General features: G+C 40.1%; 55 protein-coding genes (1 of these 55 running past the window's edge). 12 read left to right on the top strand and 43 right to left on the bottom strand.

Going from position 1 to position 57,671, the window contains the following annotated elements:
* From pyc to P6709_RS00265, 3 genes are all read right to left on the bottom strand, one after another.
* Positions 1–1,501: the beginning of a pyruvate carboxylase gene (pyc, locus tag P6709_RS00275; protein WP_278238884.1), read on the bottom strand. It extends 1,943 nt beyond the left edge of the window; the window shows 1,501 of its 3,444 coding nt (coding positions 1–1,501); it begins with the start codon at positions 1,499–1,501; its stop codon lies beyond the left edge, outside the window.
* Positions 1,502–1,543: 42 nt separating this feature from the next.
* A complete protein-coding gene (locus tag P6709_RS00270) occupies positions 1,544–2,791 on the bottom strand; it encodes an FtsW/RodA/SpoVE family cell cycle protein (protein ID WP_442905293.1) in 1,248 nt (415 codons plus the stop codon).
* Positions 2,792–2,912: 121 nt separating this feature from the next.
* A complete protein-coding gene (locus P6709_RS00265) occupies positions 2,913–3,194 on the bottom strand; it encodes a YlaN family protein (RefSeq protein WP_278238882.1) in 282 nt (93 codons plus the stop codon).
* Between the two features lie 242 nt (positions 3,195–3,436).
* On the opposite strand from P6709_RS00265, the gene P6709_RS00260 reads away from it, so the two are divergent.
* Positions 3,437–3,934: a peptidyl-prolyl cis-trans isomerase gene (locus tag P6709_RS00260; protein ID WP_278238881.1), complete on the top strand. Its 498-nt coding sequence runs from the start codon at positions 3,437–3,439 to the stop codon at positions 3,932–3,934.
* A 62-nt stretch (positions 3,935–3,996) separates the two neighbouring features.
* On the opposite strand, the gene P6709_RS00255 is transcribed toward P6709_RS00260, so the two are convergent.
* Complete coding sequence (locus P6709_RS00255; RefSeq protein WP_278238880.1) at positions 3,997–4,452, bottom strand: pyridoxamine 5'-phosphate oxidase family protein; 456 nt, start codon at positions 4,450–4,452, stop codon at positions 3,997–3,999.
* 161 nt (positions 4,453–4,613) lie between these two features.
* Between P6709_RS00255 and P6709_RS00250 the strand changes: the two genes are divergently transcribed.
* Both P6709_RS00250 and P6709_RS00245 read left to right on the top strand, forming a co-directional pair.
* A complete protein-coding gene (locus P6709_RS00250) occupies positions 4,614–4,817 on the top strand; it encodes a YlaI family protein (protein WP_278238879.1) in 204 nt (67 codons plus the stop codon).
* On the top strand, positions 4,817–5,269 hold the full coding sequence (locus P6709_RS00245) for a hypothetical protein (protein ID WP_278238878.1): 453 nt from the start codon (positions 4,817–4,819) through the stop codon (positions 5,267–5,269). Before P6709_RS00250 ends, P6709_RS00245 begins: the two co-directional genes overlap by 1 nt.
* Before the next feature lie 361 nt (positions 5,270–5,630).
* Here the strand turns inward: P6709_RS00245 and P6709_RS00240 are convergent, their stop codons facing one another.
* The 11 genes from P6709_RS00240 to typA form a co-directional block, all read right to left on the bottom strand.
* The gene (locus tag P6709_RS00240) at positions 5,631–6,584 is read right to left on the bottom strand and encodes a threonine ammonia-lyase (protein WP_278239773.1); all 954 of its coding nucleotides are present in this window, start codon (positions 6,582–6,584) and stop codon (positions 5,631–5,633) included.
* Positions 6,585–6,658: 74 nt separating this feature from the next.
* A complete protein-coding gene (gene leuD, locus P6709_RS00235) occupies positions 6,659–7,243 on the bottom strand; it encodes a 3-isopropylmalate dehydratase small subunit (RefSeq protein WP_278238877.1) in 585 nt (194 codons plus the stop codon).
* A 14-nt stretch (positions 7,244–7,257) separates the two neighbouring features.
* Entirely contained in the window at positions 7,258–8,667 is a 1,410-nt protein-coding gene (leuC, locus tag P6709_RS00230) for a 3-isopropylmalate dehydratase large subunit (RefSeq protein ID WP_278238876.1), read from the bottom strand.
* A gap of 17 nt (positions 8,668–8,684) precedes the next feature.
* Entirely contained in the window at positions 8,685–9,785 is a 1,101-nt protein-coding gene (gene leuB, locus P6709_RS00225) for a 3-isopropylmalate dehydrogenase (RefSeq protein ID WP_278238875.1), read from the bottom strand.
* A 20-nt stretch (positions 9,786–9,805) separates the two neighbouring features.
* Positions 9,806–11,347 (bottom strand): 2-isopropylmalate synthase, encoded by a 1,542-nt coding sequence (locus P6709_RS00220; RefSeq protein ID WP_278238874.1) that lies wholly within the window; start codon positions 11,345–11,347, stop codon positions 9,806–9,808.
* Positions 11,334–12,365 carry a ketol-acid reductoisomerase gene (gene ilvC, locus P6709_RS00215; RefSeq protein ID WP_278238873.1) on the bottom strand — a complete coding sequence of 344 codons (1,032 nt, stop codon included), beginning with the start codon at positions 12,363–12,365 and terminating at the stop codon, positions 11,334–11,336. The genes P6709_RS00220 and ilvC overlap by 14 nt, the downstream gene beginning before the upstream one ends.
* Positions 12,366–12,388: 23 nt before the next feature.
* Positions 12,389–12,901 (bottom strand): acetolactate synthase small subunit, encoded by a 513-nt coding sequence (gene ilvN, locus P6709_RS00210; protein ID WP_278238872.1) that lies wholly within the window; start codon positions 12,899–12,901, stop codon positions 12,389–12,391.
* A complete protein-coding gene (ilvB, locus tag P6709_RS00205) occupies positions 12,898–14,643 on the bottom strand; it encodes a biosynthetic-type acetolactate synthase large subunit (protein WP_278238871.1) in 1,746 nt (581 codons plus the stop codon). Before ilvB ends, ilvN begins: the two co-directional genes overlap by 4 nt.
* A 380-nt stretch (positions 14,644–15,023) precedes the next feature.
* Positions 15,024–15,923: a branched-chain-amino-acid transaminase gene (gene ilvE / locus P6709_RS00200; RefSeq protein WP_278238870.1), complete on the bottom strand. Its 900-nt coding sequence runs from the start codon at positions 15,921–15,923 to the stop codon at positions 15,024–15,026.
* Between the two features lie 495 nt (positions 15,924–16,418).
* Positions 16,419–16,730, bottom strand: coding sequence for a YlaH-like family protein (locus P6709_RS00195; RefSeq protein WP_442905279.1), 312 nt, complete (start codon positions 16,728–16,730; stop codon positions 16,419–16,421).
* 23 nt (positions 16,731–16,753) lie between these two features.
* On the bottom strand, positions 16,754–18,595 hold the full coding sequence (typA, locus tag P6709_RS00190; RefSeq protein ID WP_278238869.1) for a translational GTPase TypA: 1,842 nt from the start codon (positions 18,593–18,595) through the stop codon (positions 16,754–16,756).
* 109 nt (positions 18,596–18,704) lie between these two features.
* On the opposite strand from typA, the gene P6709_RS00185 reads away from it, so the two are divergent.
* Positions 18,705–18,896, top strand: coding sequence for a YlaF family protein (locus tag P6709_RS00185; protein ID WP_278238868.1), 192 nt, complete (start codon positions 18,705–18,707; stop codon positions 18,894–18,896).
* A gap of 19 nt (positions 18,897–18,915) precedes the next feature.
* Here the strand turns inward: P6709_RS00185 and P6709_RS00180 are convergent, their stop codons facing one another.
* Both P6709_RS00180 and P6709_RS00175 read right to left on the bottom strand, forming a co-directional pair.
* Positions 18,916–19,716 (bottom strand): inositol monophosphatase family protein, encoded by an 801-nt coding sequence (locus P6709_RS00180; protein ID WP_278238867.1) that lies wholly within the window; start codon positions 19,714–19,716, stop codon positions 18,916–18,918.
* 148 nt (positions 19,717–19,864) lie between these two features.
* Positions 19,865–20,062 carry a hypothetical protein gene (locus tag P6709_RS00175; RefSeq protein WP_278238866.1) on the bottom strand — a complete coding sequence of 66 codons (198 nt, stop codon included), beginning with the start codon at positions 20,060–20,062 and terminating at the stop codon, positions 19,865–19,867.
* 257 nt (positions 20,063–20,319) lie between these two features.
* On the opposite strand from P6709_RS00175, the gene P6709_RS00170 reads away from it, so the two are divergent.
* Positions 20,320–20,955: a YktB family protein gene (locus tag P6709_RS00170; RefSeq protein WP_278238865.1), complete on the top strand. Its 636-nt coding sequence runs from the start codon at positions 20,320–20,322 to the stop codon at positions 20,953–20,955.
* 199 nt (positions 20,956–21,154) lie between these two features.
* Here the strand turns inward: P6709_RS00170 and P6709_RS00165 are convergent, their stop codons facing one another.
* The gene (locus P6709_RS00165) at positions 21,155–21,430 is read right to left on the bottom strand and encodes a UPF0223 family protein (RefSeq protein ID WP_278238864.1); all 276 of its coding nucleotides are present in this window, start codon (positions 21,428–21,430) and stop codon (positions 21,155–21,157) included.
* A 224-nt stretch (positions 21,431–21,654) separates the two neighbouring features.
* Between P6709_RS00165 and P6709_RS00160 the strand changes: the two genes are divergently transcribed.
* Positions 21,655–23,124 (top strand): aminotransferase class I/II-fold pyridoxal phosphate-dependent enzyme, encoded by a 1,470-nt coding sequence (locus P6709_RS00160; protein ID WP_278239771.1) that lies wholly within the window; start codon positions 21,655–21,657, stop codon positions 23,122–23,124.
* Between the two features lie 166 nt (positions 23,125–23,290).
* On the opposite strand, the gene P6709_RS00155 is transcribed toward P6709_RS00160, so the two are convergent.
* From P6709_RS00155 to P6709_RS00130, 6 genes are all read right to left on the bottom strand, one after another.
* The gene (locus tag P6709_RS00155; RefSeq protein ID WP_278238863.1) at positions 23,291–24,160 is read right to left on the bottom strand and encodes a polysaccharide deacetylase family protein; all 870 of its coding nucleotides are present in this window, start codon (positions 24,158–24,160) and stop codon (positions 23,291–23,293) included.
* A gap of 123 nt (positions 24,161–24,283) precedes the next feature.
* Positions 24,284–25,693 carry a dihydrolipoyl dehydrogenase gene (gene lpdA / locus P6709_RS00150; RefSeq protein WP_278238862.1) on the bottom strand — a complete coding sequence of 470 codons (1,410 nt, stop codon included), beginning with the start codon at positions 25,691–25,693 and terminating at the stop codon, positions 24,284–24,286.
* A gap of 3 nt (positions 25,694–25,696) precedes the next feature.
* Positions 25,697–27,067: a dihydrolipoamide acetyltransferase family protein gene (locus P6709_RS00145; protein WP_278238861.1), complete on the bottom strand. Its 1,371-nt coding sequence runs from the start codon at positions 27,065–27,067 to the stop codon at positions 25,697–25,699.
* Positions 27,068–27,144: 77 nt separating this feature from the next.
* The gene (locus tag P6709_RS00140) at positions 27,145–28,122 is read right to left on the bottom strand and encodes an alpha-ketoacid dehydrogenase subunit beta (RefSeq protein ID WP_041057177.1); all 978 of its coding nucleotides are present in this window, start codon (positions 28,120–28,122) and stop codon (positions 27,145–27,147) included.
* A gap of 3 nt (positions 28,123–28,125) precedes the next feature.
* Positions 28,126–29,238, bottom strand: coding sequence for a pyruvate dehydrogenase (acetyl-transferring) E1 component subunit alpha (gene pdhA, locus P6709_RS00135; protein WP_278238860.1), 1,113 nt, complete (start codon positions 29,236–29,238; stop codon positions 28,126–28,128).
* Positions 29,239–29,767: 529 nt separating this feature from the next.
* The gene (locus P6709_RS00130; protein WP_278238859.1) at positions 29,768–30,409 is read right to left on the bottom strand and encodes a YkyA family protein; all 642 of its coding nucleotides are present in this window, start codon (positions 30,407–30,409) and stop codon (positions 29,768–29,770) included.
* 212 nt (positions 30,410–30,621) lie between these two features.
* Between P6709_RS00130 and def the strand changes: the two genes are divergently transcribed.
* The 3 genes from def (at position 30,622) to rnjA (ending at position 33,457) form a co-directional block, all read left to right on the top strand.
* Entirely contained in the window at positions 30,622–31,176 is a 555-nt protein-coding gene (gene def / locus P6709_RS00125) for a peptide deformylase (protein WP_278238858.1), read from the top strand.
* A 400-nt stretch (positions 31,177–31,576) separates the two neighbouring features.
* Positions 31,577–31,786, top strand: coding sequence for a DNA-dependent RNA polymerase subunit epsilon (locus P6709_RS00120; protein ID WP_278238857.1), 210 nt, complete (start codon positions 31,577–31,579; stop codon positions 31,784–31,786).
* Between the two features lie 3 nt (positions 31,787–31,789).
* Positions 31,790–33,457, top strand: a complete 1,668-nt coding sequence (rnjA, locus tag P6709_RS00115) for a ribonuclease J1 (protein WP_278238856.1) — start codon at positions 31,790–31,792, stop codon at positions 33,455–33,457.
* Between the two features lie 86 nt (positions 33,458–33,543).
* Here rnjA and P6709_RS00110 read toward each other — a convergent pair whose 3' ends face one another.
* From P6709_RS00110 to P6709_RS00085, 6 genes are all read right to left on the bottom strand, one after another.
* Entirely contained in the window at positions 33,544–34,209 is a 666-nt protein-coding gene (locus P6709_RS00110) for a potassium channel family protein (RefSeq protein WP_278238855.1), read from the bottom strand.
* Between the two features lie 53 nt (positions 34,210–34,262).
* A complete protein-coding gene (locus P6709_RS00105; RefSeq protein WP_278238854.1) occupies positions 34,263–35,276 on the bottom strand; it encodes a cytochrome d ubiquinol oxidase subunit II in 1,014 nt (337 codons plus the stop codon).
* A 148-nt stretch (positions 35,277–35,424) separates the two neighbouring features.
* Positions 35,425–36,765, bottom strand: a complete 1,341-nt coding sequence (locus tag P6709_RS00100) for a cytochrome ubiquinol oxidase subunit I (RefSeq protein WP_278238853.1) — start codon at positions 36,763–36,765, stop codon at positions 35,425–35,427.
* A gap of 391 nt (positions 36,766–37,156) precedes the next feature.
* Positions 37,157–38,977 carry an ABC transporter ATP-binding protein gene (locus P6709_RS00095; RefSeq protein WP_278238852.1) on the bottom strand — a complete coding sequence of 607 codons (1,821 nt, stop codon included), beginning with the start codon at positions 38,975–38,977 and terminating at the stop codon, positions 37,157–37,159.
* A gap of 4 nt (positions 38,978–38,981) precedes the next feature.
* Positions 38,982–40,742, bottom strand: a complete 1,761-nt coding sequence (locus P6709_RS00090) for an ABC transporter ATP-binding protein (RefSeq protein WP_278238851.1) — start codon at positions 40,740–40,742, stop codon at positions 38,982–38,984.
* Between the two features lie 287 nt (positions 40,743–41,029).
* Positions 41,030–41,572 (bottom strand): peroxiredoxin, encoded by a 543-nt coding sequence (locus tag P6709_RS00085; RefSeq protein WP_278238850.1) that lies wholly within the window; start codon positions 41,570–41,572, stop codon positions 41,030–41,032.
* Between the two features lie 221 nt (positions 41,573–41,793).
* Between P6709_RS00085 and P6709_RS00080 the strand changes: the two genes are divergently transcribed.
* A complete protein-coding gene (locus tag P6709_RS00080; RefSeq protein ID WP_442905278.1) occupies positions 41,794–42,660 on the top strand; it encodes a mechanosensitive ion channel family protein in 867 nt (288 codons plus the stop codon).
* A gap of 576 nt (positions 42,661–43,236) precedes the next feature.
* On the opposite strand, the gene P6709_RS00075 is transcribed toward P6709_RS00080, so the two are convergent.
* The 6 genes from P6709_RS00075 to P6709_RS00050 form a co-directional block, all read right to left on the bottom strand.
* Positions 43,237–44,364 (bottom strand): N-acetyldiaminopimelate deacetylase, encoded by a 1,128-nt coding sequence (locus tag P6709_RS00075; RefSeq protein WP_278238849.1) that lies wholly within the window; start codon positions 44,362–44,364, stop codon positions 43,237–43,239.
* An 81-nt stretch (positions 44,365–44,445) separates the two neighbouring features.
* Entirely contained in the window at positions 44,446–45,159 is a 714-nt protein-coding gene (gene dapD / locus P6709_RS00070; protein WP_278238848.1) for a 2,3,4,5-tetrahydropyridine-2,6-dicarboxylate N-acetyltransferase, read from the bottom strand.
* An 85-nt stretch (positions 45,160–45,244) separates the two neighbouring features.
* Positions 45,245–46,126, bottom strand: a complete 882-nt coding sequence (locus P6709_RS00065) for a LysR family transcriptional regulator (protein ID WP_278238847.1) — start codon at positions 46,124–46,126, stop codon at positions 45,245–45,247.
* Positions 46,123–47,646, bottom strand: a complete 1,524-nt coding sequence (locus P6709_RS00060) for an MDR family MFS transporter (protein WP_278238846.1) — start codon at positions 47,644–47,646, stop codon at positions 46,123–46,125. Before P6709_RS00060 ends, P6709_RS00065 begins: the two co-directional genes overlap by 4 nt.
* A gap of 23 nt (positions 47,647–47,669) precedes the next feature.
* Positions 47,670–48,119 carry a cyclic-di-AMP-binding protein CbpB gene (gene cbpB, locus P6709_RS00055; RefSeq protein ID WP_278238845.1) on the bottom strand — a complete coding sequence of 150 codons (450 nt, stop codon included), beginning with the start codon at positions 48,117–48,119 and terminating at the stop codon, positions 47,670–47,672.
* Between the two features lie 247 nt (positions 48,120–48,366).
* Complete coding sequence (locus P6709_RS00050) at positions 48,367–48,624, bottom strand: YkuJ family protein (RefSeq protein ID WP_041057141.1); 258 nt, start codon at positions 48,622–48,624, stop codon at positions 48,367–48,369.
* Between the two features lie 332 nt (positions 48,625–48,956).
* Here P6709_RS00050 and P6709_RS00045 point away from each other — a divergent pair, with 332 nt between their 5' ends.
* On the top strand, positions 48,957–49,202 hold the full coding sequence (locus P6709_RS00045; protein WP_278238844.1) for a glutaredoxin domain-containing protein: 246 nt from the start codon (positions 48,957–48,959) through the stop codon (positions 49,200–49,202).
* Positions 49,203–49,241: 39 nt separating this feature from the next.
* Here P6709_RS00045 and P6709_RS00040 read toward each other — a convergent pair whose 3' ends face one another.
* The 6 genes from P6709_RS00040 to ppx all read right to left on the bottom strand — a co-directional run bounded on the left by P6709_RS00040 (position 49,242) and on the right by ppx (position 56,766).
* Positions 49,242–49,478 (bottom strand): hypothetical protein, encoded by a 237-nt coding sequence (locus P6709_RS00040; RefSeq protein ID WP_278238843.1) that lies wholly within the window; start codon positions 49,476–49,478, stop codon positions 49,242–49,244.
* Positions 49,479–49,532: 54 nt separating this feature from the next.
* A complete protein-coding gene (fadH, locus tag P6709_RS00035) occupies positions 49,533–50,300 on the bottom strand; it encodes a 2,4-dienoyl-CoA reductase (RefSeq protein ID WP_278238842.1) in 768 nt (255 codons plus the stop codon).
* A gap of 111 nt (positions 50,301–50,411) precedes the next feature.
* On the bottom strand, positions 50,412–50,636 hold the full coding sequence (locus P6709_RS00030) for a hypothetical protein (protein ID WP_278238841.1): 225 nt from the start codon (positions 50,634–50,636) through the stop codon (positions 50,412–50,414).
* A 130-nt stretch (positions 50,637–50,766) separates the two neighbouring features.
* Complete coding sequence (locus tag P6709_RS00025; RefSeq protein WP_278238840.1) at positions 50,767–52,884, bottom strand: sensor domain-containing protein; 2,118 nt, start codon at positions 52,882–52,884, stop codon at positions 50,767–50,769.
* Positions 52,885–53,065: 181 nt separating this feature from the next.
* Entirely contained in the window at positions 53,066–55,150 is a 2,085-nt protein-coding gene (locus tag P6709_RS00020; RefSeq protein WP_278238839.1) for an RNA degradosome polyphosphate kinase, read from the bottom strand.
* 89 nt (positions 55,151–55,239) lie between these two features.
* On the bottom strand, positions 55,240–56,766 hold the full coding sequence (ppx, locus tag P6709_RS00015) for an exopolyphosphatase (protein ID WP_278238838.1): 1,527 nt from the start codon (positions 56,764–56,766) through the stop codon (positions 55,240–55,242).
* Positions 56,767–56,913: 147 nt separating this feature from the next.
* On the opposite strand from ppx, the gene P6709_RS00010 reads away from it, so the two are divergent.
* A complete protein-coding gene (locus tag P6709_RS00010) occupies positions 56,914–57,360 on the top strand; it encodes a YkyB family protein (RefSeq protein WP_278238837.1) in 447 nt (148 codons plus the stop codon).
* 68 nt (positions 57,361–57,428) lie between these two features.
* On the opposite strand, the gene P6709_RS00005 is transcribed toward P6709_RS00010, so the two are convergent.
* Positions 57,429–57,671: IS3 family transposase (locus P6709_RS00005; RefSeq protein ID WP_278238836.1), on the bottom strand; the 243-nt coding region annotated here is incomplete at its 5' end.

Genomic DNA, 57,671 nt, shown 5'->3' with positions numbered 1-57,671 from the left:
TAGTTTTTGGGATCCTTGGCTCTGCAAAATACGGTTTTTCTCTTTTCTCAATTCCCGGAAATCCGTTAATTGTCACATTGCCAATGTACGAAAGCATTTTTGTGCCTCTGTCTTTTCTCTTCGGAAAGAAGAAAAGCTCCGGAGTCGTATCAATAAAAGAAGTGGCATAATCGCCGGTTAAAAAGTTTTTATGCTTCACTACATTTTCTAAAAAAGGAATATTGGTTTTAATCCCACGGATCCTGAATTCCTGCAAATTTCGGACCATTTTGGCTGCAGCTTGTTCAAACGTCAGCGCCCATGTAGAGACCTTTACAAGCAGTGAATCGTAATGGGATGAAATTTCGGCGCCCTGATAGCCGTTGCCCGCATCAAGCCTTACGCCAAAGCCGCCCCCTGACCGGTAAGCCATTATTCTTCCTGAGTCAGGCATAAATCCATTAAGGGGATCTTCCGTGGTAACCCGTGACTGGATGGCATATCCATTAAGCTGTATATCCTCCTGCTTCGGGATCAGCATTTTGTCGCTATGTAAAAAGTGCCCTTCTGCAATCATAATCTGTGACTGAACAATATCGATTCCTGTTATCATTTCGGTGATGGTATGCTCAACCTGCACTCTGGGATTTACTTCGATGAAGAAGAACTCTTCATTGGCTACCAGAAATTCGACCGTTCCCGCATTTACATAATTGACGTTCTTAGCAAGCTTTACAGCTGCTTCACAAATTTCATCACGCAGACCCTGTGAAAGGGAAAGGGACGGAGCCACCTCTACTACTTTTTGATGTCTCCTCTGTATTGAGCAATCCCGTTCGTATAAATGAATAATTGTTCCTTCAAGGTCACCTAAAATCTGTACTTCAATATGCTTCGGATTTTCTATAAATCTCTCAACATACACTTCGTCATTGCCAAAGGCTGCTTTCGCTTCAGACTTTGCCCGATCATATGATTCCTTTATTTCATTTGCTGAACGGACAATTCTCATACCCCTCCCACCGCCGCCAAGAGAGGCCTTAATGATAAAAGGGAAGCCGTGGTTTCTGCCAAACTCTTCAATCTCTTCCACACCTTCAACAGGACCGTCGCTTCCCGGTATAACCGGAATATTTGCTTCGACTGCCTGCTTTCTGGCTTTTACTTTATCACCAAACATGTCCAAATGACGGGAAGTGGGTCCAATAAATATGATGCCTTCTTCCTCACACCGTCTGGCAAAATGAATATTTTCTGATAGAAACCCATAACCGGGATGGATGGCATCCACTTCTGCGCGTTTGGCAATTTCAATGATTCCTTCAATATCAAGGTAGGCATCAATTGGCTTTTTCCCCTGACCAACTATGTATGCTTCATCTGCTTTAAAGCGATGAAACGATCCGCTGTCTTCCTTTGAGTAAACAGCAACTGTTCTTATATTTAGCTCCGTACAGGCACGGAAAACTCTGATTGCAATTTCCCCTCTGTTTGCTACTAACACTTTTTTTATATGATTCAATGAAACAACCTCCTTAAGGGTGAACGCCGAAAATAAAAAACATTAATAGCCTCTGTTTGCTTTGCGGTGCTGATTCGGAGCTGTCTGATTGAACTGCACCGGTTTTTCAGCTGCTTCTTTCGTTTTGTCATTTGCATATCTATCTTCGTATTTAACAAACATTGATACATTAAGCAGTAATCCCATGGCAAGAGAAAGCAAAATTAGAGATGAGCCTCCGTAACTGATAAACGGCAGCGGAACACCTGTAATCGGGATCACGCCTGACATGCCGCCAAGATTAATAAAAGCCTGAATACCAATCATGCTTGCAATGCCGATTGCCAGCATTTTTCCGAATCTGTCCTTACTTTTTATGCCGATAAAAATTCCTTTTAAAACAATGTAGGCAAGTCCCAGCAAAACAAAACCCACCCCTGCAATTCCAAGCTCCTCTGAGATGATGGCCATGATAAAATCTGTATGAGGTTCAGGCAGATATCCAAGCTTTTGGACGCTCTGACCAAGTCCGCTTCCCCATAAACCGCCATTTCCGATTGCATAATAGGAACCTACTAACTGCCACCCATTGTCATTAATGTGTGCAAAGGGATCCGTGTAAGCGGCAAACCGGCCTATCCGTTCTTCTGAAAAGATCCTTTGAAACCCATCCCTTTTGAACACAAATAAAATGAGGCTGAAAAAAGCAGCCAGCGCTCCGCCAATGCCGGCTAGCTTCAGCATGTTTTTGAATTTCATCCCGGAAGAAATGATCACGCTCATTCCGATCACAAAGATAATTGCAGCGGTTCCGAAATCTGGTTCCATAGCCACTAAAAAGCAAGTAGCAACCAAAACAGTCAGAGGCGGCATAACTCCTCTATTAAACTCATTTATGTAGGTGTACTTCTTGGCATAAATTGCAGATAGGTACACAATAATGCCAAGCTTTGCAAATTCAGAAGGCTGCAGCTGAAACGATCCGAGCTGAAGCCAGCTTTGAGCGTTATTAATATTTGCTCCAAACAACTGAACCAAAATCAGCAGGGAAAACATTAAAACCAGAATTAGAATCATCATAACTTTTTCTCTGTACAGCTTATAAGGAATGAGCGCCATCACTGCGAATCCGATAAATCCAAGTATCAAATTCCTTCGCTGGGCGTTGTAAAAAAAATCAGCAGACTGATCCAGCACTTCCACTGCATACACCATTCCTGCACTGTAAACCATCACCACTCCAAATATCCCTAACAGTACATAAACAACGAGAAGGGAATAATCGTACGATTTAAACATTCTTTTCAGAATGGTCGACATTTATATCAGTCCTATCTTGATTTTAATTATTCGATAATTTAAGTCAAAAAACCTGCTTTTTTGATATAAAAAAACTCAAACAATCGAATGTACATTGTTTGAGCATGAAAAATTATTTATTAGTAAAAGCTTCATGCAGGATTGAAAGTTCTCTTTCAAGAGAATCCATTAACGTTTTTCCATCTATTTCATCCACTAGTCCGAGACGAACAGCAAATTCTATTTCACGGGATAACCCAAACATTTGCGTATCTAAAACCTCTTCGTACAATGGACACTGGGGCATCGTCAAGTTGTCCATTTGGACTTTTATAAGCTGAGCAATTTTTTCAGCATCTTTCCGCAAAAGAGAATATGCTTTTTCACGATGGTCAATTTTTATCTCTGATGTCACATTGATCCCCCCATTCCATGCAAATTAATTACCTCTATTTGTTTAAACTGATCCTGCACTAAAAGACGATCGATCAGGATGTTCCTCTTTTGTAAATTGTAGCGTTTTGAACCCTAAAATGCAAGCTTCGCTCTGTTTTTCGTTAAGGGAGTTCCGCCGCAAAATTCGTTCTCATGTGACATCTTATCCTATCCCCTGTATACTTTGACTAAATAGAAAACTGATTGTGGGAGGACAATACGATGAGTAAAACAATTCCAGTAACAGGTAAAGTAAAATACAGCATAACTCTTGATCCTGGGGTATGGATTTTGGATGATCGGAAAATTGATTTACTTACCTATTTTGATGAACAGCAATCTCAAACCGACGATCTTGAAGAATATACGAAAGCTGTAGCATCGCATTTCTCAAGAGAAATTCAAGAAGGTGCAACTTATCCGCCAACGCTTAAAACAGAACGAAAATTTGAGAAACAGAAAATGCTGACAGGAACCTTTGGGATTCCACTAAAGCCTTTTCTGGAGAATGCAGAACCATTAGCTGAAGCTGGAACGTTAACAATTGAAACTTTAAATGGAAGCGTTTCTTATCCGCTTGATAAAGCCCTTACGTTTATATTAGCTTTCTCATACGAAGGAAAGCCTTTAACAGAAAATGGACCTGTACATATTCTTTTCAACGATGGTTCAAACAGATTGGATCCTATAACTGATGTCAGGCAGTTTGTTTTATCATAAAAACGATAAACAGAATACCCTGGTTCGATCTGCTGCCGTTTAAATAATACAGTTCTTCACGTTCAGTGCTTTTTCAGCTCATTCATAACCTGAGCATCAAGTTTCATAGCCGCTTCCTGATCATAGGTTTTATCAAATTTAGGTTCTTCTACTATTTTTGCTCCGTAAAACATAATATCTCTTACTTCTTTTATTGCAAGCTGCACGATCGCAAGTTCGATCGGCACTTTATCTGAAGAACTGCCTGTTGTCTGTGCATTTCCGCTGATCGAATAGCACGTTTCGTTTGCAATAATATTTAAAGCAACAAGAGGGTGCCTGCTGATGTTTGCTATAATACGCGACCGCTTGTCCACTGCAAATAAAATGGTAGACTCGTCTTTCGCATGCACCCAAGATAATGCGCTGATCATAGGACCGCCGGTTTCATGATCGATTGATGCGACCTGAACAAAGCGTTCATTCAATAATTCGTCAAACAATGCCGGTGTCAGTTTTGATTCAATTCGATTTGCCATCCGAATCCCCTCCTGGTTCTTACAGTATAAGATAAATTGGACTGCAGCACACTATAAATCAGATAAAAATCCGAACACATAAATATGATTTCAAACAACAGGCCTATTCTCATGCTATACTGAATTTATCATACGGTTCACTTTTTTTGGAGGTGCTTTTTGTGAGAGTAAAATGTTTTATTTGTGATAAAATTGAGTCGATTGAAGACTGGAGCCCCCTGGCAAAAAAGCTCCGCAATCGTCCTATCCACACTTATTTGTGTGATGAATGCAATAAACGCATTGAAGATAAAACTAAAAAAAGAATAGCCACCGGGAACTTTACTTTCTATAAAAGCTCCCAGCGCATCGAAGACGATTTTTAATGGTTGCAAAAGGAACGGTTCTCGGCTTGCTTTCCGGTTTCCTATTGGGCTTTATTTTAAAAGGGATGGAGAAGGCGTCATCCCTTAAGGTATACACTCTGCTTTTAAATATCGATTTTATTCCAGTCATAGGAGATATTCGATGGCCGGAATGGATCGAATTTTTATTTCATTTAATTATAGCTGTCATCATAGGGATCATATATTGGTATGGAGCTCAAAAAATAAACGGATGGGCTAAATTGCTAGTATTTGCTTTTTTGCTCACTTTTCCGGTTATATTTTTATATTTTCCACTTTCTCTCATTGCCATTAAGGAAGTGCCGGAACCCGATAATATGACTGCCTTTGGATTATGGAGTGCCGCCCATTTCATTTACATGTTTTCTCTTCCTGTCTTTTATTTACTTATTCAAAACATTCATAGGAAAAAAGTGCGTCACTCAGCATAATTTATAAAGAAGCTGGGACATAAAACATAAAAATTTAAAAAATGAGGATATATTTGTTACTAGTAGCAGGTAAGTGGAGCGGAAGGTGACGACCCCTGCAGGAAATGACGGTTGCTTGAGACCCCCTGAGGAGGGCTCTGCGCCGTCCCTGCGGAAAGCGTCCGCCTGAAGCGAAGTGAACCGGTCGTAGAGCTTGAGACAGTTTTGCCCCAAGCTCTCTATGCCCGCTACACTGCGGACGGATTGATATAAATACAGCTGAAAAAAACAGGCCCGGAGACATTAAATTTGTCCCTGCCTGTTTTTTGTTTCATTAAATGATGTGCTTCTATCATACTTTAATAGTTTATGAATGATTCACCTACAGAATATAAGAAGATCGTTGTTTTCTTTTCTGATCATCCTTAATTGTCTGCCTGCAGATTTCAAGTTTTGCAATATCCAAGTTTCCCCCACTCACAATTACGCCTACTTGCTGTGACTTCTCCGAAGGCAGATGATTACCTAAAATTGCTGCTATACCTGCTGCCCCCGCACCTTCTGTCAGCATTTTTTCCCGTTCAAGCATAAACAAAATAGCTTCTGCAATTTCGACCTCAGATACCGTAATCATATCATCCACATACGATTGAATAATTTCAGATGTATACACTCCCGGTGACTTTACTTTGATTCCTTCAGCAATTGTGGATTGAAAAGGAATCAAATTTTTATCAAGCTGATGAAAAGCAGAAGCAATAGCAGGAGCTGATGCGGCCTGGACTCCTACCACTTTAATATCAGGACGGATTAATTTAATCGCAAGAGCTGTTCCGGCTAACAGCCCTCCACCCCCGGCAGGAACTAAGACGGTTTCAAGCTCGGGGTTTTGCTGCAGCATTTCAAGTGCGACAGTTGCCTGTCCCTCAATAATTACTGCGTCATCAAACGGATGCACAAAAGTAGCTCCTGTTTTTTTCTGATAGCGCATCGACTCTTCATAAGCCTCATCAAAGGAGTCACCAGTTAGCTCAACTCTGGCTCCGTATTCCCGCGTTGCATTTACTTTCGATAACGGTGTGTTCGTTGGCATGAAGATGGTTACCTGCACACCTTTTTCTCTTCCTGCTAGAGCCACTCCCTGTGCGTGATTACCCGCTGAAGCGGCTACAATGCCCCTTTTGCATTCAAGTTCAGTAAGCTGGGATATTTTATTAAAAGCACCACGGATTTTAAATGAACCCGTTCTTTGTAAGTTCTCAAGCTTCATCCAGACTGAATGACCAGACTGGATGTTTAACGTTTTTGACTGCTTGCATGGGGTTCTGTGGACGATGTCGCTTAAACGTTCTGCTGCTTTAAATAAGCTCGCGGTGTCATGTGAATTCCCAATTGGATCATCCTCTCGTTTTAAGCATGTTTTTTTTCAAATGCTGCGATCTGATCTTCAAATTGAAAAGTCAGTGCTATTTCATCCCAGCCGTTTAAAAGCATTTCTTTCCAGTAAGGGTCAATGTCAAAGGTGAATTTTTCTTCTGCTTCATATTGAACGAATTGTTCTTTTAAATTTATAAAAATCTTTTTTTGATGTTCTGTACTTTGCTTGATCAAATGGTTTACATTCTCTTCGTTCAGCCTGATGGCAAGAATCCCGTTTTTTACGCAATTGTTATAAAAAATATCAGCAAAGCTTGGGGCTATGATCACTTTAAACCCATAATCCAGCAGAGCCCATGGAGCATGTTCTCTTGAAGAACCGCAGCCAAAATTATGACTTGCCACTAATACTTCAGATCCTTCGTAGAGTGGGTTATTTAATATAAAAGAGGGATTTGGTGTTCCGTCCTCCTGAAATCTCCAGCCATAAAACAGATAGTTGCCAAAACCGGTTCGTTCGATTCGTTTTAAAAATTGTTTAGGAATAATCTGATCCGTATCCACATTCACCCGGTCAAGTGGTGTCACGATACTCGTTAACTGATTGATCGGTTTCATTTTCCCCCTCCATTCTATGCATGAACACTCAGCATATTACGGACATCTACAAAATGTCCTTTTATTGCAGCTGCAGCAGCCATTACAGGACTGACCAGATGTGTTCTTGCACCCGCTCCCTGCCTGCCTTCAAAATTACGATTGGAGGTTGAGGCGCATCTTTCACCCGGCGGTACAACATCGTCATTCATCGCAAGACACATGCTGCACCCCGATTCTCTCCATTGAAAACCAGCCTCTTCGAATATTTTATTCAATCCCTCTTTTTCAGCCTGAAGCTTTACTGAAAACGAACCCGGCACGACAATAGCTGTAACTGCGGGATGAACTGATTTTCCTTTCACTACCTCTGCCGCTTCCCTCAAATCGCTTAATCTTGAATTCGTGCAGGACCCTATAAAAACATGCTGAATTTCAATTGATGAAAGAGGAGTGCCTTCTTCAAGATCCATATACGTTAAAGCCTGTCTCAGTTCTTCACGATCGGATTGAACAGCGTAATCTGAAGCATAGGGGACTGAAGAAGAAATGCCTGAACCCATTGAAGGGTTAGTCCCCCACGTTACAAATGGTTCGATCTCTTCTGAATGAATCTCCAGAGTCTTATCATAGCCAGCCCCATCATCTGTAGCGTAGCTCAGCCACTTTCTTTTAAGTGCTTCAAACGCTTTTCCATCCGGCACGTGAGCCCGGCCTTTCAGATAGTCTACTGTTTTTTCATCCGGACTGATTAAGCCTGCTCTCGCTCCTGCCTCAATCGACATGTTGCAGATTGTCATGCGTTCTTCCATTGAAAAGTTCCTGACTGCTTCACCGGTATATTCAACAATATGTCCTGTACCGATATCTACTCCGAATTTAGCAATGATCGCCAGGATGACATCCTTAGCGGTGACACCAAAGCCAAGTTCCCCTATTATTTTTATCTCCATTGTTTTAGGCTTCGACTGCCATAGTGTTTGAGTAGACAATACATGCTCCACTTCACTAGTCCCGATGCCGAAAGCCAGCGCTCCAAAAGCACCATGTGTTGACGTATGGCTATCCCCGCAAACGATTGTTTTTCCAGGCTGAGTCAAACCGAGGTCCGGTCCGATCACATGGACAATCCCTTGATCCGGGTGATCCATATGAGCCAGCGGAACACCAAACTCCTGACAATTTTGCGCCAGCGTGCTGATCTGTTTTCTTGAAACGGGATCGGTAATATTGGATCTGTTTTTAGTAGGAACATTATGATCCATTGTCGCAAAGCTCAATTCCGGTCTTCTTACTTTTCTATTGTTTAATCTCAGACCTTCAAACGCTTGAGGAGAAGTTACTTCGTGTAAAAGGTGTAGATCAATGTATAGCAAATCAGGTTTGCCTTTTTCTTCATACACAATATGATCATTCCAGACTTTTTCTATAATCGTCTTTGGCATGGTAGCTCCTCCCTTTATTAGACGTAAGCAGACATAATATGATCAGAAACAAATTCTCTTTCAAGCTCTTCAATTACCTTTTCTGTAAAGGCACTGGTTGAAAGAACTCTGTGTCCCGTTTTTTGGACATCCGTTGTGCAATACCCATCTTTGTAGACACTATATACAGCCTCTTCAACTGCAGCTGCTTCTTTTACAAGACCAAATGAGTACTTAAGCATCATGGCCGCAGACAATATTGCCGCCGAAGGATTCGCAATATTAAGCCCCGCAATATCAGGTGCTGACCCGTGAACAGGTTCATATAAACCAAAGCCGTCTCCTCTAATGCTTGCAGAAGGAAGCATCCCCAGTGACCCTGTAATAACAGAGGCTTCATCACTTAAGATATCTCCAAACAAGTTTTCTGTGACAATCACATCAAAGGAAGAAGGCTGCGTAATCAATTTCATAGCGGCGGCATCCACCAGAATATGCTCCAGTTCTACATCGGGATAATACGATTTTTTCTCTTCCACTACTTCTCTCCAAAGCTTGCTTGATTCCAAAACATTCGCTTTATCTACAGATGTGACTTTTCCTTTTCTGACTCTTGCAAGTTCAAAGGCTTTTTCAACAATCCGTTCGATTTCACTCTTGGAATACGTTAGTGTATCCACTGCTCCATTTGCAGTTTTTCTCTTAGGCTCTCCAAAATACAATCCGCCTGTAAGTTCTCTGACAATCATCATATCTACTTCTTTTACCAAATGCTCTTTTAATGGAGAAGCATCCATCATATCAGGTACCGCTTTTACCGGGCGGAGATTAGCAAAAAGACCGAAATGCTTTCGAATAGCAAGCAGCCCTTTTTCCGGCCGCAAAGCGGATGGTTGATTGTCCCATTTAGGTCCGCCTACAGCTCCAAGCAGGATCGCGTCGCTTTTTTCACAAACGTCCAGCGTTTCTTTGGGCAGCGGCTCTCCTGTGTGATCGATCGCCTCTCCGCCAATCAAAGCAGATTGAATTCTAAAGGAGTGATCAAACCTTTTGCCGATTGATGCTAAAACTTTTACAGCAGATTTAGTAACTTCTTTTCCCACTCCATCTCCATGAAGCACGGCGATTGTTTTATTCATGATGATTCCTCCTCCGGAATTTACACACTTTTTGCAAAAGAGCGGTTTCGTTCATTCACAATTTGACGGTTAATGGCATTTAAATATGCTTTAGCGGATGCCTCAAGCACATCCTGGGCTACATCTCTTCCTGTAGAAGATTTTCCATTGTACGTTAAGTTAACTACCGCTTCTCCTAGAGCATCTCTGCCTTTGCCGATGGATGTAACTCGATAATCGAGCAGATGAACTTTCCCTTTAACAAGGCGCTCTAGAGTATTGCAGATTGCTTCTACACTTCCTGAACCTGTAGATGCCTCCTGAAGCAGCTCTCCTTCTGGATTTTTCACAGAAACACTGGCTGTTGGAATACTTCCGTTTCCATACTGGACTTGTACCGATTTAAGTTCATAAACAGGTGTATCATCTTCCTGAATTTGCTGATCGGTTAAAATAACATATAAATCATCTTCTGAGATTTGTTTCTTTTTATCCGCAAGTGCTTTAAAAGCTTTAAAGGCATCATTAATTTTTTCATCCGTTAAATCAAACCCGAGTTCGACAGCTTTATTTTTAAACGCATGCCGTCCTGAATGTTTGCCCAGAACAAGCTGATTGGACGTTTCCCCGATCAGTTCAGGCGTAATAATCTCATAAGTGGATCGATCTTTCAGCATGCCGTCCTGATGAATTCCGGATTCATGAGCAAAAGCATTTTTTCCTACTACAGCTTTATTCGCCTGAATGGCCATGCCGGTCAGCTGACTGACGAGCTGGCTGGTTCGTTTAATCTCTTGGAAATGGATGCCTGTTTCATATTGATAAACATCTTTTCTGATGTGCAGCGCAACTGCCAGCTCCTCTAAAGCTGCATTTCCCGCCCGCTCACCAATGCCGTTAATGGTTGCTTCAACCTGATCAGCTCCGTTTTGAATGGCAGCAATTGAATTGGCGACTGCCATACCTAAATCATTATGACAATGGGCCGATAGCTTAACTTTATCAATACTTTTCACATTGTTTTTCAAATAATTGAACATTGCCCCGTATTCAGCTGGAGTTGCGTACCCCACTGTATCTGGCAAATTTATTGTCGTTGCACCTGCCTGGATGACTTTTTCCACGATCCGGACAAGAAAATCCGGATCTGATCTGAAAGCATCCTCTGCAGACCATTGAACTAAAGGAAAATGTTTTTTAGCGTGTTTTACAGATTCAACAGCTATTTCAACCACCTGATCTGGTGTTTTTTTCAATTTATGTGTCATATGGATTGGCGACGTAGCAAGGAAAATATGCAAGTGCGGCTCTGCTCCATATTTTAATGCATCCCAGGATGTATCAATATCACTTTTCACTGCTCTTGCAAGACCCGTGACGATAGAAGATTGGACGGTCTGAGCGATTTTTTTAACGGCTTCAAAATCGCCTTGCGAGGAAGCGGGAAATCCTGCTTCCATCACATCTACACCCAGTTTTTCAAGCTGTTTGGCAATCTCCAGTTTTTCAGATGTATTGAGGTTGATTCCCGCTGACTGCTCTCCATCACGCAGCGTCGTATCAAAAACATCAATTTTCTGCACTAAAGACCACTTCCTTTTGTTCTTTTTTACTTGATTTCACAAAAGGCATCATGCTTCTTAATTCACGTCCGACTTTTTCAATTTGATGTTCGCTTTCCCGTTTCTCAATTGCGGAAAATTCAGGGCGGTTTAACTGATTTTCAAGCAGCCATCCTTTAGCAAACTTTCCTGTTTGAATGTCAGTCAAAATCTCCTTCATTCGGGCTTTTGTCTCTCCATCCACCACTCGGGGACCTGATACGAAATCACCCCATTGAGCTGTATCTGAAATGGAATATCTCATGCCGGACATTCCATCTTCGTACATCAAATCAACGATTAGTTTCAGTTCATGCAAGCATTCAAAGTAAGCTAATTCAGGCTGGTAGCCTGCTTCCACTAATGTTTCAAAGCCTGCTTTCACAAGAGATGTAAGGCCCCCGCACAGGACAGCCTGTTCTCCGAAGAGATCTGTCTCCGTTTCTTCTTTAAATGTGGTTTCAAGAACACCCGCCCGGGCACTGCCAATTCCTTTTGCATAAGCGAGTGCAGTTTCTTTTGCTTTGCCGGATACATCCTGGTAGACAGCAAACAGTGCAGGAACACCGGCGCCAGATTCAAACGTTCTTCTTACAAGATGCCCCGGTCCTTTAGGTGCTACAAGAAAAACATCGACATCAGAAGGAGGAACAATCTGATTAAAGTGAACATTAAATCCATGGGCAAATACAAGGGATTTCCCTTCACGCAGACCTGGCTTAATCTCTTCCTCATAGACTGCTGTCTGGCGCTCATCAGGAACAAGAACCATGATGATATCAGCTGCTTCTGAAGCTTCCTTGACAGTCAATACTTCAAGACCGTCTGCTGCAGCCTGATCAAAGGACTTTCCTTTGCGGACACCTACCACTACATCGTGGCCCTGATCTTTAAGATTTTGTGCGTGAGCATGTCCCTGAGACCCATAACCAATCACGGCTACCTTCTTAGATTTAAGTGCTCCATCGTTGATATCCTGATTATAATAAACTTTGGCCATTTTAAATTCCTCCTAATAGTGGTTTATAAGATTGACAGCTGCTGAGCTGGGGCTTTTTGCGTTTCCCTTACAAAAGCTGTTGCCCCTGTTCGTGTAAGTTCCTTAATTCCATATGGTTGTAATAAATCAATAAATGCTTCTATTTTTCCTGGATCGCCTGTTACTTGCACAGTAATGACATTCTTGCTCATATCAATCACTGTAGCCCTGAACGGTTCAATAATACTGTTGATTTCACTTCTGACTCCAGGTGGTGAAAGTACTTTAATCAGCGCAAGCTCTCTTGTTACAATTGCTTTGTCTGTGATGTCATTGACCTTCAGGACATCGATCTGCTTTTGCAATTGCTTGAGAAGCTGTTCGAGCTTGCGCTGGTCTTCTACATGAACAACAAATGTCATTTTAGAAATCCCGGCTTTTTCTGTATGACCGACAGTAATACTTTCAATATTAAACTGACGCTTCATTAAAAGTCCGGTTACTCTGTTTAATACACCACTTTGATTGATCACGGTTGTTGTGATTACACGTTTCATCCTTTCACCCCTATCATTTCATGAAGCCCTTTGCCGGGAGCTACCATCGGATAAACATTTTCCATTTGCTCCACTCTGCAGTCGATCAAAGCAGGTTTATTTGATGAGAAAACTTTTTTAAAAAGCTCGTCTGCATCGTGATAGTTATCGACCTTGTACCCTTCAATATCATATGCTTCTGCCAGCTTGACAAAATCAGGCTGTGAAGGCATCAGCGACTCAGAGTACCGCTTATCGTAAAAGGTTTCCTGCCATTGGCGCACCATACCTAGACATTGATTATTTAAGATGATGACTTTCACAGGCAGCTGGCTTTCCTGAAGCAGAGACAGTTCCTGCAGCGTCATTTGGAAGCCTCCGTCTCCGGTGAATGATACGACGGTTCCTTGCGGCTTTGCAATTTGGGCTCCTATTGCAGCCGGAAATCCAAATCCCATCGTTCCCAGTCCGCCTGAAGTAACCCAGTGGTCCGGATGATTAAAACGGTAGAATTGAGCGGCCCACATCTGATGCTGGCCGACATCCGTTGTTACAATTGCGTCTCCATTGGTATGCTTATGCACCAATTCAATAACTTCCTGCGGCAGCATTTTTTTTGAAGCATTGGAGTAGACAAGCGGATACTCAGCTTTTGACTTCATTAAACCAGCCATCCATGGTTCGATGGAGAGCTTATTGATTTCAAGTTTCAGCAGTGAATGCAGCGCTTCTTTTGCATCTGCTACAATTGGAATATCCGTTTCAACGTTTTTTCCAATTTCAGCAGGGTCAATATCAATATGAACCACTTGGGCATTTGGCGCAAAATGTTCGAGATTTCCTGTCAGACGGTCATCGAATCTGGCTCCGATATTAATCAACAGATCCGTTTCGCATATTGCCATATTCGCTGTAAATGTGCCATGCATGCCTGCCATACCAAGGAATTGAGGATGATCTCCAGGGATGCATCCGAGACCCAGAAGTGTGTTAGTTACGGGAACTCCTGTTTTCTCAACAAATTTCACAAATTCCTCTGAAGCTTTGCCGTGAAGGACACCTGCTCCAGCTAAAATCAATGGCTTTTGCGCCTTTTGCAAAGCTTGGGCGACTTTTTGAATCTGAAGAAAATTTGGTGATGTCGTCGGCTGGTAACCAGGCAAATTTAATTCAGTTGCTTTGATTTCAGCTGATGTAAAAACAGCATTCGATATGTCCTTAGGAATGTCCACTAAAACGGGACCTGGTCTTCCTGTAGAAGCGATATGAAAAGCTTCATGAATGATTCTTGGCAGATCTTCCACTCTTTTCACCTGGTAATTATGTTTCGTGATTGGCTGTGTGATCCCGACAATGTCTGCTTCCTGGAATGCATCTGTTCCAATTACGGCACTTGCCACCTGTCCGGTAAATACAACCAGAGGAAGCGAGTCCATCATCGCATCCGCTATGCCTGTAACCAGGTTTGTAGCTCCCGGTCCGGAAGTAGCAATGACTACACCTGTCTTTCCTGATACTCTTGAGTACCCTTCAGCTGCATGAATGGCACCCTGTTCGTGTCTTGCAAGGATATGAGGAATTGGATTTTTATAAAGGGCATCATAGATGGGAAGAACCGCGCCTCCCGGATATCCGAAAATCATTTCCACCCCTTCATTTTGAAGAGATTGAATAAAAACATCTGATCCTTGAAGTGTGGCTTTTGGAAGTTCCCCACCTATGGACTGTGCTTCTTCCTGCTTTAAATTTACATTTACGCTCATTTTTAGCGCCTCCTTTATTAAATTCAGTGACGTATGGACAAAATGGCGTTGAACAAAAGAAAAAGCCTTTTTCAGCCCATACAAAAAGAATGCCTTTTGTATAGGGATGAAAAGACTTTTCATGGTACCACCCTATTTCGCAGCGCTTGCTGCCTCTTGAACAGAATCTCTGTTCATTGATAACGAACATACACGGTATGTCCGGGAGACACCTACTAGAGATGACGTTCAGTGCTCCACTCCGAGGGGATGTCGTCAACAGCAGCAATACCGGCTTCCAGCGTGACCGGCTCTCTGTGATTGCAGATGCTGTTAACTTTTGCCTCATCAATGATTTAACCATTTTCACTTTAACCTATGAACGTATTAACGTATTTATGTTATCCTGCATTTAATTCCGAGTTATGAACTTTAACCCCGTCTTTTACGACGAGATCTCTAAAGCTTTGAAGCAATTCATTTGTGATTTTACCCGGGACGCCTTCTCCAATGGATCTGCCATCAACTTTAACCACTGCAATGACCTCAGCTGCCGTTCCGGTCAGGAATACCTCATCTGCTACATAGACATCATGTCTGGTAAATACTGCTTCCTCCATGGTGTATCCTTTTTCTCTTGCCATTTCGATAATCGCATTTCGGGTAATCCCTTCCAGAGCGCCAACATAGCCAGGCGGTGTCAAAATTTTCTTATCGCGTATTATAAATATATTATCTGCCGAACCTTCTGCAACATAGCCCTGATCATTTAACATTAGTGCTTCAGGAACTCCAGCAAGCCCAGCTTCGATTTTTACTAAGATATTATTCAAATAATTCAGTGATTTCACTTTAGGACTCAGAACATCGGAGCGATTTCTCCTGCTGGCTACTGTGACTATTTCGATCCCGCTGTCGTACAGCTCCTTGGGAAACAGTGACAGGGATTCGGCAATAACAATTACGTTAGGAACCTTGCAGGAAAAAGGATCTAAACCGAGATTTCCTATCCCTCTTGAAACAACTAATCTAATATAGGCATTTGATAAATTATTCTTTCGTAAAGTTTGAAGAACAATTTCCGTCATTTCCTCTTTCGTATAAGGGATCTCGAGTAAAATCGATTTGGCTGAATCATATAATCGGACCAAATGTTCATCTAAGCGGAAGACGTTATCATTATAAGAACGAATGCCCTCGAACACCCCATCTCCGTATAAAAAACCATGATCATAAACAGATACTTTTGCATTTTCTTTTGTTACATATTCGCCATTTAAAAAGATCAATTGTTCACTCACCTAATCACTCCTTCCCCGTGACCTTATTACGTGTTGTATAAGGTGATGTACTTGAATTGTTGACAATCATAACTCGGATAAAACAAGGCGTCAACCTGAAAAAGTTGAATTATTAGATAAATTTGAATATTTAATTAAATTGTATGCGTTTACATATCCGGTAAATCAACGTTTATAAAATTGAAAAATTTATTTATCTTCCGCAGCTGTGTGAGAACAAAAAAAGAGGAATTGGGAGAAAAACGAAGGTGGCTTAACGAAAAGGAATAATTCGCATTTGGTAATAAGCAGATATTTCCCTTTGCTGGCAGAACAAATTTAACCGGCTGGAATTTACTTTACATGTTCCTGCTTCCTCCTGCTCACTTCCTGCATAATGACCAACTAAGGGTGAGCAGTGAAAACGAAAAACTCTACAAAAAAAGAATGTCCGCATGTATAAAATCATGCAGACATTCTTTTTTAATTTTGTAATAACACCCTGTCTCTGACCTGTTAAATGGTTCCTTTTGCCTGTTCTCTGCGCAAACGGATTTTATAGATAATCAGGATCAGAGCCGCGATAATCAACCCTTCTGTAATGGGAAGAAAAATGGCCAGGAACGTTAAAACCGTACATCCAAGGATTAAGAAGATGTAAATCACAGCTGATTTTAATAAGGGAAGCTTTTTAGCAAAACCCAGTTTATAAACTAAAATCGAAAGAGCAATAATAGTGAAATAAAGAAACCACATGCCCATTTCTGGATTGACATCTACACGGTACAAAGCAGGAAAGAAAGATAATCTGTCTTCCACATTCACCATGCAAAATCACTCCTGTCAGTGTATTAGTTTACTTCAGCTGTTTTTTTCTTTTTCTGTGCACGTTCACGTTCACTCTTATCAAGAATTTTCTTGCGAAGTCTGATGGACTCCGGTGTAATTTCACACAGCTCATCATCATTTAAATACTCAAGAGATTCTTCAAGCGTCATGATGCGCGGCTTTTTCAGTGTAGTTGTTTGTTCTTTATTGGCAGAACGAATATTATTTGCCGCTTTTACTTTCGTTACGTTAACAGTCAAATCGTTGTCACGTGTATGCTGCCCAACAATCATTCCCTCGTAGACATCAGTACCCGGTTCAACAAAAATGGTACCGCGGTCTTCAACACCTAGGATGGCATACTGTGAAGCCTGACCCTTATCCATAGAAACAAGAACGCCTTCACGTCTTCCGCCCACTCGGCCGGTCTGCATTGGCTGATAGGAATCAAATGAGTGATTGATAATTCCGTAGCCGCGTGTAAGCGTCAGAAATTCTGTAGTATAGCCGATAAGACCACGTGCAGGGATCATAAATGCGAGGCGCACCTGTCCATTGCCATTGTTGATCATATCGAGCATTTCGCCTTTACGCTCACCCATGGATTCTATAACTGATCCAACATATTCTTCTGGAATGTCAATTTGAACTCGTTCAACAGGCTCACTCCGAACTCCGTCTACATCACGGACAATAACTTCCGGTTTTGAAACCTGCAGTTCAAACCCTTCACGTCTCATATTCTCGATTAAAATAGAAAGGTGAAGCTCTCCGCGGCCTGATACTACCCAAGCATCAGGAGAATCTGTGTTTTCAACTCGAAGACTGACATCCGTTTCAAGCTGCGCACGAAGACGCTCTTCGATCTTTCTTGACGTGACATATTTACCTTCACGACCGGCAAACGGGCTGTTATTTACAAGAAACGTCATTTGAAGAGTTGGTTCGTCAATCCGCAGGACCGGCAATGCTTCCTGATGCTCTACCGGACATACCGTCTCTCCAACATTAATGTCTTCCATTCCGGAAACCGCAATTAAGTCACCTGCATTCGCTTTTTGAATCTCTTCACGCTTAAGTCCAAAGAAACCAAAAATCTTTGTTACTCTGAAGTTCTTTACTTTCCCATCAAGCTTCATTAAGGAAACCTGCTGACCCACTTCCATTGTCCCTCTGAAAACACGTCCGATTCCGATACGTCCTACATAATCATTGTAATCAAGAAGTGCAATCTGGAATTGCAAAGGGTCTTCGCTGTTATCGACTGGAGCAGGAATATTCTCAACAATAGACTCATACAGAGATTCCATTGTTTCATCCTGCTTTTCAGGATTCAAGCTTGCCGTTCCATTGATAGCGGAAGCATAAACAACAGGGAATTCAAGCTGATCTTCGTTAGCATCAAGCTCGATGAACAAGTTTAATACTTCATCAATTACTCCTTCAGGACGAGCTGCATCGCGGTCAATTTTGTTGACAACTACGATAGGCGTCAAATTTTGCTCAAGTGCTTTTTTCAATACAAAACGGGTTTGCGGCATACAGCCTTCATATGCATCTACAACTAAAAGAACTCCGTCCACCATTTTCATGATACGCTCAACTTCACCGCCAAAGTCGGCATGTCCAGGTGTATCTAGAATATTGATGCGTGTATCTTTGTATTGAACCGCAGTATTTTTAGCCAAAATGGTAATACCGCGTTCTCTTTCCAGGTCATTTGAATCCATTGCACGCTCTTCTACATGTTCGTTTGAACGGAAGATCCCCGATTGTTTTAACAATTGGTCCACAAGTGTTGTTTTACCGTGGTCAACGTGAGCGATAATTGCAATATTTCTAAGATCTTGTCTTAATTTTGTCATTATTTCACTCCTGAATGCTTTTCCAAGCTTTATTAACTGTACTATTATATCATATAAGGTGGAAATACAAAAATTAATTCTGTAAAATGATTGTTGGGAGGCGCTGCACATGAAAAAAACGAACGGAATCTTTGTACTATATGCACTTGCTGCTGTACTTGCAATGTCCGGGGTAGGAATTGCAGTTGGAGAAAGAAGCATAATCTGGGCCATTGTATCCATTATAGCTTTAATAGCAGTATTTGGAATGGGCTTTAAAACAAAGAAAAAACATAGAGAATTAGAAATGGAAAAGCACTGAGCAAATACTCAGTGCTTTTTTAGAGTTTGCCTTTTAAGTACTCCGTATAGATTTCTTCGTGCACAGAAGGATTTCCGGCAAATAAAGAATCTTTTTCTATCAGGGTATGAGGCTGGTTATACAGATTTGTAACGACTCCCCCTACCTCTTCAATAATAATTTTCCCACCGGCAATGTCCCAGGGTGAGAGTCTCATCGTTAAATATCCATCTAACCTGCCGCATGCCACATAAGCAAGCTCAAGAGCCGCTGAGCCATAAGACCTTGTTCCTCTGGCTTTGTGGACAAGTGCTCCAAAAACTTCGTAAGGCACCCTGCTATGCTGTGTTACCCACGTTGCATTAATCGCCAGGATAGCTTCAGACAGTCTGGCAGGCTTTAAGGGGGGAATTGGTGTATCATTCAGATATGCCCCTTTTCCCGAGTGCGCATGGTACAGTTCGTCTGCTACTACATCGTATATGTATCCCAGCATCCCTGTCCCGTTATGATAAATCCCGACCGAGATCGCGAAATTTCTTTGCTGATGAACAAAATTCATGGTTCCGTCGATGGGATCTACAATCCATACGACTCCTTCAAGTGAAGAAAGTGTATCTCCATAGCCTTCTTCACCTATTATCTTATGACTGGAATCAAACTGGTGTACTTGTTTAACAAAATACTGTTCGATTTCTTTGTCCATATTTGTCACTAAATCGTTGGCATCACTTTTTGTTTCTATATTTAATGAGCTGGAGAAAGATTTTCTAATGGTGCTGCCAGCTTCATAAATTAATTTTTTGGCAAATTCATCCACTTCATTCCATTGTATCGCCATAAAATCCCTCCTTCAAAAATCAGTTTCCTTGTAAACAGCCTATCTTACCGAGTTCTTAATCGCAAGAAATAAACACACAAAACTAAGACGAATGCTCTTTAAATTTAGAGCATTCGTCTTAGTTTTGTCTGCGGGTCTTTAGTGGTTGTCAGATGCCGCCTGTAAGATCAAGGAGATCCTGGCGAATTACGACAAGCTTTTCCTTAGATGATGTAATCACTTGATCGTTCTTTTCCTCCATGGCTTCAAAAAGCACGGCCAGTTCATAATCCAATTCCATGCGCAAAACGGCCATTTTCTCCGATTTGAGATCTCTTTTTCTAGTAACTTGGATGACCTGTTTCATCTTCTTGCACCCCTCACCTTAACCGTTTCGACGGCTTTTTCATAATTAGTTGTTGTTTCTGGTTACTCCATTCTATGCGGTATGAATCAGTTTATTCTCAGGAAAGAATTATGCTACAATAACGTAAAGCTGATTCCTTACCAATAACTGAAATTTCTTATTAGTATTATAGCCTAAATATTCTTTGTTCAAACGATGAGTAATTTTTTTTTGCCTACCCCCTTCAGCTAAGATTTTAGAAATTAAGGAGTGATACAATGCCGGCGGTTTTTGAAAAGCAGGATTTTGATGTATTTAAACTGGATGGTCTCGAAACGAGAATGTCCGAGATCCAATCACGCATACAACCGAAATTTGAAATGCTTGGACAGGAATTAGTTCCATTTTTATCTGAGCATGTAAACGAAGAAATGCATCTTCATATAGCCAGACATGCCAGAAGAACGATTAACCCGCCTATTGATACTTGGATGGCGATCTCTTCAAGTAAAAGAGGGTACAAAAAACTGCCGCACTTTCAAGTTGGGCTTTGGGATGATCATTTATTTGTGTGGCTCGCTTTTATTTACGAACTGCCAAATAAGTCGAACATAGCTGATTCTTTTCTTACAGAATTCGATGATGTGATTAGCACTTTCCCAGAAGATGGATGGATTTCAACCGATCATATGAAAAAAGAAGGCAAGCAAATCAGGGAAATGAATGATGGCGATTTTATGAGAGTGCTCGAGCGATTTAAAAATGTAAAAAAAGCTGAATTTCTTGTAGGGAAACGCTTCCTTCCTACTGATCATGTTATTCAGAATAAGGAAGAATTATTAAAAGAAATTAAGCAGATTTATGTAAAGCTTCTTCCGCTCTACAAACATGGAATTCAAGTACAAAGCAGTTAGCTTAAAAAGTTCCTTATTATTTATTATTCCATTGCAATAAAAAGAGGGTGAGACAAAATTGTCTCACCCTCTTTGAACGGTTTTACTGTCGCGGACATTTTCACCAAGGACTCCCGGCTTAGCCCTATGATGTCTTAAACAGCCTTCTCAGTTAATCTTTAATTATCAATTTGCAAGAAATTAATTTGAATTAAATGGTTTATGACTTTAAAGAAATGTTTTCGAGTTCATCTGCAGCTTTAGCTTTTTTTACTGCCTGATAAATGGAGTAGCCGCTGGATTCTTTAAACTCTTTATCGATCGTTTTTTCCTCTGACTTACTTGGAACAATTTCTTTAAACCGTTTATAGGCATTCATGAAATCATTTCTTTTAACATTTGATTCATAGGTTTTTTCAACGATTTCATAAAACTTCATGACATCAATAATTTCCTCTGTACTCCAGTCTATAGACAGTGGATATTGAAACTCCATTCTATCACCTGCTTTTCTTATATTCCTCTTTATTGTACAGAAACAAATAAAACATTTAAATACCTAACCGACTGCTGTTTAATGATTTTCATTCTGTTCTGTAAATGCTATAATTTTTTTTGATATCATTAAATATATACTAAACCCTTAATGAGGTGGAATAGACATTGTCAGAAATACCAGCAAATTCAGCTACACTAGATGTTTTACGGTCGTCAGGAAAATTGACGCAGCATGATACACCATTATTCACCGGTCTAAAAAAGCACAGCGCCGCTAAGCCTGTACAGTTTCATATACCAGGCCATAAAAAAGGAACGGGTATGGATCCTGAGTTTAGAGAATTCATAGGAGAAAATATTCTTTCCATCGACTTAATTAATATTGCGCCTCTGGACGATCTCCACCAGCCCAGGAGCTTGATTAAAGATGCTCAGGACCTGGCTGCAAAAGCGTTTGGCGCTGATTACACTTTTTTCTCGGTTCAAGGAACAAGCGGTGCCATTATGACGATGGTTATGAGCGTTTGCGGACCTGGAGATAAAATTATTGTACCTCGGAATGTTCATAAATCAGTCATGTCTGCCATTGTATTTTGTGGTGCAATCCCAATCTTTATTCACCCTGAAGTGGATAAAGAGCTTGGAATCTCCCATGGGATAACGCCGGATTCCGTTTCATCTGCATTGCAGCTGCATCCGGATGCCAAGGGAGTACTAGTGATTAACCCGACTTATTTCGGTGTAGCAGCTGATTTAAAAAGCATTGTGAAGATCTCTCATTCATATGACGTACCTGTTTTGGTAGATGAAGCACATGGGGTTCACATTCATTTCCATGACAGACTTCCTGTTTCCGCCATGCAGGCAGGAGCTGACATGGCAGCTACCAGTGTCCATAAACTCGGAGGTTCCATGACACAGAGCTCTATTTTAAATGTAAGAGAAGGACTTGTTTCGGCAAAAAGAGTTCAAACCATCTTAAGTATGCTTACCACAACCTCAACCTCCTACCCTTTGCTGGCATCATTAGATGTCGCAAGAAAACGGCTGGCTACGGAGGGAAAGCAATTAATTGAAAAAACGATCACTCTTGCTGAAAAAATACGGACTGAGCTTAAGGAAGTTGAACTAATTAGTTGCGTAGGAGCTGAAATTGTAGGCACAAAAGCCACTTTTGATTTTGATCCTACTAAAATTATCATTTCAGTTAAAGAGCTTGGAATTACCGGATATCATGCTGAAAAATGGCTAAGGGAAACATACAATATTGAAGTGGAGCTTTCAGATTTGTATAATATTCTTTGCATCATTACGCCGGGCGACACCATCAAAGAGGCAAATATCTTGATAGAAGCCATTCAGTCACTATCTAAGACCTTCAGGCATGATGACAGCTTTGTATCGCCGCATGTAATGCTGCCGGATATCCCTCTCCTAGCACTTTCTCCACGGGAAGCATTCTATTCTGAAACAGAGCTTTTGCCCATTGATCAGACGGTCGGAAGAATTTGCGCAGAATTTATTATGGTATATCCCCCAGGTATTCCAATCTTTATACCAGGAGAAATTATTACAAAAGATAACTTAACGTATATACACGAAAATATTGAAGCAGGTCTTCCCGTTCAAGGGCCGGAAGATGAGTCTCTTCAATACTTGCGGGTAATTAAAGAACATCGTGCAATTCAATAGTTCCAAACTAAAAAAGAGGCCTATGCAGGCCTCTTTTTTATCCCATTTTTATTCATGACGGTCATTTTGCCGATCTGCAAATCCCCAGCACTTACTCCCATCCCCATAGGATTGAAAGCGCTTCCTTTATTATATTATAACAAATGGAAGCAGATTTCAATACTTATTATTCAACCTCTGTTCCTTTAATCGCTGCCGGATCTAAAATTTCATACCCTTTTTCTCTCAAGCCTTCCACAATTGCAGGAAGCGCTTCATTAGTCCAGCTTCTGTCATGCATCAGAAGGTTTGCACCGTTTGAGAGGTATTCTGTATTAACCATAATATCACTTAAGCTGGCAGCATTTTGGTAATCCGCTTCCCAATCGTATCCATATGTCCAATTCATAAGCAGCATCCCTTCCTCTATTGCTACTTGTTTAGAGAAATCGGTGTTAGCGCCAAAAGGAGCTCTGAAATACTTAGGCCGCTCTCCAATAATTTCTTCTACACGATCACTGAGAGAAACAATTTCCTCCCGCTGCTCCTCTTCACTGATATCTCGAAGATTTGGGTGAGAATATGTATGGTTTCCTATTGGAAAGCCCATTTCATGAATCTCTTTCAGCATTTCTTCTTCTTCCGGGGTGTCAAGAAAATGACCATTCACGAAAAAGATTGCTTTTGCATCAAGCTCTTTTAATGTATTAGCCATTTGGACTGCGTGTTGATCAGGAGCATCATCAATAGTAAGCAGTGCGACTTGTGGATTTGCTTCACCGATAGGCTGAACTGCCCAATTCACATCATTCAATTCGTAAAGTTTTTCCACTCTTTCTTCCTCCTGAACAGTTTCTGATTCCTCATCTTGTTCAGCATCTTCTGCAGTTTCCTCAGCCTCAGTGGTATCTTCAGAAGTTTGATTTTGGTTCTCCTCTTCCGATTCACCTTCTGTCATAGTCTCAACCGTTTCTTCTTCCAAAGCTGTGCTGTTTTCCGTTGAACATGCAGATAGTAGTAATAAGCTCGTTAATCCAATTGCTGCTGTGTGCTTCATTTATTCCTCACCCTTCAAAATAGATCACTTTATTTTATCATAGTTAACTAAATATGTAATGTTTTGGGACTAATCCTTTAAAAAAAGATAGCCCCCTGGACTTTTCCAGAGGGCAGATTATCCTTATTTTACAATGTGAATTGGTGTGCCAAGAGCAACTTCAGCAGCTTCCATTGTAATTTCCCCTAAAGTTGGGTGAGCATGGATGGTCATTGCCACATCTTCAGCAGTCATTCCTGCTTCAATTGCAAGACCAAGTTCTGCTACAATGTCAGAAGCACCATTACCGGCAATTTGGGCACCGATAATTAATCCATCTTCTTTACGAGTAACGATTTTCACAAAACCTTCAGATTGATTAAGAGCCAGCGCACGTCCGTTAGCTGCAAAAGGAAATTTCGCTGCAGTTACTTCTATGCCTTCCTCTTTAGCTTGTCCTTCAGAATACCCTACAGTTGCAAGTTCAGGATCTGTAAAGCAAACAGCTGGAATGGCCATGTAATCAACCTCAGATTTTTCACCGGAAATGACTTCTGCAGCCACTTTTCCCTCATAAGATGCTTTATGAGCCAACGGCGGTCCATCTACAATATCACCAATTGCATAAATATTGCTCACACTTGTGCGGCATTGCTTATCTGTTTTAACGATTCCGCGGTCAGTCATTTCAATACCCACCTGCTCTAAGCCAATTTCGTCCGTATTTGGACGACGGCCTACAGTTACAAGCACGTATTCTGCCTCAACCTTCACTTCTTCACCTTTAGCTTCATAAGTGACAGTTACGCCATTATCTGATTCTTCAACGCCTTTTGCCATTGCTTTTGTAATGACATTAACGCCTTTTTTCTTAAGGCCTTTTTTGACGATGCTTGTCATTTGCTTTTCAAATCCGCCAAGAATATCGTCAGCACCTTCAAGAATTGTAACTTCAGTACCCATATTGGCATAAGCTGTGCTTAATTCTGTACCAATATATCCTCCGCCAATAACAACAAGGCTTTTAGGGACTTCACTTAGTGCAAGTGCTCCTGTAGAATCAAGCACTCTTTTTGAAAATTTAAATGACGGTATTTCAATTGGTCTTGAACCGGTCGCAAGAATCGCATTTTTAAACTTGTACGTTTGAGCAGAGTTATCATCCATAACACGGATTGTTTCTCCATCAACAAAGTAAGCTTCGCCGCGAACAATTTCAACTTTGTTACCTTTTAGAAGACCTTCAACACCGCCTGTTAATTTTTTCACGACGCCAGCTTTCCATTCCTGAGCTTTTTCGAAATTCAGCTTAACGTTCTCAGCTACAATTCCCATATCGTCAGAATGCTGTGCCTGTTCGTAGCGGTGTCCAATCGTAATCATTGCTTTTGAAGGAATACAGCCGACATTTAAACAAACCCCGCCCATATACTCTTTTTCAACGATTGTTACTTTTTGTCCAAGCTGTGCTGCACGAATTGCTGCGACATATCCTCCTGGACCTGATCCAATGACAAGTGTGTCTGTTTCAATTGGGAAATCTCCAACTACCATGGTTTACGCCTCCATTAGTAAAAGTTCTGGATCGTTCAATAAACGTTTAATTAGGTTTAATGCATTTTGAGCTGTAGCACCATCAATAATACGGTGGTCAAAGCTCAATGATAATGCTAACACAGGAGCTGCTACAATTTCACCATTTTTTACTACAGGCTTTTCAGCGATGCGGCCGATTCCAAGAATGGCTACTTCAGGATGGTTAATAACAGGTGTGAACCATTGACCTCCTGCAGATCCGATGTTTGTGATAGTGCATGAAGCACCTTTCATTTCATTTCCTGAAAGCTTGCCGTCGCGGGCTTTTGTAGCAAGTTCATTAATTTGATCAGAAATGCTGAAGATTGATTTACGGTCAGCTTCTTTAACGACTGGTACAACAAGACCTTTTTCAGTATCAGCAGCGATTCCGATGTTGTAATAATGTTTTTGAATAATTTCCTGCGCTTCGTCATCAATTGAAGTGTTAAGAGCCGGGAATTCACGAAGTGCCGCTACAAGTGCTTTTACAACGTATGGCAGGAATGTAAGTTTGATATTTCTTTCCATTGCAACTTCTTTAAATTGCTTACGGTGAGCTACCAGCTTAGTTACATCAATTTCATCCATTAATGTAACATGCGGTGCAGTCTGCTTAGAGTTAACCATAGCTTTTGCAATCGCTTTTCTCATTCCGCTCATTTTCTCGCGCGTTTCCGGATATTGACCTTCAGGAACTTGCTGCTTAGCAGGTGCTTTTTCTTCTTTAGCTTCAGAGTGAGACTGAGTTTCTTCTTGTGAAGAAGCAGCAGGCTTTTCTTCAGCACTGTCCCCGCTCAAGTATGCTTCAATGTCTTCTTTACTGATGCGCCCGTTCTTACCGGAACCCGATACATAACGGATATCAACATCTTTATCTCTTGCGAATTTGCGCACAGAAGGCATCGCAATGATGCGGCGTTCAGGATCTACTTCAGGCTGAGATGATGAGTCAGGCTTTACATCATCAGTTGATTCTTCCTGCACAGATTCAGAAGCACTTTCTTCTTTTTGTTCAGCAGGTTTATCTTGTGACTCTTCTTTTGACTGTTCTTTAGTCTCTTCTTTTTTCTCATCGTCACTGTCAGAGCCTTTAAATTTCAAGTTTTCATAACCTGGAGCATCAAATTTAATAAGCGTGTCGCCTACAACTGCTACTGCCCCTTCTTCAACAAGAATTTCTTCGACTGTACCTGCTACTGGAGAAGGAATTTCAACGACTGCTTTATCGTTTTGAACTTCACAAAGTACGTCGTCTTCTTCAACTTTGTCACCCTTGCTAATAAACCATTTAACAATTTCACCTTCGTGAATACCTTCACCAATATCCGGTAACTTAAATTCAAATGACAATGTTTTCACCCTCCTGGAAATCTATATTTTCTAAAATAATTTGAAACAGAGAATATTCTCTGTTTCAGTTTTAAAAATTAAAATTCAAGTACTTTTTTCGCTGTAGCAATAACATCTTTTGAATTCGGGAGCCATACAGACTCAGCTTGGGAAAATGGGAATACAGTGTCTGCAGCAGTAACACGCAATACAGGAGCTTCAAGGCTTAAGATTGCGCGGTCATTTATTTCAGCAACAACACTTGCAGCGATTCCTGCCTGCTTCTGAGCTTCCTGTACAACGATTGCGCGATTTGTTTTTTCAACAGATGCAATAATCGTTTCAATGTCAATAGGCTGTATCGTACGCAAGTCAATTACTTCAACAGAGTATCCGTCTTTTTCAAGTGCTTCTGCAGCTTTTAATGACTCATGAACCATTGCTCCGTAAGTTATAATGGAGAGATCTGTTCCCTCACGTTTAACATCTGCTTTTCCAAGTTCAATTGTATAATCTTCCTCCGGCACTTCTTCACGGAAAGAACGGTACAATTTCATGTGCTCAAGAAAGATAACAGGGTCATTGTCACGAATGGATGCAATCAGCAGGCCTTTTGCGTCTTTTGGTGTTGAAGGAATCACTACCTTCAGACCCGGCTGTTGGGCCATCAAACCTTCAAGGCTGTCTGCATGAAGCTCCGGCGTGTGAACACCACCCCCAAAAGGAGAACGAATCGTAATTGGAGAAGAATATTTTCCGCCGCTCCGGTATCTCATACGGGCCATTTGACCGCTGACTGAATCCATTACTTCGAAAACAAAACCAAAGAATTGAATTTCAGGAACTGGACGGTATCCTTCAAGTGCAAGACCGATCGCCAGACCGCCTATACCTGATTCTGCTAAAGGAGTATCGAACACGCGATCTTCGCCGTATTCTTTTTGAAGTCCTTCAGTCGCACGGAAAACCCCGCCATTTAAACCTACGTCCTCACCAAAGACAAGTACGTTTTCATCGTTTTTCATCTCTGTGCGAAGAGCGTCAGTGATTGCTTGAATCATTGTCATTTGCGCCATGGCTTACTTCGACTCCTTCTCTTTGTAGATTTCATACTGTTCTTGCAGATTGCTCGGCATTTCTTCGTACATATTTTCCATCAGATCAGTCACCTTTTGTTTAGGTGTATCATCTGCTACTTTAATCGCTTCTTTAATTTCTTCTTTGGCTTTCTCGATTGATTCATTTTCTTTTTCTTCGTTCCAAAGATTTTTATCTTCAAGGAATTTTCTAAAACGAACCAATGGGTCTTTCTTTTCCCACTCTGTATCCATCTCATCTGTACGGTAACGTGTTGGATCGTCACCTGCCATTGTATGAGGTCCATAGCGGTAGCAAAGCGTTTCAATCAGTGTAGGTCCTTCTCCGTTAACAGCACGGTCGCGCGCGTCTTTCGTTGCTGCATAAACTGCAAGAGGGTCCATTCCATCTACCAGGATCCCCGGGATACCTGCAGAAACTGCTTTTTGAGCGATGGTTTTTCCTGCCGTTTGCTTATCTCTTGGTGTAGAAATCGCAAACTGGTTATTTTGAACAACAAAGATTGCAGGTGCTGAATAAGCTCCGGCAAAATTGATGCCTTCATAGAAATCTCCTTGGGAAGACCCGCCATCACCTGTGTATGTAATGGCAACAGCTTTTTTACCGCGTTTTTTCAGGCCAAGTGCAATACCTGCAGTTTGCACGTACTGTGCACCAATGATGATTTGAGGAGGCAATACATTAACGCCTTCAGGAGATTTATTTCCTAAGTAATGTCCACGTGAGAAAAGGAAAGCCTGAGAAAGCGGTAAGCCATGCCAGATAATTTGTGGAACATCACGATAGCCAGGAACGACCCAGTCTTCTTTTTCAAGTGCAAAATGTGAAGCGATCTGAGATGCTTCCTGTCCTGCTGTCGGGGCATAAAAACCAAGACGTCCCTGACGGTTAAGTGAAATAGACCGCTGATCCAGGATTCTTGTATAAACCATGCGATGCATTAACTCCTGAAGATCCTCGTCACTGATATCAGGCATTGCATCTTCATTTACAACATTTCCTTCTTGATCTAGAATTTGAAACATTTCGAAATGCTCTTCAATTTTACTCAGTGTTTTCACTGCGTCAAATTGTGCTGTTTTGTTTGAAGCCATTACATCCACCTATCCTTCCATATTTAAATTTAAGGAAATCTCCCTTAATTCAAAAATACATATACTTTTTATTTTTCCACAAAAATGCCGGGAAAAAACATAAAAGTGTATATTTTATTTGCTGTATCAATTTTATCATAGATCCTAATGATACAATCTTTCGTACCTGCTTAGTTTACAATATTAAAAACCTTTGAGTCAATAAGAACGAATTAAGCTTTATAGAGGAGCGTAATTTTCTTTGCTTAATTATTCGCCTGCTCTGGCTCCAGTTAACATCATGACTTATAAAACCCGCTTCAAAAGATCTTATTTAAACACTTAGCATCTTCACGCCTGAGACAGAGTTGATGAAAATAATTGATAAAAATGCGATCGTTTTTCCAAGCAAAAATGATCCATTACATTATCCTTTTAAATAACCTGTATCATAAAATATGTTTTATCTGTACTAATTTAAAATCAATTTGTACTTCTGTTATAGGTTAAACCTTATTTATTTAACCAACAAAAAAAAGCAGGGGGATCCCTACTCTTCTTCAATCATGCTGTAATATTCGCTCTTCAGTGAATTGTATTCATCTGTTAAACCGTTAAATCCCTCATTCGTTTCTGTAATCTCGTTGTACTGAGAATTCACCTTTTCAATCTGTCCTTCCAGGTCTTCCAGTTCAAGTTCCTGATCTTTAAGCATTGTATACAATTCACGATCGTACTCTATGCCTTCAGAGTATTGTTCAACAAGATTTCCATGAAGTTCATACCGTTCTGTCATAACGGAAACCATCTCTTCGACATGAGTTTGAAGATTTTCATCTTCGATATCCTGCACGTATTCTTCAATTGCCATAAATTCTTCTTCAGCTTCCTGCATTGATGCTGCTTCTACTGAAAGCTGCTCTTCACGCTGGTCCAGGTTTTCCAAAGCTTCATCAGCCAATGTTTCAACTTCTTCAAACTCTTCCATGCCCAAACCCATGATCTTATTAAACAACTCCTGCTCTTCCTGCTCGAGTTTTTTTAGAGGCTCTTGAGAATCAACATATTCCTGTTCTTTTTCCACAGTTGAATCTAATGCTTCACTAATATCTTCTTCCGGTGAACCTCCAAACACACAACCCGCCAGGAAAAGAGAAGAAAATACCGTTCCTGTTAAAATAGTTTTCTTCACGATCTATGTACCCCCTTGAGATATTGACAATTATTATAATATAGGGGATTAAATCAATACGCAATGATTTTCATAACTCTTTCATTTTAAACCCACTGTATTATTCTATTACCGCCTATTTTTTTCTTTAGAAAACTTTGATATGATTACTCTAATTGCTTTTCATTAAGATAAACGGCATATGATAAGTTTAAAATCAGGAGGATTTTTAAATGATTAAAATGGAAGATATAATTCGGGATGGCCACCCGGCTTTACGTGAAGTAGCTAAGGAAGTTTCACTCCCTCCTTCTAGTGAAGATAAAAAAATCTTATCTGATCTGCTGCAATATGTGACCAATAGCCAGAACCCAGAAATTGCACAAAAATACGGACTAAGACCGGGTATTGGCATTGCAGCACCGCAAATTAATATTTCCAAAAGAATGTTTGCTGTTCACCTCGAAGACGGCAAGGGAAACCTGCATAGCTATGCGTTATTTAACCCGAAAATTGTCAGTCATTCTGTGGAAAAGTCTTATTTAACGTCAGGGGAAGGCTGTTTATCAGTAGATCGAAATATTCCTGGATACGTTCACCGCTATTCGCGTGTAACCGTAACAGGGTTGGATCTAGAGGGTTCCCCTGTTAAATTGCGGCTTAAAGGCTTAGCGGCAATTGCCGTTCAGCATGAAATCGATCATTTAAATGGAATTATGTTTTATGACCATATAAACCTCAAAGATCCTTACAACGAACCTGGCGGGTCTATTCCGCTTGAGAGATAAGCGTTTCCCCGCATACACATATTGATATTTAAATATCTGTATACACCCTGTGTGCTGACCCTACATTTCTTATGGCTATCATGCGGTAAAGGTGATTGATGTCAAGAGGCTGTTCTTTACATAACGCCTCAAAACGAGTATGATAGTAATAAGGAGTGATCCGCAATGTTGAAGAAGCTGAGAAAAAAGCTTGCACGACAGTGGAGAGACATGCTGCGTAAAAAGACTATTGCCTAGGCCCCTGTAAAGCCCTTCATATTCAGGAGGGCTGTTCTTTATGTTAGGGGTTTTTGATATAAAAATACAGAATTTTGCTAATAACAGTGAATAAATGAGCAAAAGCTAAGGACAAGTTGTCCCAGGCGTTAAATAAGTTTTATTAGTTGAAGGAGAGATTGAGATGATTTACAAAGTGTATTATCAGGAAAGTGCAACAGAGGTACCGGTAAGAGAAAAAACGAAAACACTCTTTTTAGAAGCTGATTCGGAAATGGACGTTCGGCTGAAACTGAAAGATCGAAGCTATAACATCGAAATGGTTCAAAAATTAGAGGGCAAATACTTAGAGTACGAACAAAATCATGAAAACTATAAGCTGGAGCAGATTTAACAAATGAAGTTTGTAAAAAATGACCAGACCGCAGTGTTTGCCCTCGGCGGCATGGGAGAAATCGGAAAAAATACGTACGGTGTTCAGTTTCAAGATGAAATTATTTTAATCGATGCAGGAATTAAATTTCCGGAAGATGAACTTTTAGGAATTGACTATGTGATTCCTGATTATACCTATCTGGAAAAAAACGCTGATAAAATAAAGGGTCTTTTCATCACTCATGGTCATGAGGATCACATTGGAGGAATCCCTTATCTTCTAAGACAGATAAACATTCCTGTTTATGGTGGAAAACTGGCTCTTGGTTTGCTGAAAAATAAGCTTGAGGAGCATGGTTTACTGCGAAACGCAAAACTCCATCCGATTGGTGAAGATGATGTTATTAAGTTCCGTAAAACAGCCGTCAGCTTCTTCAGAACTACACACAGTATCCCTGATTCTTACGGAGTCGTAGTTAAAACCCCTCCTGGCAATATTGTTCATACAGGTGATTTTAAGTTTGATTTTACTCCTGTAGGTGAACCAGCTAACCTGACTAAAATGGCGGAAATAGGTAAAGAAGGAGTGCTTGCGCTTCTATCAGACAGCACGAATAGTGAAGTGCCTAATTTTACTATGTCAGAACGCAAAGTCGGGGAAAGCATTGAGGATATATTCCGAAAAGTCAGTGGCAGAATTATCTTTGCCACTTTTGCATCAAATATCTACAGACTGCAGCAGGTAACCGAAGCGGCAGTAAAATATGGCAGGAAAGTTGCGGTTTTTGGCCGCAGCATGGACAATGCTATATCGATCGGTCATGAACTCGGTTATATCAGTGCACCTAAAGATACATTTATTGATGCTCATACCTTGAACAGGCTGCCCGCAGACAAAGTTGTAATCCTTTGTACAGGAAGCCAGGGCGAGCCGATGGCTGCTCTGTCCCGAATCGCCAACAGCACCCATCGTCAGATTCAAATCATCCCTGGGGACACAGTTGTGTTTTCATCTTCACCGATTCCAGGCAATACGATTAGTGTTAACCGTACAATTAATTTGCTTTATCGCGCCGGTGCAGATGTCATCCATGGTCCATTAAGTGATATTCATACTTCCGGACACGGCTCACAGGAAGAACAAAAGCTGATGATCCGTTTAATTCAGCCGAAGTTTTTTGTTCCAATTCACGGTGAATACAGAATGCAAAAAACGCATGTGACACTTGCTGTAGATTGTGACGTACCAGAAGAAAATTGTTTTGTCATGGACAATGGTGATGTATTGGCATTAAGCAGTGACCAGGCCAACGTTGCAGGCAAAATTACATCCGGCTCTGTCTATATCGACGGTAGCGGGATCGGCGATATAGGAAATATTGTTTTAAGAGATAGAAGACTTTTATCAGAAGAAGGTTTAGTGGTTGTTGTAGTAAGCATAAACATGAAAGACCACCGAATCTCTTCAGGACCTGATCTGATCTCGAGAGGCTTTGTTTATATGAGGGAATCCGGTGAATTAATTCATCAGGCACAATCACTTATTCACAAACATCTGAATAAGGTATTATCCAGAAAAACCACTCAATGGTCTGAAATTAAAAATGAAATCACGGACACGCTTGAACCATTTCTTTATGAGAAAACAAAACGCCGCCCGATGATTTTACCAATCATAATGGAAGTTTAAAATCTAAAAAAGCTGCTGTTCATTTTATAAAATGAACAGCAGCTTTTTATTTATAATGAAGAATCTCTAAGATCACATATTTTTTCTTATGAGCCCTGCATCACTTTTTTCTCAAATCTGTTGATATCAGTATCAGCCCCTATAACAATTAAAATATCCTCTGCCTGTATCTCATCTGTTGCCTGAGGGGATACGATAATATCATCTTTTCTTTTAATTGCTACAATGTTAATACCATACTGAGCACGAATATCGAGTCCAATGATTGTATTGCCAATTAGCAAATCATTTGCAACAATCTCTACAATCGAGTGCTCATTTGAAAGCTCCAGATAATCCAGTACATTATTAGATACTATATTATGTGCGATTCGTTTTCCCATATCTCTTTCAGGGTGAACCACTTTGTCTGCACCGATTCTTTTAAGGACTTTTTCATGATAGTCATTTTGAGCCTTAACCGTTATTTTTTTAACTCCGATTTCTTTCAGCATCAGGGTCGTTAAGATACTTGCCTGGATATCATCCCCGATGGCAACGATCACATGATCAAAATTACGAATGCCGAGACTTTTAAGTACTGACTCGTCAGTTGAATCAGCCATGACTGCATGGGTAGCAATATTAGCAAATTCATCGATTTTATCTTCAAATTTATCAATCGCCATGACTTCCATGCCCTGCTCAATCAGTTCACGGACAATGCTTCCTCCAAAGCGGCCTAACCCAATCACAACAAACTCTTTTTTCACTGAAACTCCCCCATTGATTCTTGCTCATTTTCCTTATTTTATCACAAATGCCTTTACTTTTTGCCTTTAACATAGTCAGCATCGAATAAAAACAATCTCATGAGTAAAAATAATGAAGGAATTAATAAAAGCAGGCCGGCAATAAATACCACAACAAGCGCTGTCCCCATTGTCTCATTCACAACACTGCCTGTAATAGTGACATATGGATATACAATGTAAGGCAGGTGAGACGCTCCGTAACCAAAGAAAGCAAAGAAGAATTGAAGCATTACTGCGATAAATGCGATACCATAATTCTTTTTCATGTACACAAGAATGGTTGCAATTAAGAAAAAGATAAAAGACAATCCAAACATCCACCACAGGTCAAGTGCTTTTTCAAAATGCTCCGGGTTATGCTGCTGCAAAGAAAGGAATACAAGAAAGCTCGCTAAAATGGTTGGAGCACTCCAGAACAGAGAGAACTTCCTCATAATCTGTCTTGAATCCACATCTTCGGCACGGTGAGCGTAAAACGTTAAAAAGCTGGCACTAATATAAAGAACAGATACTATAGCGAGTAAAACAACGCTCCAAGAATAAAAGCTTGTAAAAAGCTCTCCCGCCAGAAATTGGACGCCATTTTCAGTTTCTTCAAGGAACCCACCCTCTGATATCGTCAGAGCTGTGGAAAGTGAAGCAGGTATCAATAATCCTGTAGCTCCATAAAGAAAAAGAAAGAAGGTGTTATTGCTCACACCGTAATTTCCAAACGCATAAAACGCACCGCGAATGGATAAAAGTATGATTGCCACACTGCCGGGAAGTAAAAGAGCGGTTCCCAGATAATATGCTGTATCAGGGAAAAATCCGATCAGTCCAACAAAGAAAAAGACAAAAAATACATTTGTTACTTCCCATACTGGTGATAAGTATCGGCTGATTAATTTGCTCATTATGTGTTCACGTTTTGTGATTCTGGCATAATAAGCAAAAAAACCAGCTCCAAAATCGATCGAAGCGATAATGAGATAACCATATAGAAAAACCCAAAGTACTGAAATTCCCAATACTTCCAAGCTCATATAACACCCTCCTTATGTAAAAATGGATAAAAAGAGAGAGCAAGGTAAGAGCACCCTCTATTTTATCCTTGAAACCATTCAGTACAAAGCTGCTTAAAGTTCTATTTATTTTCTTCAGTATAAAGCTTGATTGGCTGAAGAAAGTTATTTATTCTTTTATGCCGTTTGGATAACGTTTTTCAACTTCCGCTTCAGGCGGTCTGTTTTTAAACATTTTAGTCAAAACAGTTACGCAAAATACAGCTAATACGATATAAAGCAGTATAAACATGACAAGTGCAATTCCAACATCACCGGAAGTTGTAGCACCCTCTTCAACCGTCATAAATCCTCTCATGATCCACGGCTGACGCCCTACTTCTGCCAGCACCCAGCCGCACTCGATCGCGACCATAGCAAGGGGTCCGCTGGCCACGATAGACCACAGCAACGGTTTGTTCCATTCATTAAATCTCTTAAACAGCATTAGAAAAATGAAGGCTCCTGAGATTAATAGTGAAAACATTCCTATCCCGACCATTATATCAAACGCATAATGGATCCATAGCGGCGGCTGTTCTTCCTCAGGGAATTCATTTAACCCTATAACTTCGGTATCAAAAGAGTTACCGGAGAGGAAGCTCAGCATACCCGGAATTCGCAGCTCATTGCTTACTACCCCTTCTTCATCAATGGTACCAAACAAAATTAAGTCTGCATTTGTCTCTGTTTCAAAATGCCATTCTGCAGCTGCAAGTTTTTCCGGCTGATATTCAGCCAGATATTTTGCTGACAGATCCCCTGCAAGTGCAGTTCCCGAAGCAAAAACTAACCCTGCGATCATCGTGATGCGCAATGCTTTTTTATGATAATCGGATCCATTCTTACGAAGTATAGCAAAAGCTGCTATTGCTGCAAGAATGAATGCTGCTGTCATGTAGCTCGACATGACTACATGAAAAACTTTTGGCCATGTGGCAGGATTAAACATCGCTGCAAGAGGCTCAATATTTACTGTTTCACCATCAACCAAATCAAACCCTTGAGGGAAGTTCATAAATGCATTGACGGATGTAATAAAGAAAGCTGATAAAGTAGAACCTATAACCACTGGAATGGTAAGCAGCCAGTGATACCATCTGTTTTTAAAGCGGTCCCATGTGTATAAATAAATGCCGAGGAAAATCGCTTCAAAGAAGAAAGCAAATGTTTCCATAAAGAGCGGCAGCGCGATTACTTGACCTGCCAGCTGCATAAAACTTGGCCAGAGAAGTGATAACTGAAGCCCAATGGCAGTACCTGTCACTACACCTACAGCGACTGTGATTGTATATCCTCTAGCCCACCTTCTCGCTAATACTAATAGATCCGCATCCTTCCTCTTGATACCCAGGAACTCTGCTATCATAATAAATATTGGAATTCCCACACCAATTGTTGCAAAAATAGCATGGAACATTAATGTACTTGCGGTCAAAATCCGACTCAGCATGACGCTATCTAATTCCAATGAATTTCGCCTCCTTTTACTCTTCCCCAATCTTATATACCCACTATATCACTTCGCAAAGACAATTATAAAACATAAAGGTAGTTTGTGATATGTTGAACATGAACATTTTGTGACGTTCTTCACAATCTTTATTTGAACATCAAAAAGTCCTGCATTCATAGATCAGAAGTGTAATATTATGTTCAACTTCAATTTGAGCCTGCACTCCTATTAAGTTCGTTCTGAAAGATGTAAACAATAGGCTGTAATAATATTTTTTAGTAGACTGAAGAGGACTCTATAGTCATCCCTTGTGGAAAATATTTGCCTGGTGCACAAAAAAGAGCCTGAGACACATTTGTCCCAGGCTTAACCAGCAGATGGTATTTTATATCGAGTAAAATTTAAACTACAACGCCTTCAGCATGTTGAATTGAGAGTGAACCAGATGACTATAAATTCCATTTTGCAGCATCAGTTCATCGTGACTGCCCTGCTCCATTAATTTCCCGTGATCAAGTACATAAATCCGATCAGAGTCCCTTATGGTTGACAGCCGGTGCGCAATAATAATAGCCGTTCTTCCATTTAATAAAGTGGTTAATGCTTTTTGAATCTGAACTTCTGTTTCAGTATCAATAGAAGCAGTTGCTTCATCCAGAATAATAATTCTTGGGTCTGCCAGCAATGCTCTGGCGAATGAAATTAACTGTCTTTCTCCTACAGAAAGAATATTGCCTCTCTCTTCTACTTCAGTATCGTATCCTGATGGAAGTTTTTCGATAAACAAATTGGCTCCCACTGCTTTTGAAGCAGAAATAATTTCATCATCCGTTGCACTTGGGTGGCCAAAACGTATATTGTCTTTAATGGTGCCTGAGAAAATGAATGTATCTTGAAGCACAATCGAAATCTGTGATCGAAGACTTCTTAATGAAACATCTTTAAGATCATGACCATCCATTTTAATTTGACCGCCTGTTGGATCATAGAATCGGGTTATAAGATTAGCGATCGTTGTTTTGCCGGACCCTGTATGTCCAACTAGCGCCACTGTCTCTCCCGCTTTAATGTTTAAAGTTACTTGATCCAATGCCTTTCGATCCTTGGAATAGGCGAAATCAACTCTTTCAAATGAAATATCTCCTTTAATTTGTTTAAGCTGCACCGCATTTTTTTTCTCAGAAACATTTGGCTGCTCATCCAAAAACTCAAAGATTCGTTCAGATGAAGCCATCCCCATAAGGAGCTGGTTGTAGACCATTCCCAGCCGTGATATCGGCTCCCAGAACATGCCCAGAAGAAAAGCAAAAGATACAAGTTCACCAAGTTCAAGACGGTCTGATTGGATAAGGGAAGCTCCATACCAAATCAGTATAGCCGAACCAACAGCATTCGTCATTTCCACGAGCGGTCTAAACGTTGCGTTCTTCTTTGTTGCGTCACGCCAGCTTTCAAATGTTTCTGTATTTACGCCATTGAAAAATTGAGCATTTTCATTTTCCTGATTAAAGGATTGAGTCACACGAATTCCCTGGAGGCTCTCATTTAAATGGGAATTCAATTTTGACTGCTTTAAGCGAACTGTTTGCCAGGAGCGTCTAATCTGCCTTCTTAGCTTTGTTGAGATAAAGAACATAATAGGAAGGATTATCATGACAGCTAAAGCCAGTTCAGGGCTGATGGTAAACAATATTATAAAGATTCCAATCAGCATTAAAGCATCCATCAGTAAATTAATTACTCCATTTGTGAAGAGTTCCTGCAAAGAATTAATATCATTCATGATTCTGACCAAAATGGAACCGGCTGAGCGCTGATCAAAAAAACGGTTGCTAAGCCATTGAACATGTGTAAATAAATGCTTTCTTAAATCATAGATAACACTTTGCCCAAGCACATTCATCCATTTAATTCTGAATATATTTGACACATAATTGATTAAATACAAGGCAGCAATGACCCCGACCAAAGTTAACAGCAGACTTTGATTTTGATTTTCGATTGCCTCCCCGATTACGTAAATACCTATTAGAATTGGGATTACAAGACGGATTGCAGTCGTAATCAAAACCATTAGAATGGAAAGCGGCAGCAATTTCCTGGAATAGGGTTTAAGGTATCTTAAAAGTCTCCAGAGCTGCACCCAGTTAAAAGGCTTTTCAATTACCTGGTCGGTTGAATATTTAAATCTGTTCATTATAGAATGACTCGCTTCTTGCTTGTTCATAAGATCACCTCGCTTTAGACTGTGCCTGCATAATTTTTTTCTGGTCTTTATATTGAATATTGTAAATCCGCTGATATTGTCCTTCTTCGTTTACTAACGTATCATGTGTTCCCCGGTTGGTAATTTGTCCGTTCTCAAAAACTAAAATTTCATCTGCATGTTTTAAAGATGAAATCCTGTGAGCAATAATAATCGTAGTTCTCCCTTTCATTACCTCCATCAAAGCTTTTTGAATACTGAATTCTGTTTGCATATCCACCGCACTGGTGGCATCATCGAGAATTAAAATAGTGGGATCCAGACAGATAGCACGCGCGATGGCAATCCTCTGCTTTTGACCTCCTGATAATCCAAGTCCTCTTTCTCCAAGCATCGTGTCATAACCATCAGGGAGTTCCAGGATAAACTCATGAGCCTGAGCACGCTTTGCCGCATTGATAATCTCTTCTAATGAAGCATCCGGCCGGCCATAGGAAATATTCGCCTTAATAGTAGAAGAAAACAGAAATGACTCCTGTAAAACAAAGCCTACATTTTGTCTCAGAGAAGATAAAGTGTAATCCCGTACATCTGTTCCATCGATCTTTACGCTTCCTTCAGTAGGCTCGTAAAATCTGGTCATTAACTGGGTTACACTTGTCTTGCCTGATCCTGTCGCTCCAATTAAACCGATCATTTTACCGCTTTCCACTTTAAAGGAAATATTATCGAGGGCTTTCTCATCATTTTCAGTATATCTGAGGCTCACATTATCAAACTCAACTTCCCCTTTGCTTCTTGTCATGACAACAGCATTTTCTCTGTCTGCAATAGGTTCATTCGCTTCTAAAATTTCTAGTAAACGTTCTCCGGAAGCTTTGGATTGTGAAAATTGATTAATGGTAAAGCCCAGGTTCATAATAGGCCATATGATAAATCCGACTAAGCTGTAAAAAGCCGTTAATTCACCCGGTGTTAAATTTCCGTTCACTACCATAAAACCTCCATACCCTAAAAGCAGGATGACACTCGCATTCCCAAGGAACTCCATCAGCGGAAAATACTTTGCCCATATATCAGAGGTAAAAATATACTTATCTTTATAATCCTCATTTGACTGATTGAACTTGCCAATCTGGTGCTCTTCCCGGGATAGAGATTTTACCGTATTAATTCCGCTTATATTTTCCTGTACATTTGTGTTAAGCTGTCCGAAAGATTTCCGCACTTTTCGAAAAGCCGGATGTACTTTTTTATCAAACTGATAAACTGCAACAGCGAGAAACGGGATCGTAAGCATTGTCACAATCGTTAAAGGAATTGAATAGAAAAGCATGACTCCTGTTGTAACGATCAGCAAAAGCACCAGACGAATCAACTCCGCAAAACCAAAGGACAGGAAGAAACGAAACATTTCTACATCGGCCGTCAGCCTTGACATAAGATCCCCTGTTTTAGCATTATCATAATATTGAAAAGGGAGTCGCTGAAGCTTCTTATACAGCGTATTTCTCAAGTCATACACAGATATAATGCCAAATAAGTCTCCATTGTATTGTGATATGTAAGTAGCTATTCCTTTGATGACCATAATTCCTATAAAACCTAACGCTAAATAGGGTACAATGCTATACTCGCCTTTCAGGATGACCTCATCAATTGTTAATTGGAGTATGATGGGGTAGACAACGGTGATGGCTGTCATGACGATAAGAAAAATGATGGATACGATAAAATACCTTTTATGGGGCCAATAAAAGCTTTTTAGTTTTTGAAAGACGTCCATTTTTCTCCTCCTTCCACAATTTAAAACATACTATTTAATATATCGGTTTTCGAAATATAATACCACCTTTATTTTGAATTATTTCTCAACATCAAATATTCTAATTTTTATAGTTAATATTTCTATTTAGAAATTAATGATGGAACTGTCATATGGTCCTTTAAACCATACTTTTTAAAGTCCAACTGCTAATTTCTGCAAGTCAAATAGTCCAAAGCACCGGTCAGCAGTATATGTTTTCAGCAGCAAAAAAAGACCAGCCTTCGGCTGGTCTTTTACATTTGATATTAAAGTGTTTTTTGTCCTGGCTTCCAGTTTGCAGGGCAAAGTCCGCCCGTTTGCAATGCTTGAAGTACACGTAGTGTTTCATCAACATCACGGCCGATATTGTTGTGGAAAACAGTTTGATACTGAAGTTCTCCTTCTGGAGAAACAATGAACAATCCGCGAAGTGCAACGCCTTCTTCTTCGATAAGAACTCCGTAATCACGTGAAATCTGATGATTCGTATCGGCTGCGATCGGATAGTTTAAATCTCCAAGTCCGTTATCTTTGCGCTCAGTGTTGATCCAAGCCAGGTGCGTGTGAATCGTATCAGTTGAAACAGCAATCACTTCAGCATCCAGATCTTCAAATTCATCGTAACGATCAGACATTGCCGTAATTTCTGTTGGACATACAAAAGTGAAATCCATTGGATAGAAGAACAATACTGTCCATTTGTCTTCTTTCATATTTTGCTCAAGGCTTACTTTTCCAAATTCTTTATTTGCAAGTACAGCTTCCATTTCGAAACGTGGTGCCTGCTTGCCTACCATGCGTTCTGCCATTTGTTATCCCTCCAAAAATTAATTCAAATTGAGCCAGAAGCTCCTTTGATAAAAATTCTACATTCCAAATGATAATATAATCGACATAGAGAGTCAATTAAGAGCAATTAAATCAAGAAATCGTTTCGATTCGACGTCCTCCACCCCCAATTAAGTTATCGTTTGATGAAAAAACGTAAAGGCGGTAAAATTGACACTCTAAAGACGGAAAGGATGATGAAATGGGTATGTTACAATTATCGCTGATCAATGAAAGACTGGCCGAATATGAATGGGGCGCCTTACTAATTGCTCTCGGTATAGGAGCAATAAAAGTAATTGGAATTATTATCGCTTTTTTAATATTCAGGAGCATTGGCAACCGGGTTTTGACCCGTACATTTGAGCGCTATGAAAAAAGAGAAAATGTGTCTGCAAACAGAGCACGTACACTAGAAGGTTTAACCAAAAATGTCTTTGGCTATGCACTCGTATTTATTTTAATTGTTACAGTGTTACAAGTATTTAATTACGATGTAACCGCGCTGATTGCTGGAGCAGGCATTATCGGTCTAGCCATCGGCTTTGGTGCACAGGGACTGGTAAGTGATGTAGTAACAGGTTTTTTCATTTTACTTGAAAAACAAATTGATGTAGGCGACTACATTACAACTGGTGAGTTCTCAGGCATCTGTGAAGAAGTGGGTCTCCGACAGACGAAGATCCGGGGATTTAACGGGACTCTTCATTATGTTCCAAATCGTGAAATTACAGGCATGAGCAATCATTCAAGAGGAAATATGCAAGCATTGGTAGATATCGGGATTTCCTATGATGACGATGTGGATAAAGCGATTGAAGTACTTCAGTCTGTTTGTGATGAACTTGCTCAAACAAATCCTGCAATCATTGAAGGACCAAATGTACTCGGCGTCCAGAATCTAGGGAATTCCGATGTTGTACTGAGGATTATAGCCAAGACGGCAAATATGGAGCAATGGGGGGTTGAGCGGAGTTTAAGAAAATCCATTAAAGAGGCATTTGATCAAAATGGCATTGAGATTCCATTCCCTCACCAGGTATACGTAGAAAAAAAAGAAGCCCAGTGATAAGTTTAGTTTTACAGCGTCTATTAAATTTTAGTGTTGCTTTTCTTTAGAAGGAAAGAGCCTCAGACAAAAAATATGTCTGAGGCTCTCTTACCTGTTCACTCTTCTTCAGGCTGACGCATTCCGCAGGGACGGCGCTGAGCCTTCTTAGGCGCTGCCCTGTGAAGTCTCAGCTTGCCGTCATATCCTGGTAGTCGCCACCATTCGTTCCGCTTACCTCTACTATTACTGTATACTTTCTCAATATAGTGAAGTCACAATCCATTTTGTTTCTTGCAGGAAGGTTGCATTTCATTGAAAAGACCCTGTATTACCTAGAGCTGCCCAATAAACAGTTGTCCTTAAGCGTTCAATTTCAAAATGAATCCACTCGATAAGATGAATAATGACCCCAAAAAATTGTCACTTTTTATCCTGCAATTCCCTCTTCTGCTTAAAGCTCCCGGCAGTATACGTAATTTGTTTAGGCCCAGGCGGTTACTACAAAATGAATTCACCTGAATCGCAGTGAAGTGTTCAAAGAGCGTGGATCTATTTCTCTTAAGCTCTTGACTGCCTATTACTCCCATCATATTATTAAGCAGATTTTGTATGGTCTCTATTTAAATACTTCCATATTAAATCAATTGCAATAGGAATAGCTTCTTCTTTAGGGTTCAGTTTTGAATGATGCAGCCCGAATGGTGATTCCACTCCAAGCCAGAACATAAAACCAGGGATCTCCTTTAGAAAATACCCGAAGTCCTCTCCCGTCATTGCCTTTTTACACTCTATCATTGTTACGCTTGGTTCTTCATCAGCAAATTTCATAAACTCAGATACAAGATCTTTGTCATTGTATACCTGGTAATAGGGCTGATTGAATTCTGCTTTGACCTCACAGTCAAACGATGCCCCAATTCCCTGTGCAATGGCTTCCACTCTGGACTTTAGAACGGTCATTGTTTCAGGATTGAGCGTCCTCATCGTCCCGCTCAAAACAGCTTTTTCTGCGATAATATTGCCTACGGTCCCCGCTTCGAGCTTTCCAATTGTAACAACGCCGCTATCAAGCGGATCAATACTTCTTGAGACAATCGACTGAAGCTGTGTAATGAGGTGCGCTCCTGCTACAATCATGTCCTTCGTTTTATGAGGGTAAGCTGCATGCCCTCCAAGTCCGGTCAGCTCTATATGAAGTTCAGAGGTATTGGCAAAGAGGAGCCCAGGCTTTGTTGCAATTTCGCCGGCCTTATATTCAGGAGCGATATGAAGACCCATTATCTGATCAGGCATCCAGTTTTTCATCTGATCGGACTGAAGCATTCGTTCAGCTCCTCCTGGTCCTTCTTCTGCAGGCTGAAACAGGAAAAGAAGATGATCGTTAATCGGATTCACCGCTGCCTTTGTCAGCAGGCCAAGAGCGATTGACATATGTAAATCGTGACCGCAGGCATGCATATAACCCGGATGCTCGGATTTAAAAGCAAAATCAGTTTCTTCATGAATTGGAAGTCCATCGATATCCGTTCGATAGGCAATAGTTTTTTCAGGCGAAGTGCCTTCGACAAAAACAAATAGACCAGTTTCCCATTTTTTTACTGTTATGCGATCCTGCGGCAGCTGCTCTATATAGTCAAGTAAAAATGCCTGTGTTTTAAATTCTTTATAGCCGGTCTCAGGGATTTTGTGCAATTCTCTTCTGATTTTTATAAATGGATTCATTATTCTGCACTCCTTAAAAAAGACGCAGAACGGAATCTGCGTCTCAGACTTTAAATTTAACTGCCTCTAAGTACTTTAGGATTAAAGCTGGCGAAGCTCCTGTTTAATCTCGGTTTTTGATTTCGTTTTTTCATCAATTTTTTTAAGAACTTTAGCCGGTGTTCCAGCCACAACCGTATAAGGCGGTACGTCTTCGATGACAATCGCTCCTGCCGCGACCACTGCACCTTTACCGACTGTTACACCTTCAAGTACAACTGCATTTGCACCAATCACGACATCATCTTCCACAATAACAGGCTTAGCAGAAGGCGGCTCGATAACACCTGCAAGAACGGATCCTGCCCCGATATGACAGTTTTTCCCTACCGTAGCTCTTCCTCCAAGGACTACATTCATATCAATCATGGTGCCTGCTCCTACTACTGAACCTATATTAATCGATGCACCCATCATAATAACTGCATTGTCTCCAATTTCCACTTGATCCCGAATAATTGCGCCAGGTTCAATTCTAGCTTTTACATGTTTTAAGTCCAATAATGGAATAGCTGAATTTCTACGGTCATTTTCTATGACATAGTCAGCAATTTTATCTTGGTTTGATTCAATGGCTTCTGAAAGATCAGCCCATTCTCCAAACACCACACCAGTGCCTCCTGATAAAAATGGTTGTGCAGATTCACCGAAATTAATCTGGTCAAGATTTTCACCTTTTAAATACACTTTAACAGGTGTAGATTTTTTTGCGTTTTGTATGTATGAAATAATTTCATTAGCATTCATTTGATTCATTATAAAAATCCCCTTCCAAATGGTAGTCATCATAGTGCTCTTTTACTTTATCAGAACAGAGTATTCAAAAACAAGTAATTTTCAATCAATTTAAGTCCATTTCCTCTAGATATTCCTTCACCACTTTTGAAAAGGCTTCAACTTGAGGAAGTTCAAATGATGATTGATATCCTAAAAGCCACGTATCCCTTTTTAAAGCAGCTGCATCTGATTCCAACGGGATCTTATGGATATTTTCTTCCGTTCCGGTAAGGGTTATAGAAGGCAGGATAGCATATCCGATGCCGTTAATCGCCATTTGCTTGCAGGTTTCTATTTGATCAACAAGAATATTTTGTCTTGGTGCGGTTTTAAAATGCTGATTCCACCAATCCTGAATCTCCTGATAATACGTTGAATCACTTTTGAATTGAATAAACGGTCTTTCCGTTTTAAGCAATTCTTCAATGGATTTAATTTCTTTGTCAACCAGATAAAGCTGATCCTGGAATAAATGCATTTTCGGTCCTTTCCAGTCTGGAGTGCCACGAATAATGCCCACATGCACTTCTCCGGCATAAACAGCCTGCAGAATTTCACTGCTCCAGCCTGTAATTAAGGAGATACGGGCATGAGGGTTCTTTTCTACAAACTGTTTTAATACTTTCGGCAGCCAATTTTGGCCCACGATTGAAGCGCAGGCAATTTTCAATGTGCCATATACTTTAGAATCCATTAACTGCAGCTGTTCACTTACACTTTCTTCCTTCGACAAAACATCTTTTGCCAGCTGTATAACAATTTCTCCTGCAGGTGTCAGGGTAACCCCCTTTTGGGACCTTAGAAAAAGAAGCTGCTGCCACTCTTTTTCAATCGTCTGAAGACGCTGGGAGAGCGCTGGCTGGGAGATAAAAAGACGCTCTGCCGCTTTTCTCATATTCATTTCCTGAGAGAGTACAACAAGCAGCCGGTAATCGGAACGATTCATTTTTCAGGAACCTCTCTTCCTGAAGGTATGTCCTTCTTTGGTAAAAATAAAATTAAAATTAAGCTGATGACAGCAATAAACAGAACAATTGCATACACAGACTTTAACCCGGTTGCCATGGCCTGCTGAAGAGCGTTCAATATATCCCCATCCAGGTCGTTTCTGCCCTCTTTAGTCAAGAGATCATTCACTGCATTAACCCCAAGACCGTTCACATCCTCATTCGTGTTCGAGCGGAAGGAATTTAACAAACTGGCATTCAAGATACCCCCGAGAAGGGCTACTCCGACTGTGCTTCCAAGGTTTCGCATGAAGATATTCGCAGCAGTAGCTGCCCCCCTTAAATTCCAGGGAACAGCACTTTGAATCGTGACAATAAAAGCTGTAGTCGTTAAACCCATTCCTGTACCGACGAAGAAAGAGGATACCGCAGCCCACCATGGCCCGTATGAAGGTTCCATCAGGACGAAAAGTACTGCACCTATAACAAGTGAGCACCCGCCAATAAGCGAAGTACGGTAATAGCCGATGCGTATCAGCAGTCTGCCTGCGATCACAGCGGCAATCGGCCAGCCAATTGACATCGCTGTTAATGTAAACCCTGCCACTCTAGCGCTTTGTTCCATTACACCGGTTACAAATGCGGGAAGGTAGCTTGATATACCTATAATTAATATGCCTGTGGACAGAGATACAATATTGGCAATAAGAATGGACCTGTTTTTCCAAATCGAAAACGGCATCATAGGTTCTTCAGTCTTCATTTCATGCCTTAAAAATAAAATAAAGAAAACGACAGCGGCTGAAAGAAGAACAACAGCAGTGAGTGAAGTCCACCCGACTGATATGCCTCCTTCTACAAGCAAATAAAGCAGCACGGTTAAGGCTGCCGTCAAAAGAATAGCTCCTTTGATGTCAATATGATGCTTTTTCTTTTGAACTTTTTCGTCTAAAAAGACCCACAACCCAATGAGTGAGAGCATTCCAAGCGGAATGTTAACCCAGAAAACAAACTGCCAGCCTATAGTATCGACCAATAGCCCGCCAATTGCAGGACCCATAATGGCAGAAATCCCCCATACACTGGACAAATACCCTTGAATTTTAGCCCGTTCTTCTTTGGTGTAGATATCTCCAACAATCGTGGTGGCAATAGGAAGGACAGCACCGGCTCCAATTCCCTGTATGAAACGGAAAGCGATAAGCCATTCCATAGAAGTTGCCAAACCACATAAAATTGAGCCAATTAAAAACAAACTCATTCCAAATGTCATAACCGGTTTTCGTCCATAAAGGTCTGAAAGCTTTCCATAAATTAATACTGTAACCGTACTCATGAGTAAATAGGATGAAAACACCCAGCTGTAAAGGTCAAATCCTCCAAGATCTGCTGCAATTGACGGCATGGCAGTAGATACAATCGTCGCTTCAATCGCTCCTACGAACATTGCAAGCATGACTGAAGCTAAGATAAAAGGACGGTACTTATGCTGCGGTTTATTTTTTTCAGAGTCATTCATATAATTGTGATTCCCTTCAAGAATTATGACTGCTGTATCTGCATATGAATATGCCGCTGAAGCTGTTTAAGCATAACTCTTCTCGTCATAATGCCGTGGAAATAACCATCTTTATCCATAACGCATAAAAATGGATGGTCTACAAGAAGGTTTAAAGCATATTGAAATTGGTCAGTCATTTTTAAATGAGGAATATCTTTTTCCATGACATCTTCTACCTTTTTTTCATCTAAACGGTCAAATTCTATCGTCTCAAGCCCGAGAATTGAATCCGTAATCATCTGCATACTAATTAAACCCTTTAAATGGTAGTGCACGTCTAGTACAGGTATTGCTGAATACCCGCTCTTAGTCAATAATAGCAGAGCATGTTCAATCGTGTTTGCCGGCTGAACATGAGCAATTTTCTCTGATGAAATAACAAAGTCCTCTATTGCAGTTTCAAGAAAATCTTTATGTTCTATTGAAATCATTATCTTATACCCCTTTTATAATGAACATTCTTCTACATCATAACATATTCTTCAAAAAACTCCGTAAGGAATGATTCATAAACTCTCGCAACCTCATAATTAATTTATTGATTACAGTCCCTTAACTCATATCCGAATGAGAAATGTATTGGGGGTCAAAACAAAAAGCCATCGCTCACTCCGTTCGTATGGGAGTGAGCGATGGCTTATACAATATTGCTTAGTATAAAATTGATCAGCTGCTTTTTTATAATTCGTTTTCTTCCTGAAGCAGTTCGAAAATTTCAATCGCGGTCATATCAATATTATCAAATGGATATTTTTGTGCTTTATTATCGCGATCATACACTTCAAGTTCGAATGTGTCATTAGCTGAAAAATATTTCACCTGACACACTCTTCTTCCGTTGACTTCAAAAAATCTTGATTGAACATCTCCTGAATCGTCTTGCTCCTGCAGTGTTTTTAACCTTTGAATAATGCCCATCAATTGTGATTGTGACATATGGCATTCTCCTTCCCTGATAAAGTATGGCTTCGGTGCCGGTACTGTTGCTTTAAATTAAAGTATCGCAATAATTTCAGCTAGTAAAGACAAACACGCTGCGTCTGTCCGGAAAGTAAATTCAGCCTTTATTTATTTCCCCTAATCTGTTCATTACAAAACAAGGAATACTATACCATACTTATAGTAAAGTTTATATAGTTTCAACAGATTATCGAAAGAAACCATACATAAACGAAAGCTTATGCACTCAGCATAATTTTTGACACAGCGGCTTCTTTGGGACAAACTAGATTAAGAATTCTATTACATGATAGTCAGGAAGTGAAAATATGCATAAGGTTGTACTTTATACGCAGCCCCAATGCCCTCCATGCGAGATCGTAAAAAGATTTTTGCAGGCCTACGATATCAAATTTGATGAAATAAATATTAAAGAGGATCAAAAAGCTAAACTATATATGTTAAATGAGCTTGAAGCTTATTCTACACCAACTGTAGTAGTAAATGAACAGGAAATTATCAGAGGATTTAACCTCGAGGAACTGGCATCTGCACTCAACATTGAATGTGAATAAAAAAGCCAGTTGATCAGGAAAACTCCCTTCAGCTGGCTTTTACGTGATCATGATCCAGTAAATGATGTACCCGGTTACAAATATAGTCGCCAGTATATAAACAATAAAAATTGGATTCATTAAAATGTTATGTGCTCGCGATCCTTTTGCCACCTCTTCATCATTTGGATCTTGTGCTTTTGAGTTTTTGTAAGCAATGCGAAGTGTTATAAAAAATCCTGCCACACCAATTAAAACAAAAAATGAAATTAAACCGATGTAAGGTCCCTCGCTCAATCTGATCACATCCTTTACTTATAGAATGTCCAGAATTGAAAGGGACTATTCGCCTTAAAATGGAAAAGAATTGAGGTGCTGTCCGCCATCCATTGTTATGCATTCGCCATTTATATAAGCGGCTTCCTCTGAAAATAAATAAGCGGCAAGCCCCGCTATTTCTTCAGGCTTACCCAGCCTTTTTAAAGGAACGGACGCAAGTGTGCGTTTAGCGGCCTCTTCAGATTGCCATAGTTTTTCTGCTCCGCCTGTACGTTCTATTGGCCCTGGAGCAATCGCATTCGTACGGATTCCATATTTGTGCCCCCATTCCACCGCAAGCGTCTTCGTTAAAGAAAGTACACCAGCCTTTGCTGCCGCGGAATGTGCTACTCCTGCACCAGCATCCCAGGCGTATGTAGCCACCATGTTAATCATACTACCTTTAATATCGTTCTCGATCCAATAGTCCCCGGCAGCTTTTGAACAATAAAATGTACCGTTTAATACTATATCAATGACCGATTTCCAGCCATTTGAAGACATTTTTTCAACAGGACAAATAAAATTACCGGCAGCATTATTAATAAGGCCGTCTACTCTGCCAAACTTATGTACCGCCTCCTTAATCATCCCTGCTGCCATATCGGGCTCTCTTACATCCATTTGGAAAGTCTCAAGATCCCCATTGCCATTACTTGATAACTCACTTTTGGCAAGTGCCAATTTTTCTTGATCCCTCCCCGTAATTAGAACCGAATGTCCATCCTGTACAAACCTTTGTGCCATGTATTTCCCCATTCCATTTGAACCGCCTGTAATAATATAAACTTTTTTCTCCATCTTGACTCCCCCTTTAAAATGAATGAATATTCACTCATTAAAGTATACGTGAAGATATTTGAAAAATCAAAAAAACCTGCAAAACATATGCAGGTTTTTGTTCATACTAAGTTATTGTGAAAAATCCTGAGATAAAGAAAGCTTTTGGTGAAGCTGCGCAATTGCCCTGATAATGGTGCGTTTTCGATGGTGACCGACTGCAAAAGCTGAAAAACCATTTAGTTCAGCAAATACTTTTCCTTTTGAACCTTTGTCACCGAAACCGTCTGTATAAACAACAACCGTTCCAAAATCTGTAGGAATACGTAAGATATCTAATTTTATGCCTTTTTTCACAGCTGAAATTAACTCCTTTACCTTTGACTTGCTTTAAAACACTATTTCTACCGTATAGGACAGAAGAGTAAATGTCAATACAACCAGAGGCACAACGAAAAACTTTACTAGCAGGCTGTATATCACTCAATTAAACAATAGCCATTAAATGTTTCTCAATTTCCTTTGATGAAACCGGTTTACTAAAGAAGTAACCCTGTCCTTTTTGACATTTTTCATTTTTTAAAAAATCCACTTGATAGGGTTCTTCTACTCCTTCCGCTACTACTTCCATTCCCAGACTATGAGCTAAATGAATAATGGTTTTAGTAATGGCTGCATCCCTTACATCTGTTTGCAGTTCTTTTACAAAGCTTTGATCAATTTTCAATATATCTATAGGGAAGTTTTTTAAATAATTTAAAGAAGAATACCCTGTACCAAAATCGTCAATCGAGATCTTGATACCGATTTTTTTTAGTTTTTTAAGCATATTAAGCGTCTCAAGGACATTCCCCAAAGCGCTTTCAGTAATTTCTATTTCAAGCATTGAGGGCTCAAGCTCGTGTCTTTCAAGCGCCTGCTTAATAACTTCATCAAAATCCTCCTGACTAAATTGCTGAGGAGAGATATTTACTGCAATTCTGGTTTTTTTAAGGCCTTTCCGGTTCCACAATTCAAGTTGTAGACAAGCCTGATCGATTACCCACTTTCCAATCGGCAGAATTAATCCGGTTGTTTCTGCCAAAGGAATAAATTGAGATGGAGCAACCGAGCCGAATTTCCCATTGTTCCATCTGAGAAGAGCCTCAACACTATGTATTCTTCCGTCAGACAGATTTACCTGCGGCTGATAAAAAAGAGACAGCTCATTTAACTCAATAGCTCTTCTTAGGTGCGTTTCCATAAGTAATTCATTAGGAAATGCATCTTTCATTCCTTCCCTGTAGAATAAAAACTGTGCACTTCCTTTTGCTTTTGCTGCTGTTAGGGCCTGTCTCGAACAGCTGATGATAAAGTCTGCAGTCAGGTTTTCTCTATGATGAATCATATAAATTCCAAAGCAGGTAGAAAGATAATAATCTTCACCTTCTATAGTGAATGGACGGGAAAAGTCAGCTGCTACCTGCTCGACAAATGATTCTGTCTCATGTCTGACTAACCCGTTTGATATGAAAACAAACTCATCCGCCGTTAAACGGTATAACTGAACGGATAATGAAGTATATGAATCCAGTCTGGCTGCAACCTCCTTAAGAAGGTCATCTCCATTATTGTATCCTAAAAAATCATTTAGTATTTTAAATCTGTCAAGATCAAGGCTGATTACCGCATAAGAAGAATCCTCATCGTGCTGATTGATAATCAGATTAAGCTGATCTTCTAAAGCACGGCGATTGAGCAGCCCAGTCAGATGATCATGCCTCGACAAAAATTGGATTTGCTCCACATTTTGTTTTTCGCTCGTAATATCCCTTGCGATTAAATACATTCCTTCCACTTTTTCTTCAATTTTTATGGGGATAAACTTTATATCTGCGATTATAGCCGTGCCGTTAGTTTTTCTCATGTTGATGGAAGGAATGCTTAGTGAACGGCCTTCCCTTATCATCTTCATCGTTTCATAAATATCAAGAAAAAATTCCGGATCGAAATAATCTTCAATTTTCAGCAGTAGGCTGTCATCCCCGCCAGTTTGAAATAACTCAGATGCTGCTTTATTTACATTTAGTATTTCTCCATTATTTGAAAGAATAAAAATGGAATCCAAGTTGTGGCTGATTAGAGATGAGTAATAGTGCTTCATTTTTTTTAATTCGTTTTTTTCATTTTGTTGTGCTGTGATATCCCGGGTTACAGCTGCTATATATTTCCGTTTATCATGTCCATTATCAAAAATAGGTGTAAGGAGGGTTTCGTAGGAACAAAGCTTGTTGCTGATGAATATCTCGTCTATATACCTAATCGTTTCCTTCTTTTCATATGCCTCTCTGTAGCTTTGAAGGATCCTATCCCCTTGAGGACCTCTTACTACAGAACCTATTGACTTCCCAATAATATCTTCTCTTTTTTGATTGATCGAGTACAGCGCTGCATCATTAGCGAACATATAAATAAAATCAGCGTTTTCAGAGACTTTCATAATAAAAACGCTGTCTGATATATGCTCAGTGATCATTTCCATTATCACTTTTGAAACAACTTGCTGTTCATTTCTATGAGCAGCCTGGTTTTCAATAGGTGTACTTTCAGAAAGCGGTGCTTCCATAAGTTCGTCCTTCCGCCTAGTGTGTAGGAGCATGAATTCAGATAACAGGAAAAAAGGCTTAATCCTGTAATAAGTACTTATAATCATTTCAGAATATGAAGATTTTGTCAACACGAAAACAGAACTTTAGTCACGATTAAGCTGTTTATTTAAATTGATGAACATGACTAAAGACTCTCACTCATTCTTCTTTATTCGCTTTTTCTAGAAAAATTTGCTGAGATTGAACCGACTTGTCCTGTTTTTTTAATATGTAGCTGTATTTTCCAGTATGGTCCTGATAACGGGCTTTAATATTATCCCGTAGCTGCCAGTTTAATATTTCCAGCAGTTTCATTTTATTTTCTTTATCTAGTATAGGAAAAAAAATCTCCACACGTTTTTCCATGTTTCGTGTCATTAAATCTGCTGAAGAAAGATAGATCTTCGGATGATTATTCTGATTAAAATAATAAATGCGGCTATGCTCCAGATACCGACCAATAATACTAAGTACTTTAATGTTTTCACTTACTCCTTCGATGCCGGGCTTTAAGCAGCATATTCCGCGAACGATCAAATCAATTTTGACGCCTTTGCACGAAGCTTTATAAAACTTTTTAATAAGTTCTTTATCTGTCAGCGAATTCATTTTTGCAATAATATGTCCATTTTTCCACTTTTCATGATAAGCAATTTCTTCATCGATCAACTCACTCATCTTATCTCTGATCGAGAAAGGTGCGACCACTAAATGATCATAAACCGGCTTATCGCTGTCTCCGCTGATAAAGTTAAAAAACTTTTCAGCATCCTGCCCTACCTTAGGATGTGCAGTAAGAATGCCCATATCTGTGTAAATTCTCGCTGTTTCTTCGTTATAATTGCCCGTTCCAAGGTGTACATAGTGCTCCAAATGGTCTTGAACTTTCTTAACAACCAGTGTAATTTTACTGTGTGTTTTTAAATAGTTCATACCATAAATTACAGTACAGCCTGCTCTTTCAAGTTCCTTCGCCCATTTAATGTTTTTTTCTTCATCAAATCTGGCTTTTAATTCTACGAGCACAGTTACTCGTATGCCGTTTCTGGCTGCTTTTTTTAAATTTGCAATCACAGGCGAATTTTTGCTTACTCTATATAAGGTTTGTTTTATTTCTATTACATCCGGGTCCTCTGCTGCAATGCCGACAAAATCAACGATCGGATGAAATGAATCATACGGATGGTGAAAAAATAAATCCTGTTTGGAGACCAGTTCAAAAAGATTAACATCGCTTTTCAGGATCTCAGGGATATGCGGTTCAAAAGGCGGAAATAATAAATGCTCTTTCTCATTTTCCACTTCTTTTATAAATGCAGAAAGAAATGTTAAATCCAGAAAGCAATTTATCCTGTATACATCTTCTTCTTCTATTTCAAGGGCATCAATTAAATAGCTGAGTGCTTCCTGATTCAGGGCATGCTCCTCTATTTCAAGCCTGACCGCAGCTCCCCATTTTCGATTTTTCAACTCTTTTTCAATTTCAATTAATAAATCGCTTGATTCATCTTCATGAATGGTCAAATCTGCATTCCGTGTAATTCTGAAAGCAGTGGTTGATGATACAGTATAACCAGGGAACAGGTTGTAAATAAAGCGGGATATTACATCTTCCAGCATAACAAATGTCTCGCCTTCATCGGATGGAACACGAATAATGCGGTTTAAGGAAGCTGGCATTTGTATAACCGCCATTTCCTGAGTTTTACCAGACGCTTCGGTATGTTCATTCAGGTAAACGAGCAGGCTGAGACTTTTATTTGGAAGTTTAGGAAAAATACTATTTTTCCCTATCACCATGCTCGTTAATTTCTGTACAATATGCTCTTCAAAGAAGTACTCAATGTATTCAAGCTGATGGTCAGTCAGCTGGTAAGGTTTGAGAAAAAATAAATCCTCTTTTTCAAGTTCAGGAGATATCTCATCTATGAATGCCTTTATTTGAAGATCGACCAAATAATGATTATACTGGGATATTTCTTTTAACTGTTCCTTTGGTGTAAGCCCTGCTTTATTTTCCGGTTTATTATAATTAGCTTTTACCTGATCCTTAAGTCCTGCTACTCTTACCATAAAAAATTCATCTAAATTTGAACTGAATATAGCGAGGAACCTTAATTGTTCGAGCAGAGGATTTTTGTGATCCATCGACTCCCATAACACCCGTTCATTAAAAGCAAGCCAGCTCAGTTCTCTATTATTGTAAAAAGATGTGCTTTCAAAGAATTGATTTTGCTCCTTCATTCTGCCCTCACCTCTGATATAGAAAATAGTCGTTAGATCTAATTATAAAAGAATGAATATGAAGCCAGCATGGATACAATGTTAAAGTTTTATTTTTTTACGAACTCAAGAACAATCGATTTCTTTAAAGCCTTCTCCAAATGTTTTTTTTGTTTTTCTGACTGATATTCTTCCGCAAGTGTGTTGCCAGCAGCCTCCAATATCATTTTCACTTCCCGTGAGGATTGATGAACCGTCACCTGATTAATCAGTCTCCGTTTGGAACCATTCAGACTATAAGCAAATTTTAACAGAGCGCCAAGCTCCCGGATTGTCTGCTGTTCTTCTTTTGTAAACCATTCTGAAAAAGGCTGCAAATACTGCTGAAGAGAAGATTTATTCTTGAAAGATGCAATCAATGCAAGTTTAATCCTGTCATGATGGAGCACCCCGTCGATCGAGCGGTTGGCGATAAGATAAAATGTGTGCTGGCTGCTTGATTCAGAATCGATGTATTCTCCAAGATAATATAAGTATGCTCCCCGTTTCAGCAGCAGAAGATTGTCTTCTGAATGCTGAAATTCTCCTATTTTACATAACTGCTCATAAAGGTCAGCTGATAATTTCATCATGTACTCTGCATCTGCAGGATTGATGGAGTAATCAAAAGACAGCTCTTTTAAACTGTTAATAAAAACTTCATGTTTACTAACAGGGGTTATGTTATTGTCCATCAGTTCCTTAATAACAATACCGTCCCGAAGGCCTTTGCGGCTGAACAGAAATCCGGTAGCACGGGTAATTTCAAACAGCTGGCAAAATACCTGTGAAGCCGGAGCGATGATGTCAGCACGATCAGATGAAAGTCCATCTAATTTTTCGAGTTCATCTATCGTTTTCGACAACAATTGATCTCTAAGTGAAAAAAGAGAAGTTTTAGACATGAAATACTGATGGACTCCTGCAATTGGATATTCTTTAAACTGCTGGTCAATCTGAGCTATATTTCTGGCGCTTCCTCCTATAGCGATAATGGGCACTTGTTTGTTTTGAAGCCATGAAAGGGAAGTAAAGCGCTCCTTTAAAAAAGCAATCAGCTTTTTTTGCTCACTTGAAGTCATAATCTCCTCTTTCATGAACTTTTTCTTGAGTGTGACAGCTCCAAACGGAAAACTATGTGAATGCTTAAGCTTTTTATCTTCAAAATACGTAATTTCGGTACTTCCGCCCCCCATATCAATGGTGACACCTGACTTTATCGGAGTGCTGTGCACCACTGCAACATAACCGAAATAAGCTTCTTCCTCCTCTGTCAGAATGGATACGTTCCATCCTACCTTTTTTTCCACTTCTTTTAATATGTCTTTTTGGTTATCTGCCTGTCTTACAGCTGCTGTAGCTACCACCCGCAAATCAGTCAGCTCGTGATATGCCACAATTTCTTTAAACGATTCGAGCGTATTAATGAGGATTGCTACGCCTTCATTATTCATTCGTCCTGCTTCGTCTAAATACGCACTGAGCCTGGCAACTGTTTTAATGTTTTCTATCTCCCGCATCCCTTTATCGGATTCATAATGATAAATCACCAATCGAATCGTATTTGAACCAATATCAATGACTGCTGTTTTTTTCATGCTCTCATCTCCATTTTATTTACTCCGCTTTCTAGTATATCCTATATCGACATCCTGCTACTTTATTCCTTTTCCCTCTTCTTCCCTTTAAAAATCCTTCCTTAGGAGATATACTTTAAAAAAGCATAAAAATAAGGGAATGATGATATGACTGAATCTGACTCCAAAAAAAATACCGTTTCTGCACTTTCTCAAGCACTATTTACTGTAAATAAGCACGCCAAGACCGCATCAGATCCAAAATATTTATATAAACTAAAAAAAGAAGCTCTCTCAAAGCTTCTTCAGGAAGATAAGGCCAGAAAAATCGGATTGCAGTTTTCCAGAAATCCCGGCATGAGCCAGCAAAGGTCAGATGTACTGGTAGAATGCGGAGAATATCTTTTTCACCTGCCGCCTAAAAAAGAAGATTTCACTTCACTTCCCCATCTAGGAAAGCTATCTGATACTTTTCGAAACCCCAAAACCAAAATGAGCTTAAGAGAAGCAAAAACTCTTCTTCAGTCTTATACCGGGTTAACAGACCATCAGCCGCCTGCGCCCGGGAAACATAGAACGTATCAGAAACCGGTATTCAAAAGACTTGGTGAATAATAAGAATATAGTATAAAGAGTCTCAGACAAAAATAAAGGGTGGCAACCCCCAAAAGTTAGAGTTTTTATTATGCAGCTGATTGGCTGGTTTGAGTTCGGTATTCGACCGGACTTAAGCCAGCCAATTTTTCTTTTGATCGTTTGTGGTTGTACCAGTGGATATAGTCGGTAATCCGTTGCTTTAATTCTTCATAGCTCACTAATCGTTCCCCATAATACATTTCCTGCTTTAAAATGCCAAAGAAATTCTCCATCGACGCATTATCTGCACAAGTGGCTTTACGGGACATACTCTGGAATACTTTATTCTC

It is taken from the genome of Jeotgalibacillus sp. ET6 (assembly GCF_029667115.1).
Classification (GTDB): domain Bacteria; phylum Bacillota; class Bacilli; order Bacillales; family Jeotgalibacillaceae; genus Jeotgalibacillus.
This window is presented reverse-complemented; position numbering and strand designations above follow the sequence as displayed.

Excerpts from the sequence above, each read along its gene's own strand:
- P6709_RS00260 (WP_278238881.1), top strand. The coding sequence starts at position 3,437 with ATGAGTAAAACAATTCCAGTAACAGGTAAAGTAAAATACAGCATAACT.
- P6709_RS00255 (WP_278238880.1), bottom strand. The coding sequence starts at position 4,452 with ATGGCAAATCGAATTGAATCAAAACTGACACCGGCATTGTTTGACGAA.
- P6709_RS00245 (WP_278238878.1), top strand. The coding sequence starts at position 4,817 with ATGGTTGCAAAAGGAACGGTTCTCGGCTTGCTTTCCGGTTTCCTATTG.
- leuD (WP_278238877.1), bottom strand. The coding sequence starts at position 7,243 with ATGAAACCGATCAATCAGTTAACGAGTATCGTGACACCACTTGACCGG.
- leuC (WP_278238876.1), bottom strand. The coding sequence starts at position 8,667 with ATGCCAAAGACGATTATAGAAAAAGTCTGGAATGATCATATTGTGTAT.
- leuB (WP_278238875.1), bottom strand. The coding sequence starts at position 9,785 with ATGAATAAAACAATCGCCGTGCTTCATGGAGATGGAGTGGGAAAAGAA.
- ilvC (WP_278238873.1), bottom strand. The coding sequence starts at position 12,365 with ATGGCCAAAGTTTATTATAATCAGGATATCAACGATGGAGCACTTAAA.
- ilvN (WP_278238872.1), bottom strand. The coding sequence starts at position 12,901 with ATGAAACGTGTAATCACAACAACCGTGATCAATCAAAGTGGTGTATTA.
- ilvB (WP_278238871.1), bottom strand. The coding sequence starts at position 14,643 with ATGAGCGTAAATGTAAATTTAAAGCAGGAAGAAGCACAGTCCATAGGT.
- P6709_RS00195 (WP_442905279.1), bottom strand. The coding sequence starts at position 16,730 with ATGGTGAATGTGGAAGACAGATTATCTTTCTTTCCTGCTTTGTACCGT.
- typA (WP_278238869.1), bottom strand. The coding sequence starts at position 18,595 with ATGACAAAATTAAGACAAGATCTTAGAAATATTGCAATTATCGCTCAC.
- P6709_RS00185 (WP_278238868.1), top strand. The coding sequence starts at position 18,705 with ATGAAAAAAACGAACGGAATCTTTGTACTATATGCACTTGCTGCTGTA.
- P6709_RS00180 (WP_278238867.1), bottom strand. The coding sequence starts at position 19,716 with ATGGCGATACAATGGAATGAAGTGGATGAATTTGCCAAAAAATTAATT.
- P6709_RS00175 (WP_278238866.1), bottom strand. The coding sequence starts at position 20,062 with ATGAAACAGGTCATCCAAGTTACTAGAAAAAGAGATCTCAAATCGGAG.
- P6709_RS00170 (WP_278238865.1), top strand. The coding sequence starts at position 20,320 with ATGCCGGCGGTTTTTGAAAAGCAGGATTTTGATGTATTTAAACTGGAT.
- P6709_RS00165 (WP_278238864.1), bottom strand. The coding sequence starts at position 21,430 with ATGGAGTTTCAATATCCACTGTCTATAGACTGGAGTACAGAGGAAATT.
- P6709_RS00155 (WP_278238863.1), bottom strand. The coding sequence starts at position 24,160 with ATGAAGCACACAGCAGCAATTGGATTAACGAGCTTATTACTACTATCT.
- lpdA (WP_278238862.1), bottom strand. The coding sequence starts at position 25,693 with ATGGTAGTTGGAGATTTCCCAATTGAAACAGACACACTTGTCATTGGA.
- P6709_RS00140 (WP_041057177.1), bottom strand. The coding sequence starts at position 28,122 with ATGGCGCAAATGACAATGATTCAAGCAATCACTGACGCTCTTCGCACA.
- pdhA (WP_278238860.1), bottom strand. The coding sequence starts at position 29,238 with ATGGCTTCAAACAAAACAGCACAATTTGACGCAGTGAAAACACTGAGT.
- def (WP_278238858.1), top strand. The coding sequence starts at position 30,622 with ATGATTAAAATGGAAGATATAATTCGGGATGGCCACCCGGCTTTACGT.
- P6709_RS00120 (WP_278238857.1), top strand. The coding sequence starts at position 31,577 with ATGATTTACAAAGTGTATTATCAGGAAAGTGCAACAGAGGTACCGGTA.
- rnjA (WP_278238856.1), top strand. The coding sequence starts at position 31,790 with ATGAAGTTTGTAAAAAATGACCAGACCGCAGTGTTTGCCCTCGGCGGC.
- P6709_RS00105 (WP_278238854.1), bottom strand. The coding sequence starts at position 35,276 with ATGAGCTTGGAAGTATTGGGAATTTCAGTACTTTGGGTTTTTCTATAT.
- P6709_RS00095 (WP_278238852.1), bottom strand. The coding sequence starts at position 38,977 with ATGAACAAGCAAGAAGCGAGTCATTCTATAATGAACAGATTTAAATAT.
- P6709_RS00090 (WP_278238851.1), bottom strand. The coding sequence starts at position 40,742 with ATGGACGTCTTTCAAAAACTAAAAAGCTTTTATTGGCCCCATAAAAGG.
- P6709_RS00085 (WP_278238850.1), bottom strand. The coding sequence starts at position 41,572 with ATGGCAGAACGCATGGTAGGCAAGCAGGCACCACGTTTCGAAATGGAA.
- P6709_RS00080 (WP_442905278.1), top strand. The coding sequence starts at position 41,794 with ATGGGTATGTTACAATTATCGCTGATCAATGAAAGACTGGCCGAATAT.
- P6709_RS00075 (WP_278238849.1), bottom strand. The coding sequence starts at position 44,364 with ATGAATCCATTTATAAAAATCAGAAGAGAATTGCACAAAATCCCTGAG.
- dapD (WP_278238848.1), bottom strand. The coding sequence starts at position 45,159 with ATGAATCAAATGAATGCTAATGAAATTATTTCATACATACAAAACGCA.
- P6709_RS00065 (WP_278238847.1), bottom strand. The coding sequence starts at position 46,126 with ATGAATCGTTCCGATTACCGGCTGCTTGTTGTACTCTCTCAGGAAATG.
- P6709_RS00060 (WP_278238846.1), bottom strand. The coding sequence starts at position 47,646 with ATGAATGACTCTGAAAAAAATAAACCGCAGCATAAGTACCGTCCTTTT.
- cbpB (WP_278238845.1), bottom strand. The coding sequence starts at position 48,119 with ATGATTTCAATAGAACATAAAGATTTTCTTGAAACTGCAATAGAGGAC.
- P6709_RS00050 (WP_041057141.1), bottom strand. The coding sequence starts at position 48,624 with ATGTCACAATCACAATTGATGGGCATTATTCAAAGGTTAAAAACACTG.
- P6709_RS00045 (WP_278238844.1), top strand. The coding sequence starts at position 48,957 with ATGCATAAGGTTGTACTTTATACGCAGCCCCAATGCCCTCCATGCGAG.
- fadH (WP_278238842.1), bottom strand. The coding sequence starts at position 50,300 with ATGGAGAAAAAAGTTTATATTATTACAGGCGGTTCAAATGGAATGGGG.
- P6709_RS00025 (WP_278238840.1), bottom strand. The coding sequence starts at position 52,884 with ATGGAAGCACCGCTTTCTGAAAGTACACCTATTGAAAACCAGGCTGCT.
- P6709_RS00020 (WP_278238839.1), bottom strand. The coding sequence starts at position 55,150 with ATGAAGGAGCAAAATCAATTCTTTGAAAGCACATCTTTTTACAATAAT.
- ppx (WP_278238838.1), bottom strand. The coding sequence starts at position 56,766 with ATGAAAAAAACAGCAGTCATTGATATTGGTTCAAATACGATTCGATTG.
- P6709_RS00010 (WP_278238837.1), top strand. The coding sequence starts at position 56,914 with ATGACTGAATCTGACTCCAAAAAAAATACCGTTTCTGCACTTTCTCAA.